At 38.7% G+C, this 57,671-nt stretch carries 45 protein-coding genes, 1 tRNA gene and 1 pseudogene (2 of these 47 cut by a window edge); 39 read left to right on the forward strand and 8 right to left on the reverse strand.

Going from position 1 to position 57,671, the window contains the following annotated elements:
- The 15 genes and pseudogenes from secA to AC6UDC_RS05235 all read left to right on the forward strand — a co-directional run.
- Positions 1–554: the end of a preprotein translocase subunit SecA gene (gene secA, locus AC6UDC_RS05165; RefSeq protein ID WP_500694444.1), read on the forward strand. The gene continues 1,813 nt to the left of window position 1, outside the view; only the last 554 of its 2,367 coding nucleotides appear in the window; the start codon falls outside the window, past its left edge; its stop codon occupies positions 552–554.
- A 52-nt stretch (positions 555–606) separates the two neighbouring features.
- Positions 607–1,723 (forward strand): peptide chain release factor 2 gene (prfB, locus tag AC6UDC_RS05170; RefSeq protein ID WP_500721636.1). Its coding sequence is split into 2 segments (ribosomal slippage): positions 607–678 and positions 680–1,723, totalling 1,116 coding nucleotides; the frame shifts between segments, so codons are not numbered across the junction.
- 18 nt (positions 1,724–1,741) lie between these two features.
- Positions 1,742–2,899 carry a PDZ domain-containing protein gene (locus AC6UDC_RS05175; protein WP_500694442.1) on the forward strand — a complete coding sequence of 386 codons (1,158 nt, stop codon included), beginning with the start codon at positions 1,742–1,744 and terminating at the stop codon, positions 2,897–2,899.
- Between the two features lie 116 nt (positions 2,900–3,015).
- A complete protein-coding gene (gene hprK / locus AC6UDC_RS05180) occupies positions 3,016–4,032 on the forward strand; it encodes an HPr(Ser) kinase/phosphatase (RefSeq protein WP_500694441.1) in 1,017 nt (338 codons plus the stop codon).
- Between the two features lie 11 nt (positions 4,033–4,043).
- Positions 4,044–4,856 (forward strand): prolipoprotein diacylglyceryl transferase, encoded by an 813-nt coding sequence (gene lgt, locus AC6UDC_RS05185; RefSeq protein WP_500694440.1) that lies wholly within the window; start codon positions 4,044–4,046, stop codon positions 4,854–4,856.
- 26 nt (positions 4,857–4,882) lie between these two features.
- Positions 4,883–5,899, forward strand: a complete 1,017-nt coding sequence (locus AC6UDC_RS05190) for an NAD(P)H-dependent glycerol-3-phosphate dehydrogenase (RefSeq protein WP_500721639.1) — start codon at positions 4,883–4,885, stop codon at positions 5,897–5,899.
- 23 nt (positions 5,900–5,922) lie between these two features.
- Complete coding sequence (galU, locus tag AC6UDC_RS05195) at positions 5,923–6,822, forward strand: UTP--glucose-1-phosphate uridylyltransferase GalU (RefSeq protein ID WP_500694438.1); 900 nt, start codon at positions 5,923–5,925, stop codon at positions 6,820–6,822.
- Positions 6,823–6,940: 118 nt separating this feature from the next.
- Positions 6,941–7,450 carry a thiol peroxidase gene (locus tag AC6UDC_RS05200; RefSeq protein WP_500694437.1) on the forward strand — a complete coding sequence of 170 codons (510 nt, stop codon included), beginning with the start codon at positions 6,941–6,943 and terminating at the stop codon, positions 7,448–7,450.
- Positions 7,451–7,466: 16 nt separating this feature from the next.
- Positions 7,467–8,399: a thioredoxin-disulfide reductase gene (trxB, locus tag AC6UDC_RS05205; protein WP_500699851.1), complete on the forward strand. Its 933-nt coding sequence runs from the start codon at positions 7,467–7,469 to the stop codon at positions 8,397–8,399.
- A gap of 152 nt (positions 8,400–8,551) precedes the next feature.
- Positions 8,552–10,567, forward strand: coding sequence for an excinuclease ABC subunit UvrB (gene uvrB, locus AC6UDC_RS05210; RefSeq protein WP_500694435.1), 2,016 nt, complete (start codon positions 8,552–8,554; stop codon positions 10,565–10,567).
- 9 nt (positions 10,568–10,576) lie between these two features.
- The gene (uvrA, locus tag AC6UDC_RS05215) at positions 10,577–13,444 is read left to right on the forward strand and encodes an excinuclease ABC subunit UvrA (protein ID WP_500696118.1); all 2,868 of its coding nucleotides are present in this window, start codon (positions 10,577–10,579) and stop codon (positions 13,442–13,444) included.
- Between the two features lie 44 nt (positions 13,445–13,488).
- The gene (locus tag AC6UDC_RS05220; RefSeq protein WP_500696117.1) at positions 13,489–14,028 is read left to right on the forward strand and encodes an HdeD family acid-resistance protein; all 540 of its coding nucleotides are present in this window, start codon (positions 13,489–13,491) and stop codon (positions 14,026–14,028) included.
- Positions 14,029–14,173: 145 nt separating this feature from the next.
- Positions 14,174–14,443: a CsbD family protein gene (locus AC6UDC_RS05225; protein ID WP_500696116.1), complete on the forward strand. Its 270-nt coding sequence runs from the start codon at positions 14,174–14,176 to the stop codon at positions 14,441–14,443.
- 773 nt (positions 14,444–15,216) lie between these two features.
- On the forward strand, positions 15,217–21,882 hold the full coding sequence (locus AC6UDC_RS05230; protein WP_500721643.1) for a mucin-binding protein: 6,666 nt from the start codon (positions 15,217–15,219) through the stop codon (positions 21,880–21,882).
- Positions 21,873–21,965, forward strand: a pseudogene (locus AC6UDC_RS05235) (hypothetical protein); the annotation flags it as partial. The gene AC6UDC_RS05230 and the pseudogene AC6UDC_RS05235, both read left to right, overlap by 10 nt.
- A gap of 286 nt (positions 21,966–22,251) precedes the next feature.
- Here the strand turns inward: AC6UDC_RS05235 and AC6UDC_RS05240 are convergent.
- Entirely contained in the window at positions 22,252–23,304 is a 1,053-nt protein-coding gene (locus tag AC6UDC_RS05240) for a lactonase family protein (protein ID WP_500696013.1), read from the reverse strand.
- A gap of 240 nt (positions 23,305–23,544) precedes the next feature.
- Between AC6UDC_RS05240 and AC6UDC_RS05245 the strand changes: the two genes are divergently transcribed.
- From AC6UDC_RS05245 to AC6UDC_RS05270, 6 genes are all read left to right on the forward strand, one after another.
- Complete coding sequence (locus AC6UDC_RS05245; RefSeq protein WP_500721647.1) at positions 23,545–24,888, forward strand: glutamate--cysteine ligase; 1,344 nt, start codon at positions 23,545–23,547, stop codon at positions 24,886–24,888.
- Between the two features lie 94 nt (positions 24,889–24,982).
- Positions 24,983–25,864, forward strand: coding sequence for an RNase adapter RapZ (gene rapZ, locus AC6UDC_RS05250; RefSeq protein WP_500707325.1), 882 nt, complete (start codon positions 24,983–24,985; stop codon positions 25,862–25,864).
- The gene (gene mgfK, locus AC6UDC_RS05255) at positions 25,865–26,872 is read left to right on the forward strand and encodes a gluconeogenesis morphogenetic factor MgfK (protein WP_500699770.1); all 1,008 of its coding nucleotides are present in this window, start codon (positions 25,865–25,867) and stop codon (positions 26,870–26,872) included.
- Positions 26,873–26,883: 11 nt separating this feature from the next.
- On the forward strand, positions 26,884–27,816 hold the full coding sequence (whiA, locus tag AC6UDC_RS05260) for a DNA-binding protein WhiA (protein WP_500707326.1): 933 nt from the start codon (positions 26,884–26,886) through the stop codon (positions 27,814–27,816).
- Between the two features lie 136 nt (positions 27,817–27,952).
- On the forward strand, positions 27,953–32,344 hold the full coding sequence (locus AC6UDC_RS05265) for an Eco57I restriction-modification methylase domain-containing protein (RefSeq protein ID WP_500721650.1): 4,392 nt from the start codon (positions 27,953–27,955) through the stop codon (positions 32,342–32,344).
- A gap of 8 nt (positions 32,345–32,352) precedes the next feature.
- Entirely contained in the window at positions 32,353–33,066 is a 714-nt protein-coding gene (locus AC6UDC_RS05270) for an N-6 DNA methylase (RefSeq protein WP_500707328.1), read from the forward strand.
- 66 nt (positions 33,067–33,132) lie between these two features.
- On the opposite strand, the gene clpP is transcribed toward AC6UDC_RS05270, so the two are convergent.
- From clpP to AC6UDC_RS05290, 4 genes are all read right to left on the reverse strand, one after another.
- Positions 33,133–33,726 carry an ATP-dependent Clp endopeptidase proteolytic subunit ClpP gene (gene clpP, locus AC6UDC_RS05275; protein ID WP_500694292.1) on the reverse strand — a complete coding sequence of 198 codons (594 nt, stop codon included), beginning with the start codon at positions 33,724–33,726 and terminating at the stop codon, positions 33,133–33,135.
- A 98-nt stretch (positions 33,727–33,824) separates the two neighbouring features.
- On the reverse strand, positions 33,825–35,741 hold the full coding sequence (asnB, locus tag AC6UDC_RS05280) for an asparagine synthase (glutamine-hydrolyzing) (protein ID WP_500707329.1): 1,917 nt from the start codon (positions 35,739–35,741) through the stop codon (positions 33,825–33,827).
- A gap of 201 nt (positions 35,742–35,942) precedes the next feature.
- Positions 35,943–36,599: a helix-turn-helix domain-containing protein gene (locus AC6UDC_RS05285; RefSeq protein WP_500696017.1), complete on the reverse strand. Its 657-nt coding sequence runs from the start codon at positions 36,597–36,599 to the stop codon at positions 35,943–35,945.
- Between the two features lie 96 nt (positions 36,600–36,695).
- Positions 36,696–36,767 (reverse strand) — tRNA-Arg (locus AC6UDC_RS05290).
- 236 nt (positions 36,768–37,003) lie between these two features.
- Between AC6UDC_RS05290 and gap the strand changes: the two genes are divergently transcribed.
- From gap to AC6UDC_RS05350, 12 genes are all read left to right on the forward strand, one after another.
- Entirely contained in the window at positions 37,004–38,008 is a 1,005-nt protein-coding gene (gap, locus tag AC6UDC_RS05295; RefSeq protein ID WP_500696018.1) for a type I glyceraldehyde-3-phosphate dehydrogenase, read from the forward strand.
- A gap of 89 nt (positions 38,009–38,097) precedes the next feature.
- The gene (locus AC6UDC_RS05300) at positions 38,098–39,315 is read left to right on the forward strand and encodes a phosphoglycerate kinase (RefSeq protein WP_500694296.1); all 1,218 of its coding nucleotides are present in this window, start codon (positions 38,098–38,100) and stop codon (positions 39,313–39,315) included.
- A gap of 113 nt (positions 39,316–39,428) precedes the next feature.
- Positions 39,429–40,196: a triose-phosphate isomerase gene (tpiA, locus tag AC6UDC_RS05305; RefSeq protein ID WP_500721757.1), complete on the forward strand. Its 768-nt coding sequence runs from the start codon at positions 39,429–39,431 to the stop codon at positions 40,194–40,196.
- 86 nt (positions 40,197–40,282) lie between these two features.
- Positions 40,283–41,602, forward strand: a complete 1,320-nt coding sequence (gene eno, locus AC6UDC_RS05310; RefSeq protein ID WP_500694297.1) for a phosphopyruvate hydratase — start codon at positions 40,283–40,285, stop codon at positions 41,600–41,602.
- A 102-nt stretch (positions 41,603–41,704) separates the two neighbouring features.
- The gene (locus AC6UDC_RS05315; RefSeq protein ID WP_500721655.1) at positions 41,705–42,664 is read left to right on the forward strand and encodes an LPXTG cell wall anchor domain-containing protein; all 960 of its coding nucleotides are present in this window, start codon (positions 41,705–41,707) and stop codon (positions 42,662–42,664) included.
- Positions 42,665–42,750: 86 nt separating this feature from the next.
- Complete coding sequence (gene secG / locus AC6UDC_RS05320; RefSeq protein WP_500694299.1) at positions 42,751–42,987, forward strand: preprotein translocase subunit SecG; 237 nt, start codon at positions 42,751–42,753, stop codon at positions 42,985–42,987.
- A 116-nt stretch (positions 42,988–43,103) separates the two neighbouring features.
- Positions 43,104–45,443, forward strand: a complete 2,340-nt coding sequence (gene rnr, locus AC6UDC_RS05325) for a ribonuclease R (protein WP_500694300.1) — start codon at positions 43,104–43,106, stop codon at positions 45,441–45,443.
- 11 nt (positions 45,444–45,454) lie between these two features.
- Positions 45,455–45,928, forward strand: a complete 474-nt coding sequence (gene smpB / locus AC6UDC_RS05330) for an SsrA-binding protein SmpB (RefSeq protein ID WP_500694301.1) — start codon at positions 45,455–45,457, stop codon at positions 45,926–45,928.
- Between the two features lie 82 nt (positions 45,929–46,010).
- On the forward strand, positions 46,011–46,712 hold the full coding sequence (locus tag AC6UDC_RS05335; RefSeq protein WP_500694302.1) for a uracil-DNA glycosylase: 702 nt from the start codon (positions 46,011–46,013) through the stop codon (positions 46,710–46,712).
- A gap of 2 nt (positions 46,713–46,714) precedes the next feature.
- Positions 46,715–47,689 carry a phosphate acetyltransferase gene (gene pta / locus AC6UDC_RS05340; RefSeq protein ID WP_500721657.1) on the forward strand — a complete coding sequence of 325 codons (975 nt, stop codon included), beginning with the start codon at positions 46,715–46,717 and terminating at the stop codon, positions 47,687–47,689.
- A gap of 15 nt (positions 47,690–47,704) precedes the next feature.
- Positions 47,705–48,184, forward strand: a complete 480-nt coding sequence (gene tsaE / locus AC6UDC_RS05345; protein WP_500694304.1) for a tRNA (adenosine(37)-N6)-threonylcarbamoyltransferase complex ATPase subunit type 1 TsaE — start codon at positions 47,705–47,707, stop codon at positions 48,182–48,184.
- A complete protein-coding gene (locus AC6UDC_RS05350) occupies positions 48,171–48,659 on the forward strand; it encodes a GNAT family N-acetyltransferase (protein ID WP_500721660.1) in 489 nt (162 codons plus the stop codon). Before tsaE ends, AC6UDC_RS05350 begins: the two co-directional genes overlap by 14 nt.
- Positions 48,660–48,677: 18 nt before the next feature.
- Here the strand turns inward: AC6UDC_RS05350 and AC6UDC_RS05355 are convergent, their stop codons facing one another.
- Positions 48,678–49,211, reverse strand: a complete 534-nt coding sequence (locus AC6UDC_RS05355) for a 3'-5' exonuclease (RefSeq protein ID WP_500721662.1) — start codon at positions 49,209–49,211, stop codon at positions 48,678–48,680.
- Positions 49,212–49,225: 14 nt separating this feature from the next.
- A complete protein-coding gene (locus tag AC6UDC_RS05360) occupies positions 49,226–49,996 on the reverse strand; it encodes an exodeoxyribonuclease III (RefSeq protein ID WP_500694307.1) in 771 nt (256 codons plus the stop codon).
- Positions 49,997–50,096: 100 nt separating this feature from the next.
- Here AC6UDC_RS05360 and murB point away from each other — a divergent pair, with 100 nt between their 5' ends.
- Together murB and AC6UDC_RS05370 are read left to right on the forward strand one after the other, a co-directional pair.
- Positions 50,097–50,996, forward strand: a complete 900-nt coding sequence (murB, locus tag AC6UDC_RS05365; protein WP_500709406.1) for a UDP-N-acetylmuramate dehydrogenase — start codon at positions 50,097–50,099, stop codon at positions 50,994–50,996.
- A 15-nt stretch (positions 50,997–51,011) separates the two neighbouring features.
- Positions 51,012–53,123, forward strand: a complete 2,112-nt coding sequence (locus AC6UDC_RS05370) for a cation:proton antiporter (RefSeq protein ID WP_500721663.1) — start codon at positions 51,012–51,014, stop codon at positions 53,121–53,123.
- Positions 53,124–53,160: 37 nt separating this feature from the next.
- Here the strand turns inward: AC6UDC_RS05370 and AC6UDC_RS05375 are convergent, their stop codons facing one another.
- On the reverse strand, positions 53,161–53,811 hold the full coding sequence (locus AC6UDC_RS05375) for a DUF1361 domain-containing protein (protein ID WP_500721666.1): 651 nt from the start codon (positions 53,809–53,811) through the stop codon (positions 53,161–53,163).
- Between the two features lie 167 nt (positions 53,812–53,978).
- Here AC6UDC_RS05375 and cdaA point away from each other — a divergent pair, with 167 nt between their 5' ends.
- The 4 genes from cdaA to glmS all read left to right on the forward strand — a co-directional run.
- Positions 53,979–54,827, forward strand: a complete 849-nt coding sequence (cdaA, locus tag AC6UDC_RS05380) for a diadenylate cyclase CdaA (RefSeq protein ID WP_500694311.1) — start codon at positions 53,979–53,981, stop codon at positions 54,825–54,827.
- A 2-nt stretch (positions 54,828–54,829) separates the two neighbouring features.
- Positions 54,830–55,801: a CdaR family protein gene (locus AC6UDC_RS05385; RefSeq protein ID WP_500694312.1), complete on the forward strand. Its 972-nt coding sequence runs from the start codon at positions 54,830–54,832 to the stop codon at positions 55,799–55,801.
- Between the two features lie 17 nt (positions 55,802–55,818).
- Positions 55,819–57,171, forward strand: a complete 1,353-nt coding sequence (gene glmM / locus AC6UDC_RS05390; RefSeq protein ID WP_500694313.1) for a phosphoglucosamine mutase — start codon at positions 55,819–55,821, stop codon at positions 57,169–57,171.
- Positions 57,172–57,372: 201 nt separating this feature from the next.
- A protein-coding gene (gene glmS / locus AC6UDC_RS05395; protein ID WP_500711205.1) for a glutamine--fructose-6-phosphate transaminase (isomerizing) crosses the window boundary here: on the forward strand, positions 57,373–57,671 show its beginning. Its footprint extends 1,519 nt past the window's final position; the window shows 299 of its 1,818 coding nt (coding positions 1–299); the start codon lies at positions 57,373–57,375; the stop codon falls past the right edge of the window.

Raw genomic sequence — 57,671 nt, forward strand, 5'->3', positions numbered from 1 at the left:
TGCGTCAACAACGTGATGTAATCTATGGCGAGCGTAGTAAAGTGATTGACGAAAATAAGTCACTTAAGTGGGTTATTATGCCAATGATCAAACGAACGGTTAATCGAATTGTCAACTTGCACACTCAGGGCGATCAAAAGAAATGGGATCTCCAAACCATCCTTGATTTTGCGATTAATTCATTAGTTAGTCCCGATCAAATTAGCATTGATGACTTGAAGGGAAAATCAAGTGATGAAATTAAGGCATACTTGATGGGACTCGTTGATACTGAGTATGATAAGAAAGAAAAAGAGCTCCAGGATCCAGAACAGATGCTTGAATTTGAAAAAGTGGTTGTGCTTAGGGTGGTTGATTCACACTGGACTGACCACATCGATTCAATGGACCAATTACGAGAGTCAATCGGTCTTCGTGGTTATGGTCAATTAAACCCATTAGTTGAGTATCAACGTGAAGGATTTAGAATGTTTGAAGAAATGGTCTCTGATATTGACTACGATGTCACTAGGTTGTTTATGAAAGCTGAGATCAGACAAAATATGGAAAGATAGTTTAAGAACGGAGGACTTTTGGTCTCCGTTTTTTCATCTTCAGGAGTATGAAATGGAATTAAGTGAAGCACGTGGACAGGTCGAAAAGATTAAAAAAGCCGTAGCTGGCTTTAGGGGGTCACTTTGACCTGGATCAACTAAGTGAAAATATTTCGGTTAATGAGGCTAAAATGGCTGAACCGGGATTTTGGGATGACCAGAGAAAAGCCCAGAAATTAATTGATGAGAACAATCGATTAAAATTAAAATATGATAATTTTAATTCACTGGCTAAAAAGGTGGAAGATTTAAAGGTTAATCTCGAACTCCTTGAAGAAGTTAGTGATGATGATTTAAAGAAAGAGTTCGATGACGAATTAGCCAAGACCCAAAAGGAACTTAGTAGTTATCAGCTGAGTTTACTTTTGAATGGGAAATACGATGAAAATAATGCAATTGTTGAGATCCATCCTGGAGCTGGTGGAACTGAATCACAAGACTGGGGGTCCATGTTATTTCGGATGTATCAACGATGGGCCGAACAAAACGGCTTTTCGGTTTCAGTCGAAGACTATCAACCAGGTGACGTTGCTGGGATCAACAGTGTGACATTTTTAGTATCTGGAACCAACGCCTATGGTTACCTGAAATCAGAAAAAGGCGTTCACCGGTTAGTGCGGATCTCACCCTTCGATTCAGCAGGGCGGCGTCATACGTCGTTTGCCTCTGTTGATGTTATGCCAGAGCTTGATGAAACTGTGAACGTTGACATTAACCCAGAAGATCTCCGGATTGATGTTTTTCGGTCAAGTGGGGCTGGTGGTCAGCATATTAATAAAACCTCTTCAGCGGTTCGAATTACCCACTTACCAACTGGAATTGTCACCTCAAGTCAGGCCCAACGTTCACAATTACAGAATAGAGTTACAGCGATGAATATGTTAAAATCAAAGTTGTACGAACGTGAACAAGAGAAAAAAGAAGAAGAGAAAGCCAAGATTAAGGGTAAGCAGCTTGATATTGGTTGGGGTTCACAAATTCGTTCTTATGTTTTTCATCCCTATACAATGGTTAAGGATCATCGGACCAATTATGAGACTGGTAATGGTCAAGCAGTGATGGATGGTGATTTGAATCCATTCATTAACGCGTATTTGCAGTGGAATTTAAAACAGAAGAACCCAAAATAACGAAAAAGGAAGTTCATTATGTCAGTTGCGACTAATATTTTGTTTTTTGTCTTTATGCCAGCTTTTTGGTTTGCACTTATTCGCGTTTTCTTCGTTTACAATCGAAGAGTAAATCGAGAACGACGCTTATTTGAAAGTGCTGTTAACCCTAAATTTCACGAAGGATGGGTCTTTTTTAAATCATTAATTGTGCTGGGAATTGTTGGATCAATTTTAACTGCTTTGGTTGGGATTGAAGTGTCCTTAAATTGGATTTTATTATATGAATTATTGATCGCCATTAGTTTACTGATCCCAGGAATCTTAGTGCCGACATTGATTTTATTTGGATCAGTTTTTGTTGGGGTCTTCTTCAATGATTATTCAATCCCGATGATTAAGGGTGGCGACTTTATTGGTGCCGTGAATATGAACGCATCAAGATCGGCCAATTACTTAGCCTTAATCACAATCATGCTGGTTCTAATGTTTATCTTTTTGAAGATGAATGGTAGGACAATTAACTCTCCTCAGGTTTCAAAGAATCGGCGCGGAAACCGAGTGGCATCTTATGGATACAATGAGTTAGCTGTGATTCCGCTGGTACTGATGATTCCTGGTAAATTAATCGAAACGATCGTACCAATGTGGCCAGTTTTTAATATTTTTGGTGCACATGTAACCTTCTTGGTTGTTCCGTTTTTGATTGGTTTTCGCTTCAAGTTTGTTAACCATTTGCCAAATGAATTAATGCCACGGATTTCAAACGCGATTGGAGAACTCGCATTGTTAGCCATTTTACTAACGGCGGGTGCTTACTTTATGAGAAATAGTTACTACGTTATCATCGCGATTGCTTTATTGGCAGTGGTTTATGTAATCATCATGTATCACTTCCATCGCGTTGACCGAAAGACCGGAAATCAGATTAGTCAAGCGGTTAACGGAATCCGAATCATTGGGATTAAACCCCGCACTCCAGCCGATAAGATGGGACTTAAAACGGGTGACTTAATTGTTGAAGTTAACAACGTTCCGGTAAATTCGGAAAGTCAATTGTATTCTGCTTTACAAGATGATCCGACCTTTGTTCACATGAAGGTTAAAAATCGTAAGAATCAATTAGAGATTAAAGAAACGGCAATTTACGATGGTTCACCGCATGAGATTGGAATTGAAATGTTTCAAAATAATTAGTTAGAAGCACCCAGTTAATGGGCGCTTCTTTTATTTTGCATAAAATTAAGAACCGCCTAAATTAGGTCTGATTGTGTTAGAATTAAGTAAATTAATTTTATTTGGAGGTAGGTCCAATGGCTCAGAGTGTAACGGTAGCTGATTTAGTAAAGAACACTCATCTTAGTGTCTTTTGGGGTCGTGAATATTTAGACCGTCCCATTACCACTAGTGACATTTCACGTCCGGGATTGGAATTGACTGGATATTTTAACTACTACCCAGCCAAGCGAATTCAGATCTTTGGGATAACTGAAACCTCATTTGCAAAGGGAATGAGTGATGAAAAATTAAAAGAAGTAATGACCAAAATGTGTCAACCAGAAACGCCTGCATTTGTTATTTCTACTCAACTAGAACCACCTGAGCAGTTAGTGGCAGCCGCCAAAAAGGCTCACATTCCAATCTTAGGTTCAAAGTTAACCACCTCTAGAATTCTAAGTAATATGACGACGTATCTTGAAGCTAAGTTAGCCGAACGAAAGTCCATTCATGGTGTTTTGGTTGAAGTTTATGGACTTGGTGTTTTAATTACCGGTGATTCTGGAATTGGTAAGAGTGAAACGGCGCTAGAACTTGTTAAGCGTGGTCATCGTTTAATTGCTGATGATCGAGTTGAGGTTTATCAACAAGATGAGCAAACCTTGATTGGTCAAGCTCCCAAGATTCTTAATCACTTACTAGAAATTCGTGGGATTGGCATTATTGATGTAATGAACCTATTTGGTGCGGGTGCCGTTCGTTCCCAATCAAAAGTGGACTTAATCGTTCATTTGGACCAGTGGAACAAGGATACTAAGTATGATCGGCTTGGGACCGACCGTGAAACAACTCGAATCTTTGACGTTGATTTGAAGAAATTGACGATTCCGGTAAAACCCGGACGAAACTTAGCCATTATTATTGAAACCGCTGCGATGAATTTTAGGGCTCGTTCAATGGGATACGATGCGACTAAGGTCTTTGATAACAACTTAAATGAGTTGATCAAAGAAAATGCTTCTAAAAACAACCAGGAGCAAAAACACGAAGAACAAGCAGTTGAACAAAATAAGAAAGATATTAGCCAAGATGCTAATAAGGATCCTGAATAGGAGTGGAAGTTGTGTTTAGCATATTGGCATTAAATCCGGTTGCGATTCATCTCGGACCAATTGCGGTCCACTGGTATGGTATTTTTATCGCTGCCGCTGTCTTGATTGCCGTTTACCTTTCAATGAAAGAAGCTAAGCGACAACACTTAAATGAAGATGTTTTATATGATTTGATTTTGTGGGCGATTCCAATTGCGATTATTTCGGCTCGAATCTATTATGTGGTTTTTCAATGGAGCTATTATCGCCATCATTTAGATGAGATTATTCAAATTTGGGATGGTGGAATCGCCATTTATGGAGCTTTAATCGGGGCTGGATTATTTATTTGGTGGTTTTGTTTTAAACATCATTTGTCAGTCTGGCAGATTTTAGATATTGCCGCTCCAACCGTCATTATGGCTCAAGGAATTGGTCGTTGGGGTAATTTCATGAATCAGGAAGCATTTGGAGCGGTAACATCACTTCAATTTTTACAGCATTTACATTTACCTGACGTTATCATCAATCAAATGTTTATTAGCGGGGCGTACCGCCAACCAACGTTTTTATATGAGTCACTTTGGGATTTAGCAGGATTTGCTGTCTTGATGATTATGAGACATGCCCCGCAGTTCTTTAAGCGTGGGGAAGTCTTTTTAAGTTACGTGATGTGGTATTCGTTTGGACGTTTTTTCACCGAGGGCATGCGGACCGATAGTTTAATGTTATTCGGGGTAATCCGGGTATCACAGTTGCTTTCCATTTTATTATTCGTAGTAGCACTATTTGTTTTAATTTATCGTAGACGAAACGACCAGTTAGTCTGGTACTACGGTAGTTAAGTGATTTGTAGGAGATAATTTAAATAATGACAGAAAAAATCGCAGTACTCGGTGCAGGATCATGGGGCAGCATGCTCGCCGATATTTTAGTTGAAAATGGGCATGAAGTTAAAATTTGGTCGAAAAGCAAGGAACAGGTGGATGAGTTAAATAATCAGCACACTAATTCCCATTACATCAAGAACTTTACCTTTCCAAAAGAGATGAAAGCTTATGCTGACATGGAAGAGGCACTTAAAGGAGCCGATGATGTTTTATTCATTGTTCCATCACAGGCAACTCGTTCGGTTGCAAATCAAGCTAACAAAATTTTGGGCAAGTTAGAAATGAAACCATATATCATCCATGGAAGTAAGGGCATTGAAAAGGGTACCTATGATCGAATGTCTCAGGTATTGCAAGAAGAAATTGATCCTCAAAATCGTAAGTCGATTTCAGCCCTTTCTGGACCTAGTCAAGCTGAAGATGTTGCTAGACGTGATATTACCTTAGTTACAGTCGCCAGTGATGATATGTCATCTGCTGAGCATTTTCAAAAATTATTTATGAATGATTATTTTAGAATCTACACTAATAACGACATTATTGGGGTTGAACTTGGTGGGGCTTTAAAAAATATTATTGCATTAGGAGCTGGAGCCTTGGTAGGTTTAGGTTACGGTGATAATGCAAAAGCAGCCCTCATGACTCGTGGTATTGCGGAAATATCACGTTTAGGTGTATCATTTGGTGCGGACCCATTAACTTTTAGCGGATTGTCTGGTGTAGGTGATGTGATTGTTACCGCAACTAGTTCTGATTCTCGTAATTGGCGGGCTGGTTATCAGCTTGGCAAGGGCAAGAAATTGGATGACGTTGTTAAAGACATGGGCATGGTGATCGAGGGAATCGACACCAATCAAGCTGCATTTGAATTATCAAAACAACGTGGGGTAGAAATGCCCATTACATCCGCAATTCATGCAGTAATTAATAATGAAGAAACCGTTTCTGACGCGATTTCTAATTTAATGTCTAGAGAGGGACGTTCAGAACAAGGTTAATTCTAAAAGGGGTATATAAGAAGATGAAAAAAGTAACTAAAGCTGTTATTCCTGCCGCTGGTTTAGGAACAAGATTTTTACCTGAAACGAAAGCACTTCCAAAGGAAATGTTACCAATTGTTGATATTCCAACCATTCAATACATTGTTGAAGAAGCTAAGGCTTCTGGAATCAAAGACATTGTCATTGTGATTGGTAAGGGCAAGCGTGCCATTGAAGATCATTTTGATTCAAACGTAATGCTTGAAGAAAACCTTGAAAAAAAGGGTAAAGAAAAGATGCTCAAGTCAATTCAGAAGACTAATGATATGAACATTTACTTTATTAGACAATCTTATCCACGTGGACTTGGCGACGCTGTTTTAACGGCCAAAAGTTTCATTGGAAATGATCCATTTGTGGTTATGCTTGGAGACGACTTGATGGAAGATACGACTCCGCTCACCAAACAATTGATGAATAGTTACGAAAAGACGGGAGCTTCAACCCTTGCCGTTATGAAAGTCCCTCATAAGGAGACTTCTAAATACGGAGTAATTGAACCAGTTAGCGAGGTTTCAAAGGGACTTTATAATGTGAGAAACTTCGTTGAAAAGCCAGATCCTAAGGACGCTCCTAGTGATTTAGCAATTATTGGACGTTACTTGTTAACTCCACAGATCTTTGACGTTTTGGAACACACTAAGCCAGGTAAGGGGAATGAAGTTCAGCTAACCGATGCCATCAATACCTTAAATCAAACTCAAAGAGTGTTTGCTCATGAGTTTAAGGGTGATCGTTACGATACCGGCAATAAGCTTAGCTGGCTTGAGACTAACATTACCTTTGGTTTAAAACACCCTGAAATTGAGCAAGAATTACGTGAATACATTAAGAATCTTGGTCAAAAGCTGACTAAGGAAGACGAACAACAGAAAAATTAGATTAAAATGCCGACTTTTGCCGGCATTTTTTATTTTGAAGTATAATGATTAAACATTTAATTCAGTTTATGATAATATAATTTTGTACAATTGATATTAGTCAAGGAGGTTTTTGGTTATGAAAATTAAATTAGGTGGACTACCAGTATCATGGTTAATGGGTGATGATCAACCAAAGGTTGGAGATTATCTACCAAAATTTACCGTAAAAAATGCTGAAGGGAAAGATGTTACGACTGATGATTTAAAGGGTCAGACAACGTTGATTAGTGTGGTTCCTAACTTAAAGACAAAGGTATGTAGTTTAGAAACTGCTCGTTTTAACCAGGAAGCATCAAAGTTTAAGGGAATTAAATTTGTTACCATTTCAAATAACCCAATTGAATACCAAAAAAATTGGTGTGCCGCTCATGGTGTCAACAACATGGAAATTCTTTCTGATTTTAATGGTTCATTTGGAAAAGCCATGCACTTATACATCCCGGCTTTTGGTCACTTAGCTCGGGTGGTTTACTTGGTAAATGCTGAAGGCAAAATTTTGTACTGCCAAGCAGTTCCAGAAATTACTCATCAACCAAACTATGAACCAGTTCTTGACGAGTTAAAGAAAGTAACAAACAATAAATAATGATTGAGGCGATATAATGGCAAAAAAGTATGATGTAATTGTAATCGGTGCTGGTCCAGCCGGAATGACGGCGGCATTGTATGCATCACGAGCCGAACTATCTGTATTAATGCTTGATCGTGGGATCTATGGTGGACAGATGAACAACACTGCCGAAATTGAGAATTATCCTGGATTTAAATCAGTCTTAGGACCAGATCTATCTAAAAAAATGTACGATGGGAGTACTCAGTTTGGTGCTGAGTATGGCTACGGAACCGTTACTGGCATTGACATTGATGGCGATAAACGGATTGTTAAGACTGAAGACGGTGACTATGAGGCTCCTTCTGTAATTATTGGTGCTGGTTCTGAGTACAAGAAACTCGGAGTTCCCGGTGAGCAAGACTACAGTGGAAAAGGTGTTTCTTACTGTGCGGTTTGTGATGGCGCCTTCTTTAAAGGCGAAGACGTTGTTGTCGTTGGTGGCGGTGACTCTGCGATTGAGGAAGCTACTTATCTATCCAATATCGTAAAGCACGTTACGGTCATTCACAGACGTGATCAACTTCGGGCCCAGAAGATTCTGCAGAAGCGGGCCTTTGATAAGGACAATATCGATTTTGTCTGGAACAGTAACGTTACTGATATTGAAGGTGACGGTCAAAAAGTAACCGGGGTTGCGGTTAAAAACAACCAGACTGGTGAAACCACTAATATTAAAGCTTCTGGTGTGTTTATTTACGTTGGTATTTTACCAATGACAGCTGCCTTCAAAAACCTTGGCATCACAGATGAACAAGGTTGGATCGACACGGATGATGAAATGAAAACTAAGATACCTGGTGTCTTTGCGGTTGGTGACGTGCGAAAGAAACACTTACGTCAAATTACGACTGCGGTCGGCGATGGCGGAACTGCAGGTCAGGGTGTCTTCAATTACGTCGAAGAGCTTAAAACTAAAGATTAAACGAAAAAGAGCAGAGTCGATCTGCTCTTTTTGTATGGAAGCTTTGGTCTAATTGCTTTGCGAAAGTATGTTCGTATGCTAGAATTATTATAAGTAACGGGAGAAAGTTAATGCTTTCTCCTTTTTTTCCGAGTTTAAGAAGAGGTGCCAATATGATTAAAAAAACGAATAATAATTTTGACCTAGTTTCGAAATTTACTCCAACTGGTGATCAGCCTGAAGCCATTAAGGAATTGACTCAAGGAATCAAAAATGGAGATCGTGATCAGGTCCTTTTGGGTGCCACCGGAACGGGTAAAACCTACACCATGGCAAACGTGATTAAGAACATTAACAAACCCACGCTAGTGTTATCTCACAATAAAACTTTGGCTGGGCAACTTTATAGTGAGCTCAAGCAGTTGTTTCCTAATAATGCGGTCGAGTATTTTGTGAGTTATTATGATTTTTATCAGCCTGAGGCCTATGTTCCTTCCAGTGATACCTATATTGAAAAGGATGCTTCTATTAATGACGAGATTGACCAACTTCGACACGCTGCAACCAGTGCTCTACTAGAACGAAATGATGTGATTGTCGTTGCTTCGGTTTCTTCAATCTTCGGATTAGGAAGTCCAAAAGAGTACCAAGACCACACCGTGTCGTTACACGTTGGGCAACAACTAGAGCGTGATGTCTTTTTGCGTCAACTAGTTAACATTCAGTTTGATAGAAATGATATTGATTTTCAACGTGGTCGCTTTCGTGTACATGGTGATGTAGTAGAAGTCTTTCCGGCTTCTAGAAATGAACATGCCTATCGGATCGAATTTTTCGGTGACGAGATTGACCGAATTACTGAAGTTGACACGTTGACTGGTGAAGTTATCGGTGAACGAAAACAGATTACAATTTTTCCTGCCACTCACTTCTTGACTAACAAGGAAACGATGGATGTGGCTTTACCTGAAATCAAGGATGAAATGGTAAAACAGGTTGCTAACTTTGAGAAAAAGGGCAAACTACTTGAAGCTCAAAGACTAAAACAAAGAACTACCTATGACATTGAAATGATGCGTGAAATGGGATATACAACTGGGATTGAAAATTATTCTCGTTATATGGACCGCAGAAAACCTGGCGAAGCTCCATACACATTATTGGACTTTTTCCCCAAAGATTATTTGATGTTCATTGATGAATCACATCGAACGGTTCCGCAAATCGGTGGAATGTTTAACGGTGATAAGGCTAGAAAGCAGCAATTAATTGATTATGGATTTAGACTTCCCAGCGCGCTTGATAATCGACCATTAAAGTTACCTGAGTTTGAAAAACGGGTTAATCAAGTAGTTTATATGTCAGCCACTCCGGGTCCATATGAAGAGGACAAGACTAATCACGTTGTCCAACAAATTATTCGTCCAACTGGACTACTTGATCCAACCGTTGAAGTTCGTCCCACGAAAGATCAAATGGATGATTTGGTTGGTGAAATCAATAAACGAGTTCAAAATAACGAGCGTACCTTCGTTACGACCTTAACCAAGAAGATGGCAGAAGATTTAACCGATTATCTAAAAGATTTGGGAATTAAAGTGAAATACTTGCACAGTGATATTAAAACCCTCGAAAGAACCCAAATTTTACGTGATTTACGTTTGGGTAAGTTTGATGTTTTAGTTGGAATTAACCTGTTGCGTGAAGGGATTGACGTTCCCGAAACATCATTGATTGCAATCTTGGATGCTGATAAGGAAGGCTTTTTGCGTGACAAACGTTCCCTTGTACAAACAATTGGAAGAGCAGCTCGTAATTCACACGGACATGTTATTATGTACGCGGACAACGTTACCGATTCGATGAAGTACGCGATGGATGAAACTGCCCGTCGTCGTTCCATTCAGATGAAGTACAATCAGGAACACAACATTACCCCTAAGACCATTATCAAACCAATTCCTAAGGCCATTTCTGCGTATAAACAGGGCGAGAAAAACAACGATGATAATACTAATGGAAGCTTTGTTGAATCCGATTTTGACCAAATGAGTGCTAAGGATCAAAAGGAAATGATTGATAATTTAGAGGACGAAATGAGAGCGGCAGCCAAAAAACTTGATTTTGAGCAAGCTGCTAACTTAAGGGATACCGTGATGCAGCTTAAGGGTGAGAAAAAGAAAAAGTGAGGTGGTTAGATGGCAAATGACGTCATTAAAATTAAAGGCGCCCGTGAACATAATCTAAAAGACGTAAATGTTGATGTCCCCAAGAATAAAATGGTGGTAATGACCGGTTTATCGGGTTCAGGTAAGAGTTCTTTAGCTTTTGATACCCTTTACGCTGAAGGTCAACGCCGTTATGTCCAAAGTCTTTCCTCTTATGCTAGACAATTTTTGGGTCAAATGGATAAACCTGACGTTGATTCGATTGAGGGACTTAGTCCAGCCATTTCAATTGATCAGAAAACAACTTCAAAAAATCCTCGTTCAACCGTTGGAACTGTCACTGAGATTAATGATTATTTACGTTTATTGTGGGCAAGAGTTGGGACGCCAATTTGTCCAAATGATGGAACGGTCATTACTAGTCAATCCGTCGATCAAATGATTGACGAAATCATGGCCCTCCCTGAACGAACTAAATTGCAGATTATGTCACCAGTTGTCCGTGACAAAAAGGGGCAACACAAAAAAGTTTTTGAAAAGATTAAGCGGGAAGGCTTTGTAAGAGTCCGAGTAGATGGTGAAATCCATGATGCGACCGAAGATTTTGATTTAGATAAAAATAAGCGTCATAACATTGACGTGGTAGTTGACCGAATTGTCGTTAGAGACGGGATTAATTCACGATTGTCAGATTCACTTGAGACAGCTTTACGTCTAAGTGATGGATATGCCATTGCCGACTTTCTTGGTAAGCGAGAGCCGATGGTGTTTTCGGAACATTACTCTTGTCCGATTTGTGGTTTTACGGTTGGGAAACTTGAACCACGTCTTTTTTCATTTAATGCCCCATATGGAGCATGTCCTGAGTGTGATGGATTAGGAGTTAAGTTGGAAGTCGATAACGATTTAGTGGTCCCAGATCAAGATAAGACGCTTAATGAGGGAGCAATTGAACCATGGAATCCAATTAGCTCAAAATACTATCCAGCAATGTTAGAGCAGGCTTGTAAAGCTTTTAATATTGATATGGATACTCCATACCGTAAATTACCAAAGAAACAGCGTGATCTATTGATGAATGGTTCCAAGGGGAAAACGTTCCATTTTCACTACAAGAGTGATTTTGGTGGAGTTCGCGATGTTGACGCTCCCTTTGAAGGAGTCCTTAACAACGTTAAACGCCGTTATCATGAAACCAACAGTAATTTCACTCGAGAACAAATGGAAAAGTACATGACAGAATTAACTTGTCAGACTTGTCATGGGTACCGTCTAAACGAAAAGGCCTTGGCCGTTAAAATTGATGGTAAACACATCGGTGAGGTTTCTGATATGAATATTGCTGACGAACGCCAATTCTTTAGTCACCTTACTTTTGGTGAACAAGATACGGTTGTTGCTCATCCAATTATTAAGGAAATCTGTGACCGACTGGAATTTTTGGAAAACGTTGGATTGAATTATTTGACCCTTTCCAGATCGGCCCGAACGCTTTCTGGTGGTGAAGCACAGAGAATTCGACTTGCAACCCAGATTGGTTCAAATCTCTCAGGAATTTTGTATGTACTTGATGAACCATCCATTGGTCTTCATCAGCGTGATAATGATCGCTTAATTAAGTCCCTGAAAAAGATGCGTGATCTAGGAAATACGTTAGTTATCGTTGAACATGATTCAGATACGATGCGTTCGGCCGATTATTTAATCGATGTTGGTCCAGGAGCAGGAGAGAAGGGTGGTAAGATTGTTGCCACCGGGACTCCAGAACAAGTGGCTCAAAATCCGAAATCATTAACTGGTCAATATCTCTCTGGAAAGAAGTTTATTCCCGTTCCCTTAAAACGACGAAAGGGGAACGGCAAAAACGTCACCCTAAAGGGTGCTTTAGAAAATAATCTCAAAGACATTACCGTTAAATTTCCACTTGGTAAGTTTGACGTGGTGACGGGAGTTTCTGGTTCCGGAAAGTCTACGTTGGTTAATGATATCTTAAAACGAGCCTTGGCCCAGAAGCTGAATCATAATTCGGAAAAACCAGGCAAGTATAAATCAATCACTGGATGGAAGAACATTGAAAAACTAGTAAGTATTGATCAAAGTCCGATTGGCCGAACCCCTCGAAGTAATCCAGCTACATACACTGGAGTCTTTGATGATATTCGGGGCTTGTTTGCCCAAACTAACGAGGCCAAACTTCGCGGGTATAAAAAGGGACGGTTTAGTTTTAACATCAAGGGTGGTCGTTGTGAGACTTGTCATGGTGATGGAATCTTGAAGATTGAGATGAACTTTCTACCCGATGTTTACGTTCCGTGTGAAGTTTGTCATGGAAAACGGTATAATTCTGAAACGCTTGAAATTCAATACAAGGGAAAAAATATCGCTGAAGTTCTTGACATGACCGTGAATGAGTCGTTAGAGTTTTTCAAAGCCATCCCAAAGATTACGCGAAAGTTGCAGACCATTTCTGACGTGGGACTTGGTTACGTGAAATTAGGTCAACCAGCTAATACCTTGTCAGGTGGAGAAGCACAACGAATGAAGTTAGCTTCTGAACTCCATAAGCGTTCAACTGGAAATAACTTTTATATTCTTGACGAACCCACTACGGGACTTCATACTGATGACATCAAACGATTAATTGGGGTCCTTTCTAAACTTGTTGATAAGGGAAATACCGTTCTGATCATTGAACACAATTTAAACGTTATTAAAGAGGCTGACCACGTGATCGACCTCGGTCCAGAAGGTGGCGCTGCCGGCGGATATGTGGTTGGAACCGGAACCCCAGAACAGATTGTTAAACTGAAAAATAGTTATACCGGCGAGTATTTAAAACCAGTCTTAGAGCGTGATACTAAGCGAACCATTGAAGCTCAACAGCATCAGCAGAAGTAGATGTGGTAAAATATGGTTGAAACAAACTATTGGAGGTCATATTTATGATGTACGAAGATAAAAAATGGGGATTTGATTGGTTTGAATGTCTATTTGGCGTTGTCTTATTATTAGCCGCTGTTTTGATGTTCTTCCACCCAACTACAAGTGCTGCTGTTTTGGCGATCATATTCGCCGTCGTTGCATTAGTTGCCGGGGTAAAATCAATTTGGGTCTATCGAAAGTTAAGTCAAGAAATTGGCTATCGAAGTTTTACGATGTTAATTGGTGGTGCGATTGAAATCTTGTTAGCACTATTGTTCCTGTTTAACGTTCATGCTGGGACCTTTACCCTAGGGATCCTATTTGCAGTTTGGATTCTGGTTTACTCAATCTGTCAGTTGATTGTAGTTGATCACATTCGTAAGTTTAACGGTGGGGTCTTCTGGACGTCACTTGTTTTTGATCTTATTACACTATTTTTAGGAATTTTCTTACTGTTAGACCCAAGTCTAGCTGCTAAGGTTTTAGCTATAATTGTGGGAATTGTTTTGTTAGTGGCAGGAATTAACATGATTATGCTGGCATTTGCTCACAAACTATAAAATTAATTAAGACACCTTAAATTAATGAGGTGTCTTTTTTGGATTAATTCTTAATTAATATCTTAATGGGGGAAGTCTTTACTAGTTATTATTTTACAGGCATGATACTATTATATTGAATTATTAATCAATATGGAGGGTCATTATGAAGAATTTACTTTTAGGTTTTAGTTTGGGTGCAAACATCGTGTTAGGTTACTTAGTACTTGAAGATCGTTATGATTTAGACGATATTGCTGACCGCATCGATAACTTGAGTGACGTTGCCCAAGGTAAGGCACAGCAAATTAAGGGTGCTATCTCTGGTGACACCATGGATAAGATCAAAGGTGACCTACAAAGCAGTAAGGGGAACTTTATGAACAAAGCCCAAGATGCTAAAGATGACATCGACAGTGACCTTGATAACGAATAATTAGATAGGAAAAAAGCAATTTGCAATAATAAAGCGTCGTATAATATTTAGATTTTTTATATAAATCTATACTTCTAAGGATTCATACCGATTTAAATTGGTATGAATCCTTTTTTTTAGAAATTCGTTTATCATCAAACCCTTTGAAGAGAGTTATTCACTAGCGAGAGTTGTTCTAACTCTTTCGGATAACTAAGGCTTTTTACACATTAAGAGAATAATGAATGTGAATTTAATTATAATTAATATAATGTGATTTCTTTTATAATTTTATTCACAAGCAGCCACGTAATCCAGTAAAAACCAATGTTGGTAAACATCACAAGGAATGATTTTATGTTTTGCTAATGATTTATTAGCAAATTAATTTTCACGGTAATTCTCACATAGTGCGATTAAGCGGGGCTTGCGGAGCATCTTGTTGCTATACTTGGCGTTGAATTTGACTGTCATTTTCATTATGTACAATCACTAATTAACATTTAAAATTATTATTAGGAAAAAGTAAGAATTACGTTGCTATCATTGGACTTACGCAGCTAATGTTACAAAACCATTACGATTTTTCGTTTTATTTACACACAATGAGAAACAATTACCTCCATGCATTGGTTAATCGTGGAAAACACTGCTATGTATGCCTTTGTTTTACTCATATTGTATAAAATACGGTTGTGTTCAATTTAATTTCAGATTGTGCAATAATTACTTAAGGCTAAGTAGGCCGGTAAGTATAGATTAATTTGAAATTAGAAGGGCAGGTTTTTATTTATATGTTTAATCGTGATAGCAAAACACATTATAAGATGTATAAAGCTGGTAAACGATGGCTGTTCAGTGCAATTACAGTCACGATGTTTTCAGCCGGGATTTCAGGCGGAATCCTTATGTCTAACCAACATAATGTGAAAGCGGACGTTACTAACAACGCTCAGATGAATTCACAAAATAGTGATTCGTCTGATAAGCAAGTAACAGTACCGCAAAATCAGACTACCAATGATCCGGCAACTGATCAGAACGTCACCAAGAGTGATGAGGCAGCAAATACACAAGCTAATTCATCACAAAACGATACAACTGATCAAAATGTTACCAAGAATGATGATGTTTCAGCTAAGCAGACCGACTCATCACAAAATAAGTCTTCTGATCAAAACATAGCCAAAAATAATGACACCACATCAGATAATCAGACTGACCAAAGTGGCACTAAAAATAATGATGCATCTGACCAAAAGAAAGATGCCGCACAAGATCAATCAGCTGACAAGCAGACTGACCAAGACGCCACCAAGAACGACGATGCTTCTAACCAGAAGAAAGATGCCACACAGGATCAATCAACTGATAAAAAAGCTGACTCTGATGCCACTAAACAAGACGCAACTAAGAATGATGACACGACTAATAAAGTAGCCAATGCATTAAAAGATCAATCAGCTGATCAAAATTCCGATCAGAAAGCAACTACAAGTGATAACGCAGTAAACAAGCAAGACGCTGCGGTAGATGCTAACCAAAAGGCTGATGATCAAGCAGCAGCCATGAAGCAAACGGCGGCAGCTTTAGCCACCGATGATGGTCAAGCTAAAGTTGCAACTACCAATTTTGCCGAAAGACAACCATTCAACGTTGACATGCAAGATCCAGATTATAAGACACTAGGAGTTCCTTGGGTCGATCCTGATGAAGAGCACTATACTTACGGATATGTAAGTGTTAATGCCCCAGAAGGCACAACCAAAGTTAAGTGGTTAGTTTGGTCAACTGATCGTAATGGTGATGGAACTGTTTATGTAAACGAAATTGATGCTGATGGTAATGTAATTGGAACTTATCTATTAAAGGATAATGGTACAACTTTGTCTTCCACTAACGTTGATGGATTGCATTACTACAAGTGGGATGATCATAATACTGGAGTTGGTTTCAATGCCGACCAACCAGATGGTTATTCACTTATTAAAGAGTGGTTCTATAACAATTCTAGTGATAGTGCTGTTCCACTTGGTCAGATGTCAATTATAACTCCAGAGGTTGTTGATCAAGTAGTTACATGGACTAGCCGTGATACCGGGCAAGTAATGGTTACTAAAACTTACAAGGGAATTGCTGGTCAACATTATACGATAAGTGGATTACCACCAGAAATCCCAACCACTTATTATATTTCTACACAACCTACTAACGCGTCCGGCTCTGTTTCAAACTTTGGTGTTCCTGGTACTGTGTGGACTGAATATTATAGAGAGGGTTATCGTCTTGTTTATACTGAGACTGATGATCATGGTGGTATGAAAGTTCAACTCTTTGATAAAGATGGTAATTTAATTCAAGGTAGTGATGGTCAAGATACTTATTACATTGATGCAAATTATATGTATGATCCTGCTAACAAGCAGTATTCTTGGAGTATTGATGGATACGGTAGAATTATCCTTTTGTCAATTTATGTGCCACAATCACGGAAAATTGACTTTGGAGTTGCTCAACTGGGAAAATTAGTTCCAGTTGATTCCAATGGCAATCCGATTGACAATGGATCCCATGATGTTCCATACGAAACGCAACCAGACGATCCTACTAAAGCACAACAACCTCAATTACCCAATATTCCTGACATGATTCCAATGGATCCCCATGATCCAAGTCAACCATTAAAACCAGGTCCAGATGGGACTTATCCATACCCAATTACGGATCCCGGTTCAGATACCAAGGTCCCTTATGGTCCCGCTACTAGTCAAGTGACTGATAATAGTGGTAAGGGAAACATTACCGTTCACTACAAGGACGCTAACGGCAACACCGTTGCACCTGATAAGACGATGACCGTGCCGTTTACGAGAACTGGTACTAGAGATAATGAGACTGGTAACATTACTTGGGGCGACTGGGAACCAGCAGACAATGCTCATCCAGTGATTACATCACCAGATGTTCCTAATATGACTCCTGATCAGCCAACGGTTACTGGGAACGCCACTGAAGGTAAAGATGATGTTCATACCGTGATCTACAGTGACACCCTAACTACAGTAACTGATAATAGTGGTAAAGGAACCGTGACCGTTCACTATGTTGATGTTAACGGCAAGACCATGGCAAAGGACCAGGTTGTTACCGTTCCATTTACTAGAACGGGGACTAAGAACGAAAAGACTGGTTCAATTACTTGGGGTGACTGGAAGCCAGCCGATAACGCTAACCCAGTCATTAATTCTCCCAAAATTACTGGTTACACACCAAGTCAAGCTAGTGTAACGGGTGATGCTGCTGAAGGAAAAGACGATGTTCATACCGTTGTCTACACTGCCAATGAAGAACAAGCTCATGTTGAATACATTGACCAAGATAATGGCAATAAAGTTCTAGTAACTGATAACTTAAACGGCAAGTTCGGTAGTCAATCTGATTACAGCACTGCGGATCGAATTGCTAGTTACGAAGCTCAAGGCTACGAGTTGGTATCCGACGGATACCCAAGTGGTTACAAGTTTGGCGACAATAATCCCACCTTCCAAGTTGTCTTAAAGCACAAGACCAAGGAAGTTACGCCAGATAACCCCGGAAACCCAGGTCAACCAGTGGATCCTAACAACCCAACGGGACCGAAGTATCCTGATGGCACTAGCAAGGACAACTTAACTAAGTCCATTACGAGAACCATCCACTACGTTTACGCCGATGGCAGTAAAGCCGCAGATGACCAAGTAGAAACGGTTACGTTCAACAGAACCGCTACTTTTGATGAAGTAACTGGTGAGATAACTTATGGTGCTTGGACATCTGACAATGATGTCTTTAGCTCGGTTGATTCACCAGCCATTACGGGCTACACTCCTGATCAAGCGACCGTTGGTGCTTTAACTGCCACCGCTGACACGAAGAATTCAGATGTTAAAGTCACATACACTGCTAACGATGAGCAAGCTCACGTTCAGTATATTGACCAAGATGATGGTAATAGGGTTATCAAGACTGACAATTTAAACGGTAAGTTTGGTTCTAAGTCTGATTACAGTACAAAGAACGAAATTGCCAGCTTAGAGGCCCAAGGTTACGAATTAGTCACTGATGGTTATCCAAATGGGTACGAATTTAATACCGACAACCCAACTTTCAAAGTTATCTTTAAACACAAGACCAAGACGGTTACGCCAGATAATCCGGGTCAACCGGGACAACCAGTTGATCCAAATAACCCAACGGGACCAAAATATCCTGATGGAACTAGTAAAGATAACTTAACCAAGTCAATTACGAGAACTATCCACTACGTTTACGCTGATGGTAGTAAAGCAGCTGATGATCAAGTAGAAACCGTTACTTTCACCAGAACGGCAACCTTTGACGAAGTAACTGGCAAGTTAACTTACAGTGACTGGACTTCAACTAACTCCGTCTTTGGACAAGTTGATTCTCCAGCCATTACTGGTTACACCCCTGATAAGACCAGTGTTAGTTCTGAAACTGCCACCGCTGATACACCTGACGGAAGTGTTACCGTTACTTATAATGCAAACGAACAAAAAGCCGTAGTTAACTATGTTGACGAAGATAACGGTGATGCCGTTCTTCATACTGATGACTTAACTGGTAAGTTTGGTAGTAAATCTGGTTACTCAACCAAAAATGAAATTGCCACTTTAGAAGCTAAGGGCTACGAGTTGGTATCCGACGGATACCCTGCTGATGGCTTTACTTTCAACACTGACAATCCAACCTTTACCGTTGTTTTGAAGCATAAGACTAAGACGGTTACGCCAGATAATCCGGGACAACCAGGTCAACCAGTGGATCCAAATAATCCAACTGGACCAAAGTACCCAGACGGAACTGGTGTAAATGATCTGACTAAGAACATTACAAGAACCGTTCACTATGTTTACGCTGACGGTAGTAAAGCTGCTGATGATCAAGTTGAGACGGTTACCTACACTAGAACGGCAACCTTCGACCAGGTTACCGGTAAGATTATCAGCTACGGCGACTGGACTACTAAGAATGCGGTCTTTAGCTCAATTGATTCACCAGCCATTACGGGATATACTCCTGATAAAGCGACGGTTGGTTCCGAAACTGCCACTGCTGACATGCCAGATTCAAGTGTCACGGTTACTTACACCGCCAACGATGAACAGGCTCACGTTCAGTACATTGATCAAGATGACAACAACCGAGTTATTAAAACTGATAGCTTAAACGGTAAGTTTGGTTCTAAGTCGGATTACTCTACTAAGGCTGAAATTGCTGATTTAGAAAGTCAGGGTTACGAGTTAGTCACTGACGGTTATCCAAATGGCTACGAATTTAATACCGACAACCCAACTTTCAAAGTTGTCTTTAAGCACAAGACCAAGACGGTTACACCGGACAATCCGGGTCAACCAGGACAACCAGTTGATCCAAATAATCCAACGGGACCGAAATATCCAGATGGGACCGGCGTAAATGATCTGACTAAGAACATTACGAGAACCGTTCACTATGTTTATGCCGATGGCAGTAAAGCTGCTGACGATCAAGTTGAGACAGTTACCTACACTAGAACGGCAACCTTCGACCAAGTTACTGGCAAGATCATTAGTTATGGCGACTGGACTACTAAGAATGCGGTCTTTGGTTCAATCAAATCTCCTGAAATTACTGGATACACTCCAGATAAAGCTAGCGTTGGTTCAGAAACAATTGGTCCTGACGCAACGAATTCTAGTGTTACCGTTACCTACAACGCCAATGATGAAAAGGCTCAAGTTGAGTACATCGACCAAGATGATGGTAACAAGGTTATTAAGACTGATGACTTGAACGGAAAGTTCGGTTCTAAGTCGGACTACAGTACGAAGGACGAAATCGCTAAATTAGAGGCCCAAGGATATGAACTTGTATCCGATGGCTTCCCAGGTGATGGTTACACCTTCAATACTGATAACCCAACTTTCAAGGTTGTTTTGAAACACAAGACCAAGGAAGTTACTCCGGATAATCCAGGAAACCCAGGACAACCAGTTGATCCAAACAACCCAACTGGACCAAAGTATCCAGATGGTACTAGCAAGACTGACTTGACCAAGACCATCACTAGAACCGTGCATTATGTATATGCTGACGGTAGTAAAGCTTCAGAGGACCGCATTGAAACGGTTACGTTCAACAGAACGGCCACCTTTGATGAAGTTACTGGTAAGGTAACTTACAGTAACTGGACTTCAACGAACGCCGTCTTCGGTTCAATTGTTTCCCCAACCATTACGGGATACACTCCAGATAAGGCAAGTGTTGGTTCTGAAACCGCAACGGCCGACACACCAGATTCAAGTGTCACGGTTACCTACAACGCTAACGATGAAGTCGTTCACATTAATTACGTTGATCAGGATAAAGGTAATGCCCTTATCACTAGTGATACCGTTAACGGTAAGTTTGGTAGCAAGGCCGATTACAGTACGAAAGATGAAATTGCTAAGTTAGAAGCGCAAGGATATGAATTGGTATCCGACGGATACCCTGCGGATGGCTTTACTTTCAACACTGATGGCCCAACCTTTACGGTTGTGCTCAAACACAAGAGTAAAGAAGTTACGCCAGACAATCCAGGAACTCCAGGACAACCAGTGGATCCAAACAACCCAACTGGACCGAAGTATCCTGACGGAACCAGCAAGTCCGACCTAACTAAGAACGTTACTAGAACCATTCACTATGTTGATAAGAATGGGAACAAGTTAGCTGATGATGTGGTTCAATCAACGACCTTTACTAGAACGGCAATGTTTGATCAAGTTACTGGTCAGGTAACTTACAGTGCATGGACGACTAAGAGTGACGTCTTGAGTGGGGTTAACTCGCCAGTTATCAATGGTTACTACACCAACACTGCTTCAGTTGGACAAGCAACGGTTAAAGCTGATTCCAACGACTCTGAAGTAACCGTTGTCTACTACGCCTTAGGTCACTTAGTTCCTGATGTTCCGGGCAGTAACCCAATCGTTTATCCAAATGATCCCAATAACCCAAGTGATGCTGGTAACCCACTTATCCCTGACATTCCTGGATACACTCCAGTTGATAAGAACGGGAACAAGTTGGTCCCTGGCACACCATATCCGATCGATCACAATGATTTAGGAAAAGATACCCCAATTCATTATGTGAAGAATGCTGAACCAGAAACTCCGGTAACTCCAAACAAACCAGAGAAACCTTCAGCACAACCGGAACAACCAGAACCAACTAAGCCAAGTGCACCAAAGGAAGTTCCAGCCGCACAACCGGAAGCTCCGAAGGCTAAGCAGGCCCACAAACTCCTGCTAAAGCACCGGCTCAACCAGCTAAACCCAAAGCAAAGCAAGTTCCAGCAGCTAAGCCAGCTAAAAAGTCTGAAAAGAAGACGACGTTACCACAAACTGGTCAAAGTTCTGATAGCTTCTTAAGCCTGATCGGAACCATGCTTCTGTCACTTCTCAGTTTCTTTGGCTTAGGGAAATGGTTTAAAGACCGAAAAGAAACCAAGTAAGTTTGTGATTTAAAGATTAAGCGAGATTAATAAGTTTAAAGGCTAACATCCATTTTGGGTGTTAGCCTTTTTATAAATTCATACTTTCAAGGACTCATACCGATATTTAATCTGTGTGAGTCTTTTTTTCTTACCTGAAATGTTTGCTTTAATGTTAAAAAAATATTTAGTCATAATAAAAAGCTCCAAATCAGTTAGTTTTTACCTAACCATTTTGGAGCCTATTAATGTCTAAAAATTACAGAGCACTTCATAAATTAATAAAATGTTTTTTAATGACAAATTATTAGTCAACGTTTTTACGTCGAACCACACAGGTACCTTCAGGAACTTCGAAATCTTTTTGAATCAAAGTTAATTTTCCGGTATCGGCGTCTCGTGAGTAAAGAGTAGCATTGTCACTGTTTTGGTTAGCAACGATAAACATTGATTCATCGGCACTAAAGTTAAAGTCGCGAGGGAACTCACCTTCACTTGAAATCAATTGAATTCGTTTTAAATCACCATTTGGTTTAATCTTAAATACCGCAATTGAATCGTTACCACGGTTTGAGACATAGACAAAGCGGTTGTCCTTTGAAACTTTGATTCCAGCAGCACCGTTGTGACTTTCCCAATCGTCAGGAATGGTTGAAACAATTTGTTGAACCGTGAATAATCCAGCCTCTTCGTTGTAGTCAATCACAGCAACTTTACTGCTTAGTTCACCAACAAGGTAACCCTTGCCAGTTCCTGGAACAAAAGTAATGTTTCGTGGTCCAAAGCCAGGGTGAGCGTTGACTTCGCTGACTAAGTTTAATTTACCTTGATCAGAAACATCATAGAGGTAGACGCGGTCAAGACCAAGGTCACACACTACCAGTCGATTATCAGGAGTTAGATTGGCATAATGAGGGTGTGGTCCGTCGGCCTGCTCAGGAAGTGGCCCAGGAATTCCATTATCTTGGGCACGATCGGTAAGCTTTAAAGTGCCATCTTCTTGGATTTTGTAAACGCTGGCGTGTCCCATGTGGTAGTTGGCGGTAAAGACAAATTGGCGTCTTTCGTCAATGGAAACAAAGGCGGCTGAAGTACCTTTTTCGATGCATTCCTGCATTTCTTTAGCTGGGATGGTTTTACCATCGAAAGTTGCCACTCCACCACGGAGTTCTGGTTCGTCCATATTACGATCAACGGCGTAGATCTTGTGGGCTTTTGACTCAGCAAGATATGTAGGACTACCAATCTCAGCTACTAATTGAGTGTTTTGTAATCTTTTTTTGTCGGTATCTAACTCGATTTGGTAGATCCCCTGGCTAGCATTAATGGTGTAAGTTCCAATTAAATATTTTTCAATCATGATCTCAATTCCCTCCTAATATATACAGTTTCATTTTGCCACAAAAGTGATCCTTTTGCAGTCGAAATGTATTTTTATTTATTCAAGTTTCAAATTTTATGGATGGTAAAAGTAGTAATCGTGACGGAAATGAAATTAGTTTAGTAAATTCTATTGACGTATCACATGAGCGGTGTAAACTATTGGAAATTTCACCTATCAACTAATCGTGAAATTATCAACAGGTTTGGAGGGATGAAAATGGGAAGCAAAGCAAAATTTGTTAACTCACCAAACGAACTTTTTGCTGGTTCGTTTGGCATCGAGATCGAGGAGGAACGGGTTGATCTGAATCATGACAGTCTCTCTCGCTACGCTCACAGACGTGAACTAGGTGATCGACGAGGGAAAACCCACTTTCAGACTGACTTTGCTGAGTGTATGGAAGAATTAGTTACGGATAAACACACGACCACCAAAGGAGTGCTCCTACAAATGCGATCACTTCAGTCTATTCTTCATGGAACACTAGAACCAAGTGAGATTATTTGGCCGATGTCGATGCCACCCAAACTTGATGAAGATGATGTTAATTTTGTAAGAAAGACGTTTAAGCGTTTTTGGATGGATGATTATCGCAAATGGCTCGTGAGACGCTACGGAATTTTTCGTCAAATCATGTGTGGCATTCATTTTAACTATTCACCCAGTGCTCAAATTATTGAGATTTTTCAACGAAATTATTCCATTGATAGTCGGAAAAGGGCACAGTCAGAGCTATTGTTTCAAATTGCTCAACAATTGGTAGGATATCGTTGGCTTTTAACGTACCTTTTTGGGGCCAGCCCGCTATCAGAAAATCCAGAAGATCACTTATTCGGTGCTGAAAAAAAGATTGTCCCAGTCCGTTCTTTACGTTCCAGTCAATACGGATACGAAAACTTGGATAATATCCATGTTTCTTACGCTAGTTTGAGTCAATACGTAAACAACTTGCAGCATGAGGTTAATTCCCACAAATTATTTTCCGAGAGTGAGTTTTATGGTCCGGTGCGCTTGAAGGCTAAAGATGGGATTAATTCTGTTAAGGAAGAGGGATTCGACTATCTTGAACTTCGGACCCTTGATCTTGATCCATTTGACTTTTTAGAGATTAATTTAAAAACTTTAAATTTCATCCATCTTATAATAGTTGACGGGATCATTAATCCTCAGAAATGGACTGACGAAAGTTTAAATGAAGCAAAAGATCAAAATAATCGGGTCGCTTTACAACATCCAACTGCTCCGTTACCACCATCTTTACAGAGTAAGACTTATCGGGTCTTGGATCAGCTTGATGAATTAATTGAACATGCTCCTAATGATTTAAAACCAGAGCTAGTTCAAGCTAATGAGGCCGCTAGAAATAAAGTTGATAATCCAAACTTGACACCATCCGCAAAACTAATGAAATATGCTGAGAATCGCTCATTAATGAATTTTGGAATTCAGCGCGGTGAGCAACTAAAAAAAGAGTATGAAAATCAGAGCATTGAGGATGCTTTTCCTGGGGTTCAACCAGATACAGTTAATCAATACATTGAGAAACAAAAGGGAGTTTAATGAGTATTCATTAACTCTCTTTTTTGAATCATCCTGAGACTATATAAATGACACACCCGGTATGTTATACTTATAAGAGTTTGGAGGCATCAAAATGGCAGATAACGAACAATTTGTGATTATCACGGGCATGAGTGGAGCAGGTAAGACACTGGCCATGCAAACATGTGAAGATTTAGGGTACTTTTGCGTTGATAATATCCCACCTTCTTTAATTCCGAAGTTCATGGAATTGGTTCACACTTCTAGTGAAATTAAGAAGGTTGCTTTAGTAATTGATTTAAGGGCTCCAGCCTCATACCGCGAAATTGTTGATACTTTGGTTAATATGTCTAACGACAAAGACACTGAGGATCAGGTGATTTTTCTCGATGCCTCTGACGAAAAATTAGTGTCTCGATATAAAGAAAGCCGGAGAACCCATCCCTTAGCACGAAAAGGGCGGGTAGTTGATGGAATTGAAAAAGAACGAAAATTAATGAAAAGGGTCAAAGACTCTGCTGATCTTGTTATTAATACAAGTGATTTGACCCCACAGGAATTACGTGAGGAAATCATTCATAAGTTTAAGCTCTCTCATTCAGAGCCATTTCACGTTGAATTAATGTCGTTTGGATTTAAATATGGGCTTCCAATCGATGCTGACATTATTTTGGATGTGCGTTTTTTAAAGAATCCATTTTATGTGGTTAAGTTAAGAAGTAAGACTGGAAAAGATCAAGATGTTTATGACTACGTTATGAACCAAGATGAAGCTAATGAATTTTATGAAAAAGTCTTTGACCTCGTTAAATTTACGTTACCTAAATTTAAAAAAGAAGGAAAATCGACTGTCACCATGGCAATCGGTTGTACTGGCGGTCAACATCGTTCGGTTGCAATGGTTGAACGATTGGCTAAGGATATCAAGGATCAACTTGGATATCCAGTTAATGTTACCCATAGAGACATTAACCGTCACAAAGGGGTTAAATAAATGATTGATAAAGTAGGTAAAAGAATCGGACGTCCTAAAATGGTTGTAATTGGAGGAGGAACCGGTTTACCTGTAATTTTAAAAAGTTTGAAAAAGCGTGATGTTGATATTACCGCTGTTGTCACGGTGGCTGATGATGGGGGGTCATCAGGGATCCTTAGAAACTACATTAATGTTTTGCCACCGGGAGATATTCGCAATGTTATAGTGGCACTTTCGACGTTGCCTCAGATTGATTTGGATATCTTTCAGTATCGCTTTGAATCTTCCGACAAGTTTCTTGCTGGGCATGCCATTGGCAATTTAGTAATTGCGGCGCTTTCTGAAATGAGTGGCGGCTTTTTTGATGCCATCCAAAAGTTGACCGACATTATGAAGGTCGACGGGCATGTGTATCCGGTGTGTGATGAAAGTTTAGAGCTACATGCTGAGTTTTCCGACGGGACGACCATGTCTGGAGAATCTGAAATTACCAATTCTGACAAAATGATTAAAAAAGTGTGGGTTGAATCTACTGATGGCAATAAGAAGCCAGAGGCAGTTCCAAGTGTGATCAATGCGATCATGAACGCTGACCAAATTGTTTTGGGACCGGGAAGCTTGTTTACCAGTATCTTACCCAACCTGATGGTTGATAATGTTGGCAAAGCGGTTACTGAGACCGACGCGGAAGTTGTTTATATTTGTAATATCATGACTCAGAAGGGTGAAACCGATAATTTCACTGATGCTGATCATGTCCGGGTTTTAAATCGTCATTTGAAAACTAATTTTATCGATACCGTTTTGGTTAACAATAAAAAAGTTCCAGCAAGTTATATTGATCATCAACGCTGGGGTGATGAAGCTCAACCAGTGAAATCTGATTTTAAGGGTTTAAAGAAACAAGGTTGTCGGGTAATCTCTTCTGATTTTCTTGAATTAAGAGACCATGGAGCTTTTCATAATGGACTATTAGTGTCCGACGAACTGATTCGTTTATTAGGGCAACCTAAAATTCGCCATTAGGGGATGATTAGATGTCATATGCTAGTGACGTCAAAAAAGAATTAACTAACCTAGAAGTCCATCGAGCTAACGCAAAAGCAGAACTGATGGCGTTGATTCGAATGAATGGAACACTTAAAATATCCGAAAAACACCTGGTGTTAGATGTTCAGTCCGAAAATCCAGCAATTGCTAGACGACTGTATCAACTTTTACTTCAGTTTTATCACGTTGAAGGAGAAGTTCTGGTTCGAAAAAAGATGAAACTAAAAAAGAACAATCTATACGTGGTGCGTTTGAATCATCATGTAAGAGCAATCTTGGATGATTTGGGCATTTTGGATGGAAACAAGATTATTGAACGGGTGCCATTAGAGTTACTTAAAGATGATGGGCAGGTTCGTTCTTACTTACGTGGTGCATTCCTAGCGGGGGGATCCGTTAATAATCCAGAAACATCTCGGTATCACCTTGAAATTTATTCAACGTATGAGAATCATAACGAAATGATTGCGGAGATGATGAATCGTTATCATTTGGGCGCTAAAACTACCACGAGACGAAGCGGGTGTATTGCGTACCTGAAAGAAGCTGAAAAGATTGCGGATTTTCTGCAATTAATTGGGGCCACTAATTCTATGTTAAAATTTGAGGACATTCGAATTGTCAGAGACATGCGGAATTCCGTTAACCGACTTGTAAACTGTGAAAATGCCAATATGAATAAGGTAGCCAATGCATCAACTAGGCAAATTGAAAACATTCAGTTTATAAAGGAAACCGTGGGGCTTAAAAAGTTGCCACCAAAGCTTCGAGACGTTGCCGAGGTTCGCATGAAGCATCAAGAAGTGAGTTTAAAGGAGTTAGGTGATTTGGTTCCAGGAGGACCGATTTCTAAGTCCGGCGTGAATCATCGATTACGTAAGATTAATGAGTTTGCGGCTGGATTACGATCTGACGAGTAAAAAAAGACTGGTATATTTATCAGTCTTTTTTAATTAGGATAATAATACTTAAATGATTTTTGTGAAGTAAGGACCCAAATGGTAAAATTATTTTAAATAAGTTACGTATTAATTGGTATGTTATGGGGTATATAGTTTGAGTAATTTTGAATTTTTAAAAGAAGACTTAGATACTAAAGATTATTTTTTACCTGCTAAAAAAGCGGAGGATTTCTATACTCAAAATCATTATGATGATGAATTTGTTAATATTCGAAAGATTGTTGAGGATATAGCGTCTAAAGTTTTAGATTTTGCATATATAAATGTTGGTAATAGGGATACATTGGCAACTAAATTATACGAAATAAAAAGACAAAATCTTATTTCTGATGATGCAGTAATTGAAGATCTTTATAAATTAAAAAAGATAGGTAATAGCAGTGCACATGAATTGGAAGAAACTATTACTAAAAGTGATGCGTTAGATGGATTAAAAAAACTTCAGAGTGTATTAGTGTGGTTTAGTAATAAATATACAAATAATTTGAATAACAATATTTCTTTTGTAATTCCTAAAATGGTAATTTCTTATAATACTATGGAAAAAAGAGTTATTTATGCTCAAACAGCCAACAATTCAAATGGACAGTTCCCAGCTTATGATGGATTAGAAAAAATTGGAGAATCATCATTACCAAATGACGAAATGGAATTGGATACAACACCAGATAGTGTGGATTTGCGAAATTCAGCGGAAAAAAGAATTAATCAATATATGGAGACATCTGGTGTCCCACATATTTTGCAATGGGCTGAATTAGCCTGGAATAAAAAAACAAAAACTTTCTTTCATGATTATGATGTCCATAATGTTTTAAGCAGATCAGGGATTAAGAAGGATAACGGAACAGCTGGTCAAGAATGGTTTCGTACCGATTTAAATACAGTTAAAAAAGCGATTAAAGCAGTAAAAGACGGTAAGAGTGCTATTGGAACAGTGAAACCAAAAGCTCCCATAATTAAGTTGCGTCCTGAACAGAATGATGCAGTTAAGAAGACAAAAAGAGTTTTTGAAAAAAACAGCAAAAGTAATAATAAAATGCTTTGGAATGCCAAAATGCGATTTGGAAAAACTTTAACTGCTTTGGAACTTGTTAAAGAAGAAGAATATAAAAAGGTTTTAATAATGACTCACCGTCCTGTTGTATCAGATAGTTGGTTTGAAGATTTTAACAAATCAGGTTTAAGTAATGATGGATATCAATTTGGATCTAAGAAGAAGGGTGAATCTATTACCAACTTATTAAATTCAAAAGATCCATTTATTTATTTTGCTAGTATACAAGATCTACGTGGATCATTTTATGTAGGTGGAAAATCTAGTGATAAAAATAAGGAGCTTTTTAATACTGATTGGGATTTAGTAATTATTGATGAAGCACATGAAGGTACACAAACAGAACTAGCAGAAAGAGTATTAAATGCTGTTAAAAAAGAAAATACTAAAGTATTAGAATTATCAGGGACTCCATTTAATATCGTTGATCAATATAAGGATGATCAAGTCTATACATGGGATTATGTAGATGAACAGAAAGCTAAAGAAAATTGGTCTCAAAAATGTCCTAATGATGATAATCCTTATGAAGGTCTACCTAAGGTTTCAATGTATACATTTGAAATGAAGAATAAAGATAAATTTGAAACGTTGGATAAGTCTTTTGATTTTAAAGAATTTTTTAAGGTAAATAATGATGGTAAATTTATTTATGAAAAACGGATAGAAAAATTTCTTGATAACATTACTAGTACAAATAAAAATACCAAGTATCCATTTTCAACTGAAAATTTTAGAAATAAATTGAGACATACACTCTGGCTTCTTCCAGGAGTTAAAGAAGCTGATGCATTAGAAAAGTTAATGAAGAAACATCCTATTTTTAAAAATTATAATATTATAAACGTTGTAAAAGATGGCCATGAGGATAATGCTACTGATGGTGATTTACAACGTGTCCATGATGCCATCGGAAAGCATCCATCTGAAACAAAAACAATTACATTAACTGTTAGAAAGTTAACTACAGGTATAAATGTAAAAGAATGGACAGGAGTTGTATTTTTATCAAATACTAATAGTCCTACTCAATACTTGCAAGCAGCCTTTAGATCACAAACTCCGTTTTCTGATGAAAAAATGGGAATGAAAACAAATGCTTATATATTTGATTTTGCACCAGATAGAGCACTTACGATGGCATCTAGTATTACAAATTTACATTCAAATGCGGGTCAAGTAAACGATAAAAAACATACAGAGAAGATGGAAAATCTTCTTAACTTTTTCCCAGTAATTGGTGAATCAGGAAATGGAATGAAAAATTATAATATTGATGATTTAATGGGGCAGGTAAAGAAGGTTTATGCAGAAAAAGCTGTAAGGACTGGATTTGATGATGATTCGATTTATAGTGATCAATTACTGTTTAGTTTAGATGAAAATGACATTAAAAAAATTAATGGAATTAAAAAAATTATTGGAACTACTAAGAAAGAAAAAGCCCCTATAAAAATTACAGTAAATTCTACTGGGTTAGATCAGGAAGAGTATGAAAAATCTCTTGATTTTGAAAAAAAGTCTGCAAAATCACGTTCTCAAGCTGAACAAGAAATTATTAATAAAAAGAAAAATGCAAAGAAGCAAAGAGAAGCATTGATTTCTGTATTGAGAGGTATTTCAATTCGAATTCCCTTAATGATTTATGGTATGAATGTTGATATTTCTGAGGATGTTGATATTGATACATTTATAAATAAAGTAGATGATAAATCATGGATTGAATTTATGCCAAAAGGCATAACAAAGGGTAAATTCAGGGAAATAGTAAAATATTATGATCCTGATATTTTTGTTGGCGCAGGAAGAATAATTAGGCAGAAAGTTAAGGATTTAGATTTATTAGATCCGGTTGAAAGAGCCGAGCAATTAGCTCAAATCTTTGGTACTTTTAAGAATCCAGATAAAGAAACGGTATTGACTCCATGGCGTGTTGTAAATATGCAATTAGGAATGACTATTGGCGGATATTCGTTTTTTGATGAGGAGTATAATGACACTATGAAGGGTGGTATCCCAGCAAATCATTGGATTCAAACTAATAAAACTGATGATATATTTTATGATGATACTAGTATATTAGAAATAAATTCTAAAACTGGATTGTATCCTTTATATGCTGCTATATCTTTGTATAAACAACGCATTGATAAATTAAATAATAGAATGGCTGGCAAGTTTACGTCAAAACAAGAAGACGATATTTGGGAAAATATTTTATGTCAAAATATTTTTGTTATTGCAAAGACACCAATGGCAAAAACTATTTCCGAACGTACATTAACGGGATTTAAGACTATTAAAACAAATATTAAATATATTGATGGTATCGTAGAAAATTCTCGTAATGATATTAATGGTGAAGTAAAAGAAATTAGGGAGGATTTTAATAAAATGAAGTTTGATGTTGTAGTTGGTAATCCTCCATATCAAAAACCAGAAACTAGAGAAGGAGGGCGCATGGAACAGTTATATCCTCAGTTTATGGATTTATCGTATAAATTGGCGGATGTAAGTATTCTTATCACTCCGGCAAGATTTCTGGCTGGTAAAAATCAATGGTCGCAAAAATTACTTTCTGACAAACATTTTAAAATAGTCAAGTATTTTAAGGATGGTAAGCAAATATTTCCCAATACAGAAATTAAGGGTGGAGTTGTAATTACATCATATGATATTAATGAAAATAATGAACCCATTAATGTATTTCTTCCTAATGACAAATTAAAGGACATATTTAATAAAGTTTGGAAGTCTGATTCTAATAAAAAGTCAATAACAGAAATAGTTACACCAAGACCAGCATATAGATTTTCAGAAAAATTCTTTGTAGAAAACGTCGATGCTTACGCAAAACTAGGTAAGACCAAACATGATGGGATAAACTCAAATGCTTTTAAGCAATTTCCAAATATATTTTTAAGCCCAGACCAAATTGGCAACAAAGTAAATCAGAATAATTTCTATAGAGTTTTAGGACTAGATAATAATAAAAGAGTATGGAAATTTATTAGAAAAGATTATGTTAAAAATAATGATTTTACTCATAAATACAAAGTTATTATTCCAAAGTCAAACGGAAATGGGTTAATTGGTGAAGCACTTAGTCATCCTATGATTTGTGATCCTGATTTTATTGCAACAGATACATTTTTAAATATTGGTCAATTTGAAAGTAATATTGAAGCTAAGGCACTTCTTAAATATTTAAAAACTAAGTTTGCTAGAATTATGTTAGGAGTTTTGAAAGTAACTCAGGATAATCCGAAAAGTGTTTGGAAATATGTTCCTATGCAAGACTTTACTCAAAATTCGGATATTAATTGGAGTGAGTCTGTGGATTCTATTGATGCTCAATTATTTAAAAAGTATAAACTTTCTGACTCTGACATCAACTTTATTGAAAATCAAGCTTCTAGAATGGAGTAATTTAATAAATGTCAAAAAAAAAATTAGTAGGATCTGTTGACAGAGTTAAAAACAATGGTGAAGTTTTCACTCCACAAAAGATTGTAAAATTTATGCTAAATCAACCTGAACTAAAAAAAGCCTTTAACATACTAAATTCGACTTTTTTAGAACATTCAGCTGGACAAGGAGCATTTTTAATAGAGATTCTAAAGAAAAAAATGAAATTAGCAGAGAAGTTAAGCTCATCCAAAAAAGAATATGATGAAAAAGTTTTAATAGGGCTATCTTCAATTTATGGAATTGAGTTACTTGAAGATAATGTTGAAATGTTGGTTATGAATATGATTTTAGAATTTGATGAGGTTTATAAAAATGTGGTAAAAACGCATTTTGCTGACAAAACCAGTAGAGATGTTATTAAAAGTGCAAAAACAATAATTCAGGCTAATATGGTTCAAGGGGATGCATTAACAAAAGAAACTAGTACTGGTGATCCAATAATCTTTAGTGAATGGAAATTATTGCCTAAAAAGTATGGGGTAATAAAAGTAAAAAGAGAAGAAATTACGTTTGCATCTATATTTGATGAGAGTAAAAATAACGATTTGGCTTCTTCTCATGGTGTGGAAGAATATGATTTGTTTCAAAATGATTTTGAAACAAAAGAAAGAGAAGTAGAATTGATTAATTATTCCCCAGTTAAGATTACTAAAGTTTATCGTGAACTTCGAGATTCTTGATTAAACAAAAAAGCAGCAATTAGAATAATAATTCTAATTGCTGCTTTTGTTATAAACAGAAACTAATTATTTTTTGTCAGAACTGTTTTTCATGATACCATCAATCAAACCGTAATCGACTGCTTCGTCAGCAGTAAGATAATTGTCTCGTTCAGTATCACGGTTAACTCTTTCAAGGGGTTGACCGGAATTTTCGGCAAGTAATTCATTAATCATCTTACGAGCACGCAAAATTTCTTTTGCGGCGATTTCGATTTCAGTTTGTTGACCTTGAGCACCACCAGATGGTTGGTGAATCATGATTTGAGCATGTGGCAATGCAAAGCGCTTTCCTTTGGCACCAGATGAAGCCAAGACACTGGCCATTGATGCTGCCATCCCCATTACGATGGTTTGAACATCGGCGTGGATGAAGTTCATCGTATCGTAGATTGCCATTCCAGAAGTGATAACACCACCTGGTGAGTTGATGTACAAGTAGATATCTTTGTCAGAGTCTTGAGCATCCAAGAACAATAGTTGAGCAATAATTGCGTTAGCCATATCATCCTGGATTTCACCGGATAACATAATGATTCGGTCTTTTAGAAGACGTGAGTAAATGTCATATGCACGTTCACCTTGTGGTGAGTTTTCGATGACAGTTGGAACTAAATTCATATCCATACTCCTCCTTTGATAATTTCAAATTATATCAAGTTATAAAAGTCATTCTACATTAAAGGTCAATAAAGGTCAAAAACTTTGCTTGATGATAATTATGCGATTGATTCACGTGAGTATTTGTGTAAATCAACTTCTTTATTGTAGTTCATCTTGGTGTCTTCTGGGAAGTAGACGCCATACCAAAGAATGAAAGTGTAGATGGTAAAGATCTTTTGCATGCTGGATTTACCTTCCATGTGTTCTTTCAGGATGCGGTCTAATTCGTCCACATTAAAGAACTTTTGGGCAATATCGGAATGAAATGCTGTTTCGATTTTATCATGGTATTTGGGTTCTTTGATCCATTGTGCGATTGGGGATGGGAAACCTAGTTTTTCTTTGTCGGCAACGACCTTTGGTACTTGCGAGGAAGCCGCTTTTCGAAAGGCCACCTTAGTGATTGGATTGCCGTCTTTATCAAATGAAATTCGAGTTTTAGTTGGCATCGTTTTGGCGAATTCTGCTACGTCTTTGTCAACTAGTGGAGTTCGAACTTCAAGACTGTTAGCCATGCTCATCCGGTCAGCCTTTTGCAGGATATCAAAGGGTAACCAGGTGTTAATGTCAAAGTACTGTTCCTGCGTTACTTCGTCCCTGCCAGCCACTTCATCAAAGATATGCTTAGTGTACTGACCAGTATCGAAGTTAAGTGATTTATCTTTTAAGACGCGCTCACGATCGTGTTCGTCAAACACGTAGTTAACCCGATAGTATCGTTCATACAACGGTTGAGCACCACGGATTAAGAAACGACGACCGTGAAAACGTGGGAGTGATGAGGCGATTTTACCGAGAGCGGTTCTAACAAACTTTGGTACCATCTTTTGGTACTTCTCAAAGGTAAAAGCTTCAAGGTACGTATTGTATCCGCCAAAGAATTCATCAGCACCTTCACCGGATAATGAAACAATTAGGTCTTTTCTAGCACTATGTGACAGGTAGTAAAGTTGTGGAGCAGAAGGATTAGACAGTGGTTCGTCCATGTAGTACATCATAGTAGGAAGGAAATCGAAGTAATCCTCACCATCAATTGTGGTGGCCGTGTTCTTTTGTCCAATTTCTTTTGCAAACTTAGTTGACCATTTTAATTCACTGTACTTAGAACCGTTAAACCCAAGTGAAAATGATTGCATGGGTTTAATCTTAGCGGCTTCATTGAGCACATAACTGGAATCGACACCGCTTGAGAGAAAACTACCCAAAGGAACGTCAGACGCCATGTGCGCCTTAACACTGTCATCAACTAATCCTTCGATCTTTTTAGCGTCCCCATCAATGGTTTGCGAATTATCAATGTGATCGTAGTTGTACTTGTAGTATGTGTCAGTGGTAGTTTTACCATCTTTATAGATGAAATACTGTCCTGGCATCACCTTATAAACGTTTTTAAACATTGTTTCTGATGATGGGATGAATTCAAAACTTAAGTGAACTGGTAATAATTTGGTATTCAGTTCCTTTTTAAAATTAGGGTTTGCCAAAAAGGCTTTGATTTCGGATCCCCACATGAAGTTCGTTCCATCATCATAGTAGTAGAGTGGTTTGATACCAAAGTGGTCTCGAGCTCCGAAGACTTGGTGTTTCTTTGAATCGTAGATTGTAAATGCAAACATTCCGCGAAGCTTTGAAAGTAATTTTTTCGGACCCCATGCTTCGTATCCGCGAATTAAAACTTCTGAATCACAGTCAGTATCAAATTTTTGACCTACTGCAATTAATTCTTTTTGTAAATCTTTATAATTATAAATCTCACCATTAAAGGTTAAAACGTCGGTATCATTATCACCAAACATTGGTTGATGACCATTGGCTAAGTCAATGATTGATAAACGACGAAAACCCATTGAGATTTCATCATTTTGGAAGAAACCATCATCATCTGGTCCACGGTGTTTAATTCTTTTAGCCATGCTTTTGATAGTATCCTTCGGGATATTATTTTGGTTAATATAACCAGTAAATCCACACATAGTATCCTCTCCTTTTCAATTGCTTATTAAATTGATTATTTCTGCTAACCAAACTCCATTAACTATCTTAAGTTGTTCGCGCACAAAAGGCTAGCTATGTATGGCTAGTCTCAATAAAATATTAATAAATTTGTCTATTTAACGGTTACATTATGGGTTACATTGCTTACAGAACAGCCCTTGTTAGCCGGAACTGTCTAATTAATTTTTAGACGAACGCTTAACCGTCATCCGCTTTAACGGAAACAAGATTCCAAGAATCAAGCCAATACTTAATGTAAATGAAAACATAATTATACCAATAATGGTTCCGACTTTCATCATTAAATCATGACTAAGCATGGCATCAAGATTGATAACACAACCAATTATAAAGATTACTACCCATAATATCGGAGATAAAATCTCGACCTTTTTCATTAAAGGTTTGTCTTGTGTAATGGTTTTCCAGTTCTTCTCATAGAGAATAATGATGCAAATGTCAATCACGAAGAGGGGGATTAACCAAAGGTCACGTAAATTAAAGGGCAAAATAAATAATATTATCCCAATTACGAGTAAGACCAGCTCAAAAAAGTAAGCATACTTTGAGATATAACCATACCGTTTTATACGGATCATCTTTTGTCTAAAACTTAATTTTGGTTTGTGGTTATTTTCAGGGTTGTGACCGGTCAGGTTACTGACTGGAACTTGATAAAGGGTAGCAAGGTTGCTTATCGCATTTTGATCAGGTTTACTTCTACCATTTTCCCACGCTGAAATGGTTTTTCTTGAAACGTTAATTTTATTGGCAACTTCTGCTTGAGTTAATTGATTTTGTTTTCGATATTTTTTAAGGTTTGCGTTTAATTTCATATATAAGTTCCTACAGTTCGACTTAACCTCTATTATAACGGTAATGGTCAATTGAAAGAAATTAAAAGCAGTGAGCGAGACTCTCTCACTGCTTTATGCGCATGGACGGAATCGAACCGTCATCTCAAGAACCGGAATCTTACGTGCTATCCATTACACTACACGCGCAACACAATATTAAATATAGTAGATTAGAGGAAAAAACTCAAGATAATAATGGTTTTTAATTACAAATGGGGTTTGTTTTTGCTATACTATTTCTGGTAATGAATTTCGAATTCATTGTCACAATTTTATCGCTTGTAGCTTGTCATTTGGTGTTTTTAATCACTGACATGATTTGGCAAAAGTGTTAAGATGTGAATGTATTAAAATTTGATTATTCCAAAAGGAGGAAGCATATTATGACTACAAAAATTGGTCTTAATGGTTTCGGAAGAATTGGTCGTCTAGCATTCAGACGTATCCTTGAATTGAATTCAAGTGATATCGAAGTTGTAGCAATTAATGATTTAACTACCCCTTCAATGTTAGCTTACCTACTAAAATATGACTCAGTTCATGGTCGCTTTGACGGTGACGTTTCAGCTACTGAAGATGCAATTATCGTTAACGGTACTCGTATCCCAGTTTATGCAGAACGTGACGCAAAGAACATTCCTTGGGTTAAAAATGATGGTGTTGACTTCGTACTTGAATGTACCGGCTTCTACACATCAAAAGAAAAAGCACAAGCTCACCTTGACGCTGGTGCAAAGCGTGTCTTGATTTCAGCACCTGCTGGTCAAATGACTACTGTTGTTCCTGGTGTTAACATGGATGATTTGACTTCAGAAGACAAGATCGTTTCTGCTGGTTCATGTACCACTAGTTGTTTAGCACCTATGGCTTACTGGTTGAACAAAGACTTTGGCGTTAAGTTAGGTACTATGACTACTGTCCATGCTTACACTGCTTCACAAGCACTTCAAGATGGTCCACGTAGCGCTAAGTTACAAAACAACCGTGCCGCAGCTATTAACACTGTACCTCACTCAAGTGGTGCTGCTAAAGCTATCGGTTTGGTTATTCCAGAACTTGATGGTGTCCTTAAAGGTCACGCACAACGTGTTGCCGTAGCTGATGGTTCATTAACTGAATTAGTAGCTGTCTTAGACAAGAACGTCACTGCTGAAGAAGTTAACGATGCTATGAAGAGTCATGCAAACGATGCCTTTGGTTATGCTGATGACTACATGGTTTCAACCGACGTTATCGATGACTCACACGGATCAGTATTTGATCCAGGTCAAACTGAAATCACCCAAAGTGGTGACACTCAATTAGTTAAAACTGTTGCTTGGTACGATAACGAATGGGGCTTCACTTGCAACATGGTTCGTACCTTGTTGAAATTTGCTACTCTATAATTTTAGATTGCAACTTTGAAAAGGCGGAGGAGGGAAATCTCTTCCGTCTTTTCCTTTATAAAATATAACTAACACTGGAGGCAATCACGATGGCAAAAGTAATCGTTGATGATTTAGATGTTCAAGGTAAAAAAGTTCTGATGCGTGTTGATTTTAACGTTCCAATTAAGGACGGTAAAATTGGTGATGACAACAGAATCGTTGCTGCTCTTCCAACAATCAAGTACGTAATTGATCATGGTGGTAAAGCAATCTTATTCTCTCATTTAGGCAGAATTAAAACAGAAGATGATAAACCCGGTTTATCACTTCGCCCAGTTGCAGAAAAATTAGCTGAATTGCTTGGCAAACCAGTTACATTTGTTCCTGTTACTGAAGGTCCGCAGCTTGAAGAGGCAATTGACAACATGTCTGACGGCCAAGTCCTTTTGGTACAAAATACTCGTTATGAAGATGTTGTTAATGGTAAGAATGTTAAACGTGAATCTGGTAATGACCCTAAGTTAGGGGAATACTGGGCTTCACTTGGTGATGAATTCATTAATGATGCGTTTGGAACTGCTCATAGAGAACATGCTTCAAACGTTGGGATCGCTAAAGCAATGGAAAAGGCTGGTAAGCCAGTTGCTGCCGGATACTTAATGGAAAAAGAAATTAAGTTTTTAGGTAACGCTGTTGATAATCCAAAGCATCCATTTATCGCAATTCTTGGTGGTGCTAAAGTTTCTGACAAAATTGGTGTGATCGATCACTTATTGGACAAGGCTGATAAGATTATTATCGGTGGTGGAATGACCTATACATTCTATGCCGCTAAGGGAATCCCAGTTGGTAATTCACTTGTTGAAAAAGATAAGATTGATGTTGCTAAAGATATCCTTAAAAAAGGTGGCGACAAGATCGTCTTACCTGTTGACTCAGTAGTAGCCGACAAGTTTTCAAATGATGCAAAGGCTGAAGTCGTTGATGGTGGAATTCCAGACGGCATGATGGGTCTTGACATTGGTCCTAAGAGTATTAAATTATTCGAAGACGTTTTAAAGGACGCCAAGACCGTTGTTTGGAACGGACCAATGGGTGTTTTTGAATTTCCTAAGTTTGCTAAGGGAACCTTGGCAATTGGTAAATTCTTGGGTACATTAACTGATGCTACTACCATCGTTGGTGGTGGAGACTCAACCGCTGCTGTTAAGGAATTAGGTGTGGCTGATAAGCTTACCCATATCTCAACTGGTGGGGGAGCTTCGCTTGAATATCTTGAAGGTAAGACTCTTCCAGGGATTGCATCAATTTCTGATAAAAAGTAATTTAAAAGTCACCGATTTAATCGGTGACTTTTTTGTTTGTATCAATTTTCTAGCTTATTGCTTCTCTTTCGGCTAAAATGTAGGTAAAGATGAATTATGAGAGGAGAAGTATCATGCGTATTCCCTTTATTGGTGGGAACTGGAAAATGAACTTGTCTTTAGATGAAGCAGTTCAATTTGTGATTGATATCAAAGGTAAAATACCAGATCCTAAAAACGTTGAAACGGCTCTTGCAGCTTCACCGTTGTTTCTTGAATCAATGCTTAAAGCCAACGGATCGAGTCCATTGCACGTAACAGCTGAAAATTGCTTTTACAAAAATGAGGGTGCTTATACTGGGGAAGTTAGTCCTAAAGCTCTCAGTCAGATGGGAATCCCGTACGTGATCGTTGGTCATTCTGAAAGACGTCGTTACTTTAACGAGACTAATGACATCATTAATAAGAAGGTTCATGCGGTTTTAAATAACAATATGAAGCCGATATTATGTTGTGATGAAACGATGGGACGACTTGAGACTGGTGATCGAATCCACTGGGTAGTTAACCAGGTTACAGCTGGTTTAAAGGGTGTTTCCGAAAAAGACGCTTTAAAGGTCGTTATTGCCTATGAACCAAGTTGGGCAATCGGGACAGGTCATAGTGCTTCAACTACCGAAGCGGAAGAGGGATGTTACCTAATTAGACAAACTTTAGCTGACATTTACTCGGATGATATTGCTAACCAGATTCGAATCTTATATGGTGGAAGTGTGGACCCAAATAACATCATCTCGCTTATGAAACAAATTGATATTGACGGGATTTTAGCCGGTAAAAGTAGTCTTGAACCAAAGGAATTTTTGGAGCTTGCGAATTACCAAGATTTGCAAAATAATTAGTTATTATGATTGCAAGTTAAAGCCTAAACTAATAGAATTAAGTTGACCTTTAAATATAGGTAACAAATTCACTAAGGAGAGATAACATGTCAATTATTTCTGATATTTATGCTCGCGAAGTATTGGATTCACGTGGAAATCCAACTGTTGAAGCTGAAGTTTACACAGAAGACGGTGCAATGGGCCGTGGAATCGTCCCATCTGGTGCCTCAACTGGTGAACACGAAGCCGTAGAACTTCGTGACGGAGACAAAAATAGATATATGGGTAAGGGTGTTACTAAAGCTGTTAGCAACGTTAATAACATTATTGCCAAACAAATCGTTGGTTTCGATGTAACTGATCAATTAGGTATTGACCAAGCTATGATCAAACTTGATGGCACTCCAAATAAGGCTAAGTTAGGTGCTAACGCAATCTTAGCCGTTTCAATTGCTGCTGCTAGAGCTGCAGCTGACGAACTTGGCGTTCCATTATATAACTACTTAGGTGGTTTCGATGCACATGTTCTTCCAACTCCAATGATGAACGTTATCAATGGTGGTAAGCATGCTAACAACAAGGTTGATTTCCAAGAATTCATGATTATGCCAATTGGTGCAAAATCATTTAGAGAAGCTGTTCGAATGGGATCAGAAACATTCCATAACTTGAAAGCAATCTTAGCAGAACGTGGATACTCAACTGCTGTTGGTGATGAAGGTGGATTTGCACCTGATTTGAAGAATAACGAAGAGCCATTTGAAATCTTAGTTGAAGCAATCAAGCGTGCTGGATACAAGCCAGGTAAGGACATTTCAATTGCCTTTGACTGTGCCGCTTCAGAATTCTACAATGCCGACACTAAGAAGTACAACTTGGTTGGTGACGGTAAATCATACAATGCTGATGAATTCATCACTTTGCTTGACAGCATCGTTGAAAAATACCCAATCATTTCAATCGAAGACCCACTAGATGAAAACGAATGGGAAGATTGGCAAATGGCTACTAAGCGCTTAGGTAAGAAAGTTCAAATCGTTGGTGATGATTTGTTCGTTACTAACACTGAGTACTTGTCAAAGGGTATCAAGATGAACGTTGCTAACTCAATCTTGATTAAACTTAACCAAATCGGTACTTTAACTGAAACTGTTAATGCCGTTAACATGGCTAAGGAAGCTAGTTACACTGCAATTATTTCTCACCGTTCTGGTGAAACTGAAGATACCACTATTTCAGACTTAGTTGTTGCTTTAAACACTGGTCAAATCAAGACTGGTTCAATGAGTCGTGGTGAAAGAATTGCTAAGTACAATCAATTGATGAGAATTGAAGATCAATTAGGATCAGTTGCTGTGTACAAGGGAATTAACTCATTCTACAACTTGAGTCCAGAAGCAAAAGAAGCAATCATCAAAAAATAATTGATTTAAAAACACCTTCGTTATGAAGGTGTTTTTTTTTACATAAATTTCGTGAGTTCGTAAACCTTCCTCGTATTTAATCACAGAAAGAGGAGGAGAAACATGAATATTACAAAACAATTTTCATTATTTTTAGCATTAATTGCAATTACAGTTGGATTATCACTGAAGATTTTCACTCCAAATGTGAGGGCAAGCGAATACACCATTACTGCTCATAAACATTGGGTAAATAAGGACGGAGAAAAGGATTCATCGTATGCCTTTGACATTGCCAGAGTGAACGTCAAAAATCGAGCTGATATCAAGGCGCCACTAATTCCTGGGTTTCATTTAGATAAAAGTATTTCACCAATCTATGTGGGAATTGACGTGGTCGTTTTTAACTACAATAAAGACGAAGATTTGCCGATTCCGTCACCTCACATTCCGATTAAACCAATTCCAAGTAACGATCATCCAGATTCTGATGGAGTAGTTCCATCTAATGATCATAAGCACGATCGTCCGGTTCAACCGGCTGATAATCGTAAACCAATCGTACCGGATGAACCGACTAAAAAGACCGCTCATTCTCAAGATCTGCCTCTGCCAGATAACCGACCTCATGAATCAGGTAGAATCGCCCCAGAGAAAAAAATAGTTGGGAATCACAATGAGCCAATGGTAAAACGTATCAGTCAGAGTAGTAAGGAGCAGAAAGATCAGCATGAACCCACGAAGAAGATACTTGAAAATGGGATGAATCCAGTGTTGTTACGTGGTAAAAAAAGATCTGGGCGTCGTCCTGTTCAAATGCCAAATGAAAACGGAATGAGCAAGTATAATCGACGTAATTTCACTCATCACGCTCCGTATCTAGATGCGAACCACGATCCAATGGCAACGGTTCACGTGAGAAGAAGTAAACATGGGGTAAACAGAACCCATACGAATCGCCAACCTACTAAAAGGTTACCTCAAACCGGGGAACGCACCAGCGAACTTCTTTCACTGATTGGAATGGTAATTTTGCTGTTCAGTTCGATTTTGTTTATTAGGACCAATCGAACTGAGAAATAATGATGGACTGGAAATAACTCCTAGTTTATGCTAAACTAATTAAAGTATTGATAAGCCTGTTTAGCTGATGGGTAGGAGGCATTTTTTTGAATAATCTTTTGATGATATTATTATGGATCGTTAGTATTCTCATTATTGGTGCAGTTTTAATGCAACCTTCTAAAAATAATGATGCAATGTCATCACTCTCTGGTGGTGCAAACGATTCTTCCTCTGAGTCCAAGCCGAGGGGCTTTGAGGCATTTATGCAAAAAGTGACTGTGGTACTAGGAATCTTTTTCTTTGGTATCGCATTAATTCTAATGTGGATTTCATCACATTAATAAAAAACCTCCTGTTAAACAGGGGGTTTTTGCATTTAAAGCGGATTACTAGCGTTTATTAAAGAATGAGATTTATAATTGACGTATAAGTCAATTGGATTGTAGAGGAAAATATATTGCAAGATAATAAGTTAAAAAATGAAATTGAGCAGGAGTTACAATCACATCCTGATCAAAGTTATAGTGTCGAAAAATTAGCTGATGATTTGAATTATCATGGATCATCAGCTTTCAAATTAATCGTTTCAGAGCTCGCTTCACTGGAACGAGACCGTGCCGTTGTGGTTACTGAAAACGGTGATTTTAAGGTTAATCCCAGTGAGTTGAAGCTAGAGGGGATTTTCCACTCTAATCCAAAGGGATTTGGCTTTGTTAGATATGATGATGAATTACCTGATGCCTTTATCGCACCTGATGAAACGATGCATGCAATGAACCTGGATAAGGTTGAGATTCAGATTACTAAGCCAGGTGAAAAAGATTCTGATCGGGGTCCACAAGCTAAAGTGGTTAGTATTTTAGAACATCATTACACTCATGTGGTTGGTGAATTTCGTAAGACTGATGATGATCATGGTTATCTTGGTCAGGTTGTTTTAAAAGACAAAAAATTAGCAGGATTCAAGTTCTACGTGGTAGATGCTGGTCTTCATCCTACTCCAGGAGAAGTGGTTACTGCTGATATTACGGAATATCCAAGTAACGAGCATCCGGATTACATGGTTGGAATTGTGAAACAAGTAATTGGAAGTGTTGATGACCCTGGAATTGATATTTTACAGGTTGTCTATGCTCATGATGTTCCTTCCCAATTTCCAGAAGATGTTCTAGAAGAAGCAGATGCTATTCCAGACCATGTTTTGCCTGAAGAAACCAAAGGACGAGAAGATATTACCGATCAGACGTTAGTTACCATTGATGGAGAATCATCCAAAGATTTGGATGATGCCGTCACGGCATGGAAATTACCAAATGGCAATTATCATTTAGGGGTTCACATCGCTGACGTTAGTCACTACGTTAAACAAGGAACACTACTTGATCGTGAGGCGTATAAACGTGGAACCTCAGTTTATTTGACCGACCGAGTTATTCCAATGTTGCCTCGCCGTCTATCAAACGGGATTTGTTCGTTAAACGAGGGACAGTTACGGTTGTGTTTAAGTTGTGATATGGAGATTAATCCGCAAGGAAAAGTTGTCAAAAAGCGGATTCATCCGAGTGTTATGAAGTCGAAGGCTCGAATGACATATACAGCTGTCAATAATATTCTTGAATCACATGATAAGAAAACGAGAGAAGAATATCATGATTTAGTACCAATGTTTGAAACCATGGCTGAGTTACACCGAATTTTATATAAGCAAAGAAAGCGTCGTGGGGCGATCGATTTTGATGATGATGAAGCAGAAATCATCATGAACAAAGAAGGTAAACCCGTTGATATTAAACTTAGAACGAGAGGTTTAGCCGAACGAATGATTGAATCATTCATGTTGGCTGCAAATGAAACTGTTGCTGAAACTTACTATCGACTTAAAGTTCCTTTCATTTATCGTGTCCACGAGACGCCAGATCCAACGCGAGTTAAGGATTTCTTTGAGTTCTTGACGGCTTTTGGAATTGAAGTAAAAGCTGATCCAGATCACTTAACTCCCAAGACTTTACAGAACATTTTAAGTAAAGTACACGGACTTCCTGAAGAAACAATGGTATCAGTAATGATGCTTAGAAGTTTACAACAGGCCAAATATAGTGATAAATGTGTCGGACACTTTGGATTAGGTGCCAAATACTACACCCATTTCACTTCACCAATTCGACGTTATCCTGATTTATTTGTTCATCGTTTAGTTCATTATTATGAAGATAATGGGATTAATGATGTTACCAAACAAACTTATGCTGACCAGGTTGGAGAAGTTGCGGTTCACTGTTCAGAAACTGAGCGTCGCGGTGTTGACACCGAAAGAGACGTTGATTCGATGATGAAGGCTGAGTACATGACTCAACATATTGGTGAGGAATACGATGCCGTTGTATCTTCAGTGATGAAGTTCGGAATGTTCGTTGAACTTCCAAACACCGTTGAAGGTCTTATTCATATCAGCAAGATGAATGATGATTACTATGAGTACGTTGAAAAGTACTTGGCGCTTGTTGGTAGAAATACCAGAAGAACTTATAAGATTGGACAAACGTTACGGGTTAAATGTGTTGCGGCCGACGTTGATCAGATGACCGTTGACTTTGAGATCGTTAAACCAGAAGATGCTCCATTGAGTGAACTTCTCCCAAAACAGGAACATAAAAATGATAAGCACCATCACAGTGGCAAACATTCTGATGGGAAAAATCGTCGTCAGAGTTATAAGAATCAAGATCGTAGAAAGAACGGTAAAAAAGGTCATTCGTTTAAAATCAGAACCAAACCATCTAATAGTCGCAAAAAATAGGGGATGGGAACATGGCTAGAAAAAAGCATCAACCAACTGAAAAGAACGTAATGGCAACTAACCGAAAGGCCCGACATGATTACTTTATTTCTGATACTTATGAAGCTGGCATCTCACTAACGGGAACTGAGATTAAATCAGTTAGAGAACGCCGTATGAATCTAAAGGACGGATTCGTGCAGGTGAGAAACGGACAAGCTTATTTGATGAATGTCCACATCAGTGAGTATGCGCAAGGAAACCAGTTTAATCATGATCCATTGCGTAATCGAAAGTTGTTGCTGCATAAAAAAGAGATCAAAAAACTTGGTGAAGCGACTTTGACTAAGGGAATTACCATTGTTCCCTTAAAAGTTTATTTAAAACATGGCTACGCTAAGGTGCTGATTGGGGTTGCTAAAGGGAAGCGTGAATATGATAAACGTGAAACCATAAAGCAACGTGATACTCAACGGCAAATTGATCGCGTTATGAAACATTATTAATTAAAAGAGAGTGCAATAGCACTCTCTTTTTGCTTGCCTAAAAATTCACATTTTATGGTAGAATAAATTGGAGGTGTTAATAGTGAAACCGTTTATTCATAACGACTGGTGGCCAATTTTGGAACCAGAATTTGAGAAACCATATTATCAAAAGTTAAGGCGTTTTTTGGTTGAAGAGTATAATAACAAGACGATTTATCCAGAAATGCACCATATTTTTCAGGCATTTGAATGGACCCCATTTAGTAAGGTGAAAGTCGTTATTCTGGGACAAGATCCATATCATGGTCCTAATCAAGCCAATGGTCTTAGCTTTTCGGTAATGCCAGGCGTAGCTGTTCCACCATCTTTAAAGAATATTTATAAGGAATTACAAAGTGATTTGGGAATTAAACCAGTTAATCACGGTTATCTAAAGAGTTGGGCTGAGCAAGGGGTATTGTTGTTAAACTCCGTTTTGACCGTTCAAGATGGAGTGGCTTTTTCTCATCGTGGCAAAGGATGGGAAAGACTCACTGATTATGCTATTGAACAATTGTCAAAGCGTCCTGAACCAGTTGTCTTCATCTTATGGGGAAGGGCTGCTAGGGATAAGATTAAGTTGATTAATACTGACGCTAATATTGTGATTCAGTCGGCTCATCCCAGTCCCCTTTCTGCGAATCGAGGTTTTTTTGGCTCAAAACCGTTTTCAAAGACGAATGAAGCACTAAAAGCCATGGGTGAGACGCCGATTAACTGGAAATTACCGGAACACGTCACTGCCACTAATAAGGAGAGTTAATTATGGACCTTTTTGATAGTTTGAAAGCAAAGATTAACGATAAAAACATTAAGTTAGTATTCCCTGAAGGGGAAGATCCAAGAATTATTGAAGCAACTAGTCGGCTTAAAAAAGATAATTTGGTTGAACCAACGTTATTGGGTGATCCCCACAAAATCAAACAAGTTGCTAAAGAAAACGGAAATGATTTAGACGGAATTACCATCATTGATATCCAAAACGTTGATTCTGACACGTTCAACGAGATGGTTAGATCACTTGTTGCACGGCGTAATGGCAAAACGGATGAAAAAACAGCTCAGCAATGGTTGAAAGATCCGAATTATTTTGGCACGATGATGGTATACATGGGAACCGTTGATGGAATGGTGTCCGGTGCAGCTCACCCAACTGGTGATACGGTTCGTCCAGCACTTCAGATTATTAAAACTAAACCAGGTGTGAAGTTGATTAGTGGTGCTTTTGTCATGCAAAAGGGTGATACTCGTTACTTGTTTGCAGATTGTGCCATTAACATTGAACTTGATGATCAACAACTTGGTGAAGTTGCCGTTGAAAGTGCACATACCGCCCGGTTGTTTGATATCGATCCCAAAGTTGCCTTACTTAGTTTTTCAACCAAGGGTTCAGCTAAGGGACCAGAAGTCGATAAAGTTCAAAGTGCAACCAAGATTGCCCAAAAGTTAGATCCAGATACTCCAATTGATGGGGAACTCCAATTTGATGCTGCGATTGTTCCCGCGGTTGCAAAGAGTAAGGCACCTGGTTCAAACGTTGCTGGTCAGGCAACTGTTTTTGTCTTTCCAGAGCTTCAGTCAGGAAACATTGGTTACAAGATTGCCCAACGTTTAGGTGGATTTGAAGCCATTGGTCCAATTCTTCAGGGATTGAATCAACCAGTTTCTGATTTGTCGAGGGGATGCAATGCTGAAGATGTTTACAAGGTAGCCATTATCACGGCTACTCAAGCACTTTAATTTGAGGCGATTGAATTGATTAAATTTAAGGTTGATAGTCCCGATCAAACCGAAAAATTAGGCGAAGAACTCGCCCCGGATTTAAAAGCTGGAGACGTTATTTTACTCGATGGCGACCTTGGCGCGGGAAAAACCACCTTCACAAAGGGACTTGGGAAAGGTCTCGGAATTAAGCGAAACATCAAAAGTCCGACTTTTACCATTATTCGGGAATACAAAAATGGACGGTTGCCCCTTTATCACATGGACGTTTATCGTCTTGAAGAGGGAGGAGCCGGCGAATTAGGTCTGAATGAATATTTTAACGGTGATGGAGTCAGCGTCGTTGAATGGTCCAAATTTGCGGAGGACGAACTTCCCGACCAGTACTTGAGAATCAGATTTACTAGAAATGATGATCTGGGGGATAACGATCGGACAATTGAAATGACTGCTAAGGGACAGCATTTTGATTCAATTTTAAAGTCAGGAGACTTAGTGCTTGGCAAAGGATAATGAAGAAATTACGATTCGTGCTGCTAAATCGGACGATTCCGAAGAACTAATCGAGCTAATGAAACGATTAAGTCAAGAATCTAGTAACTTTACGACGGATGTTCAGATTGATCAATTGACCGCTGAAACCGAAGCAGATGCCATTGACGCGGTGAATGCCACTGGGACTAACATCATTTTAGTGGCAGTTGCTGGGACGAAATTAATTGGAGTCTTGAGCGTTAGTCAGGTTGACGAGACTGCCGGGGAACTTGGTGTCGCCGTTTTAGCTGATTATCAGGACATTGGACTTGGGACCAATCTGATTCGGGAAGCAACTGACTGGGTGCGCGCTTTTAGTCACCTTAATGAATTGCGATTGACGGTCTTAAAGTCCAATTTAGGGGCGTTTCGATTGTACAAAAAATTAGGATTTATCACTAGTGAACATGACGATCATGTAATTGAAATGAAAATGAACGTAAAAAAAGACTGAGAAAATATCTCAGTCTTTTTATATTAACTTGACGAACGGTTTAACGGCGTTTTTACCAAACTGCTGGTATTCATAAATTAAGATGTTAGCACACGCTAAGCTGTCATCTAGCGCATTATGATGGTGTTTTAATTCGATCCCTAAGTTCTCGCTAACCGTGTTTAACTTATGGTTAACAAATCCAGGGTAAAACTTTTTGGAAGTCTTAACGGTATCAAGAGTCTGATAGTGTGGTTTTGATAAACCATACCTTTCCAGACTCTTTTTTAATACACTATTATCAAAATTATTGTTGTGGGCAATCACCAGCTTATTTCTATCAAAGAGGGGGCTAATTTGATTCCACACCTCTGGAAAGGTTGGTGAGTCAATTACATCTTTTTCATGAATACCATGAACATTGATATTGCGCCAGTTAAACTCACATTCGGGGTTAATTAATGAGTAAAACTCATCAACGACTTCGTTATTTCTTACTACCGTTAATGCGACCGAACAAGCGCTGGCCCGTTGGCCCGCAGCAGTTTCAAAGTCAATTGCCGCAAAATTCATTTAACAATTCTCCTCTAATCAATCTTAAGTCCATCAGTAATTAATTGGATCGGAGCATGATCTGAGCCGGTTACCTCACCAAGAATGTTTGACTCGGCAACGTCATCTTGAATTGAGTTAGAAACCAAGAAATAATCCATTCTCCAACCACGATTTTGGGCTCGCTCGTCGTAACGGTAACTCCACCAAGTATAGGCACCACTTTGGTAAGGGTGAAGTGCTCTAAAGGTATCTACAAATCCAGAAGCTAATAATCGACCAAAATCGTCACGTTCCTGTTGGGTGTATCCAGCCTTGTGGTGATCTTCTTCTGGGTCATCAATGTCAATTGGTTGATAAGCAACGCTCATATCGCCGCCAATCACGACCGGCTTTCTTTCAGCAAGTTTACTTACAAAGGTAATAAATTTTTGGTCCCAATCAAGACGGTAGTCGAGTCTTTGCAGCTCTTCGCCTGAATTGGGTACGTAGGTATTAATTAAATAAAAGTCAGGATATTCGAGTGTCAAACAACGGCCCTCGGTGTCAGTGTCGCTTCCATCAACACCATAAAACACGTTATCAGCTTTATGTTTTGTGAAAGTAGTTACGCCTGAGTAGCCGGGGCGTTCCGCTGAGTCCCAGTACTGGTAATAGTCACCTGGTACTTCTAAAGCAATATCATTTTCGTGAACTCGAGTTTCTTGAACATTAAAAAAGTCAGCATCAGTTTCATTAAAAAATTCGTAAAAATTCTTTTTAACTGCTGAACGTAAACCATTTACATTCCATGAGATAAAATTCATTGTATCCCCTCCTTTAATGCCAGTATAGCACGATCAGAAGTGTTTAAATAATGATAACGTGCTAGAATGTAATATGGATAATTAGAAAGGAAAATGACGAATGACTGAAGATTTAACAAAAAAATTCAAGGATATTAAAATTTTAAAAGATGAACCACTTTCCAAGTATTCTTGGACTAAAACTGGTGGGAAAGCTGATTTTCTTGCATTTCCTTCATCATTTAAAGAAACCGAAGAATTATTAAATTATACAAATGAAATTAAAATGCCGCTTACTGTGCTGGGAAATGCCAGTAATCTAATCGTACGAGATGGTGGAATTCGTGGGTTAACCATGATTTTGACCCAAATGAATAACATTAGAACTGAAGATCATCGGGTAATTGCCGAGGCTGGGGCTGCTTACATTGATGCAACTAAGGCTGCTCAAAAAGCCGGTTTGACTGGATTAGAATTTGCTGCTGGGATTCCTGGCAGTGTCGGTGGCGGAGTGTTTATGAATGCCGGTGCTTATGGGGGAGAGACCCAGTATGCACTTGAATCAGCCACGGTTTTGACGCGTAAGGGTGATATTATTGTTTTAAATAACGACCAGTTAGACTTTGGTTATCGTCATAGTAGTATTCAAGACTATGGGGACGTTGTTTTGGAAGCGACCTTTAAACTTGAACCTGGGAATAAACGTGAGATTCAAAACGAGATGGATCATTTGAACTACCTGAGAAGGTCAAAGCAACCTTTAGAATGGCCTTCATGTGGGAGTGTTTTCAAGCGTCCTAAAGGATACTTTGCTGGAAAGTTGATCCACGATGCTGGACTACAGGGATATCGCTCTGGCGGAGCTGAAGTGTCCAAAAAACACGCCGGATTTATCATTAACGTTGGGGGTGCCACCGCTACTGATTATTTAAACGTGATTAAGCACGTTCAGGAAACTGTGTATAAAGATAATGGGGTTCACCTTGAGACTGAGGTTCGAATTATTGGTGAGCCAAAATAGGAGGAAGCATAGCTTATGGTAATAGTTGAAGCAGTCATCACATTAATAGTTTTAGTCCTGCTTTCTAGCATTATCTCTCACTATGTCACTAAGATTCCAGTTAGTTTGATTCAAATTTTGCTTGGTTTAGGATTAGCATTATTCTTTAAATTCAAAATTGATTTAAACACGGACTGGTTTTTATTGCTGTTCATCGCACCATTGCTATTTAATGATGGTCGTGACTTTCCAAAACGAGAACTTTGGGAATTACGTGGCCCCATTTTTGAAAATGCCATCTGGTTGGTGTTCATTACAACCATTATTGGCGGTTATTTCGTTAATTTGCTGGTACCATCAATGCCACTGGCAGCCTGTTTTGCTCTAATTGCGATTTTGTCTCCAACCGATCCAATTGCCGTTCAGTCCATCTCAAAGCGTGTTCATCTTCCAAGTAATATTTTGCATCTAGTATCAGGTGAGAGCTTGATTAACGATGCTAGTGGACTAATTGCGTTTAAATATGCGATTGCTGCAGTTGTCACCGGTTACTTTTCTTTGGAACACGCTGCGGTTGATTTTGTTTATACCGCACTAGTGGGTTTGATCATTGGAATTGTTGGAATGTCTTTAATTATTGTTCTTCGTAATTTGTTATTAAAGGTACACTTCAATGACGTGATTTTTAACGTCGTCCTGCACATCTTGACACCGTTTATTATTTATGTAATTGCTGAAGATCTTCTTCATGCTTCGGGAGTTATTGCGGTGGTTGCCGCTGGGATTATTGATCACTTACAGACTAACGTTACCAATACCAAGTCACCAGAAGTCAACTTGTTGACCAATCGTACTTGGGATGTCATTGTTTACTGTTTAAACGGGATTGTGTTTTTAATCTTAGGTATTGAATTACCGGTTGCTACTAGGGTGGTCATCAATGGATCGGAATATCGAACTTTAGCTTCGTTTGGGATTGCTTTTGCCGTTTGGGTGGCTCTTTTGGTAATTCGAGTGGTCTGGATTTTAGGATACGAATTCTTTTCGTACTACATTACTAAACGGTCCAATAAGAAGCCCAGTTTGTCGGTTGCGCTATTGGCTGGAATTTCCGGGGTTCGTGGTGCCATTACCATGGCAGGAATTCTTTCGGTTCCCGCATTTTTATCGAATGGAAAGGAGTTTCCCGACCGTTCTTTGATGCTTTTTATTGCCGCAATGGTTATCGTGATCAGTTTAGTTGCGGCTACCATTATCTTGCCAATCATTTCCCCAGAGGCTAGTTCACTTCAGACCCGAGCCTCATTGATTGATAAGGATGAAGATGATGATGAGACGGAAGATGAAGAAGATGAGCAGGAGGGCTATATTTCGGAAGATGCTGCTCGGATTTACATCGTAAAGAGTGCCATTGTCAGTCTTGAAAATAATAAGACCAATGATAATGAACGAGCGGTATATGATATTGTTTTGGATTATCAGGTTGAGTTACGAAAACTTTTAAGAAAGACGAGAGACGATAGTGCAGAAAGTACGTCTCTCAATGAAGAACTTAGTTTGAGACGAGTTGCTTTAAAAGGAAAACGTGACGCGGTTAAAGATTTGTATCGTGAACAACAAATCTCAAAAGATACTTACTGGATTGCAAATCGAAGGATTAATCGTGAGGAACGTCGAATGTTTGCAAATGGTTACGACGGCTATCGCAAAAATCACTGGTACTATCCGGGATGGTTTTCATCGATTCTTCATTCCATTAAAACCTGGCAGGTAAGTGAATCAGAAAGTAAAAAGACCAAGAGTGAATTAAGACTTGTTACGATTGTTGGTGATCAGGCCGCCATTGATGCTATTTCAGACTTTTTAAGTCGAAGCGACATTAATGGTCAGGACTTTGACTCACAAATTGTTCACTTTATTGTCACTTTCTATCAGAGTCAGATTGAACGGGCCAATTCATACGATGATCCCGACGAAGATGATGAAGTCTTTGAGTATCAGTTGTTAAGATTGCGGTCGGTTGCACTGGAAGCAGAGCGTCGCGCTGTGGAGCAATTGATTAATAATAAAAAAGTTAGTCACGCGATGGGCCTCCACTTGCGTCAGGACATTAATTATAAGGAAACGCTAATGTTGAGTGATAACTAAAGAATCCTCCACTTATTGATAAGTGGGGGATTTTATATTATTCCTTATTATTACTGATAATGGAATAAATCCAGTAGATCATTAACTGTAGAACGGTCATCAAAAATACGAATACGACCATGTGCATATTCCACATGTTTAAAAATGGTCGAATGTACATCCTCGGTGAAAGGATGAGGTAAATTGTGTGGACTCGCATAAACCGTCCAATGAATAGTCCGATGGAACTTGCAACCGTTAGAATCACAATTGTAACGAAGTTAGAAAAATTACCGGATAAATGAATTTTAACGTCAATGGCCTTAGCAACGTGGACTAAACTCCAGAAACCGATAAAGGCACAGCTTAATGCACTGATCATCAGACATGTGTATAAAAACCAGACGTGCGGATCAAGTCGAAGTAATCCATTGGCTTCATCAGGATGTAGCCAAGCGAGATGAAGTAGGTCGGTCAGAATGTAAGGTGAATTGGGATAGAACAATAACCACAGAAGTGATAGGATCCAGAACACGAAACTATTTTGGTGTGGTTTGTTACCGATGTGGAAACTAAGTTCAATTGGGATATATCCTAGAAGGGTGTTGAGCGCTAAAAAACCGAAGCGTGTATCACGTAGAAACATGAATAAAAGCACGATCCACCCGATGAAAAATATTCTAACTTGCCATCTTTTATGTTGTGACATTATAATTTGACCCCTTTTCTTCTATATATAAATTAAACCCCAAATTAGCAAAAAAAACTAGAAATTTAACCATAGAATTTAATTTTTTTAACATTTGGAATTAGTTAACTGCCTTTATTTCAGCAATAATTCAGTGATATAATAATATACAAATTGGAGGTCGTTCTATGGGGATTGATTGGAGTAGCTTATTTACATTACATAACCTAAGCAACTTAATTGATATATTGGTTGTCTGGCTCGTGATATACGAGTTAATCATGCTTCTTCGTGGCACTCGGGCAGTGCAACTTTTTCGCGGCATTATTGTAATTATTATCGCTAAAATTGCCAGTTGGTATTTAGGACTGACGATGGTATCTTGGATTCTGGATCAAATTATCAATTGGGGAGTTATTGGATGCATTATCATCTTCCAACCTGAAATTAGACGCGGACTTGAAAAATTAGGACGCGGCTCACTCTTTAGAGCAACCCAGAATCAGGATGAAAAAGCCAAAAAAATGATTAATGCTTTAGATGGAGCAATTCAATACATGTCTAAGCGTCGAATTGGAGCGTTAATCACCATTCAAATGCATACCGGGCTAGAAGAATACATTGAGACCGGGATTAAGCTTGATGCTGACATTTCAAGTCAGTTATTAATTAACATTTTTATTCCCAATACGCCTCTTCATGACGGAGCGGTCATCATTAAGGATGATAAGATTGCTGCAGCGGCTGCCTACTTACCGTTATCGCAGAGTAATTTGATCCCTAAGGAATTGGGAACTCGTCATCGTGCTGCCGTTGGAATCTCGGAAGTTTCCGATGCTTTAACGATTGTTATCTCAGAAGAAACGGGAGAAGTTTCAATCACTAGAAACAATGAGCTTCTTCGTGGGATGACTCAGGAGGATTACCTGAAATACCTGAGAAGTCAGTTGATTCCTCGTGATCGACAGGAGCAACATCCAACGATTGTGACTCGTGCGATTAGTTTCTTTCAGAAGCATTTCGGAGGTGACAAGTAGCCATGAAAAAATCTTTTCGGAGTAAATTATTCTATGCTATCTTGGCACTAGTCTTTACAATTGCACTGTTTTTCTATGTTCATGATGGCAAAAATGATATGGGTCTCACTAACAGTACCAGTAATTCGACTAAAAGCACCCAGATGGCAGCTAATAAAACCAAGACACTGTCAGTTCCATTACAGCTCAACGTAAACTCAGACAAGTATTTTGTAATTGGTTATCCAGAAAAAGTTAACGTCCAGTTGTCAGGACCATCGGCGTTAGTCACTACAACCGCTAATACCCAGAACTTTAAGGTGTACGCTAACCTTAGTAATTTGGGGCCCGGAGAACACATCGTTAAATTACAACAGCAGGGGCTAAATTCTGACATTAAGAGTAAGATTAAACCTGCTCGCATTAAAGTTAACATTCAACCACGCCGGACCGTTAAGTTCCCCGTAAAAGCTGTCTACGACAAGAAAAACATTGCTTCTGGTTATAAGGCCGGAAAGCCGTCGTTAGATGTCAGTTCTGCAAAAGTGACTGGACCGAGTGATCAAATTAATCGAATTGATTCAGTAGTTGCTAAAACTAACTTGAAGCCTAACACCAAGCGTGATATAAAACAGGATGCGGTGATTGAGGCTTTAGACAAAAAAGGAAAGACCATCAACGTTATTATTACCCCATCAACAAGTTCGGTTGATTTACCGGTTTCAGCGGGTGATAATAAGAGAGTACCAGTCAAGGTTAATTTAGTTAATAAGCAGGCAAGTAAGACCTATGACGTTAAGTGTGATCCATCTGATGTGTTATTGTTAGGTGATAAAGACACGATTGATGGGATTAATTCGGTTAATGCCGACGTTGATGTCGAAAACATGTCTGGTGATAATACTAAGACGGTTTCACTTGATGCGGGTAACTCCAAAGTAAGTGGCTTGGATCCGGAAACGGTTAAAGTACAGATTAACGCAAAGAATAAGTAATAAAGTGAGGACTATATATGAAATATTTTGGAACAGACGGAATTAGAGGAGTTGCGAATAAAGACTTAACCCCAGAATTGGCTTTTCGGGCTGGTCGTGCAGGTGGTTATGCTCTGACTAAGCACAGTGTTCAAGATCATCAGCCACGTGTCTTGGTATCAAGAGATACACGAATTTCTGGACAGATGTTGGAAGATGCTTTGGTAGCTGGAATGTTGTCCGTTGGAATTGAGGTGGTTCAACTCGGAGTTGTCACTACCCCCGGAGTAGCATACTTGGTTAGAGATCAAAGTGCTGATGCCGGAGTTATGATTACGGCTTCACATAATCCCGCTGAGTTCAATGGAATTAAATTCTTTGGCGGTGACGGATATAAATTGTCCGATGACATCGAGGCTGACATCGAGAAGATTCTTGAAAGTGATACTGATGACTTACCACGTCCCTCAGCAAAGGGATTAGGCACTTCAGCAGAGTACACCGAAGCATCGCAAAAGTATCTTCACTTTCTGTCCCAAACGATTCCAGATGAATTAAGTGGGATTAAGGTGTCAGTTGATGCCGCAAATGGGGCTACCAGCAACTTGGTTCCCCGTCTTTACGCTGACCTTGGCCTTGACTTTAAAACAATGGCGACCTCACCTAATGGACTAAACATTAATGATAACGTCGGTTCCACTCACCCAGAACAGTTGCAAAAAATGGTTGTTGAAAATGGTTCCCAGTTAGGAATTGCCTTTGATGGTGATGGTGATCGTTGCATTGCTGTCGATGAAAAGGGAAACATCGTTGATGGTGATAAGATTATGTACATCTGTGGTAAGTATATGGATGCTAATGGTCGATTAAAGCATGACACCATTGTTACGACAGTGATGAGTAACCTCGGAATGTACAAAGCCATGGAAGCCAACGGCTTAAATAGTGTGAAAACTAAAGTTGGAGATCGATACGTGGTTGAGTCAATGAAAGCCAATGGTTACAATCTAGGTGGCGAACAATCTGGTCACATTGTGTTTTTGGATTTTAATACCACTGGAGATGGGATGCTAACCAGTCTGCAATTAATGCATATTATGAAAGAAACCGGTAAACCGCTTTCCGAATTAGCAGACGAAGTGAAAAAATATCCTCAAAGTCTTGTTAACGTGAAGGTTTCTGACAAAAAGCACGCGATGGATCATGATAATGTTAAAAAGGCCATTGATGATGTTGAAGATGAAATGAATGGGAATGGTCGTGTCTTGGTTCGACCAAGTGGGACTGAGCCGCTGCTAAGAGTTATGGTGGAAGCTCCGACTCAAAAAGAAAGTGATAAGTATGCGAACAAAATTGCCGACGTTGTTAGAGACGACATGGGAATTGAATAAAGCAATCACGAATTAATAAAAGAGTTAACGTTTGTTAACTCTTTTATTATGCTTAAATTTTTATTAAATTTCGTTCATCGGTGCTATACCAATTCTAACTTATATTTGACAAACACTTGTGAAACCATTATTATCAAAGATGTTAAGTATATAAATAAAATTTAAATACATCTATACCAATTTTAAAGAGAGGTCATTCCCATGTGTGGAATCGTTGGAGTTACAGGCAATAAGAATGCGACATCCATTTTAGTTAATGGATTAGAAAAATTACAATATCGAGGATATGATTCAGCCGGAATCTTTGTGGAAGGAAAAGACCACAAAGATTATTTAGTGAAAACGACCGGAAGTATCGACGATTTAAAGAAAAAGATTGGGCCAGAAGTACAGGGAACTGCCGGAATTGGACACACTCGTTGGGCTACTCACGGTGGGGTAAACATTGAGAATGCTCATCCACAATTCTCAGATGACAACCGGTTCTATCTGGTTCACAA

It is taken from the genome of Fructilactobacillus sp. X7R7C1 (genome assembly GCF_059901065.1).

Excerpts from the sequence above, each read along its gene's own strand:
- AC6UDC_RS05175 (WP_500694442.1), top strand. The coding sequence starts at position 1,742 with ATGTCAGTTGCGACTAATATTTTGTTTTTTGTCTTTATGCCAGCTTTT.
- hprK (WP_500694441.1), top strand. The coding sequence starts at position 3,016 with ATGGCTCAGAGTGTAACGGTAGCTGATTTAGTAAAGAACACTCATCTT.
- AC6UDC_RS05190 (WP_500721639.1), top strand. The coding sequence starts at position 4,883 with ATGACAGAAAAAATCGCAGTACTCGGTGCAGGATCATGGGGCAGCATG.
- galU (WP_500694438.1), top strand. The coding sequence starts at position 5,923 with ATGAAAAAAGTAACTAAAGCTGTTATTCCTGCCGCTGGTTTAGGAACA.
- AC6UDC_RS05200 (WP_500694437.1), top strand. The coding sequence starts at position 6,941 with ATGAAAATTAAATTAGGTGGACTACCAGTATCATGGTTAATGGGTGAT.
- trxB (WP_500699851.1), top strand. The coding sequence starts at position 7,467 with ATGGCAAAAAAGTATGATGTAATTGTAATCGGTGCTGGTCCAGCCGGA.
- uvrB (WP_500694435.1), top strand. The coding sequence starts at position 8,552 with ATGATTAAAAAAACGAATAATAATTTTGACCTAGTTTCGAAATTTACT.
- uvrA (WP_500696118.1), top strand. The coding sequence starts at position 10,577 with ATGGCAAATGACGTCATTAAAATTAAAGGCGCCCGTGAACATAATCTA.
- AC6UDC_RS05220 (WP_500696117.1), top strand. The coding sequence starts at position 13,489 with ATGATGTACGAAGATAAAAAATGGGGATTTGATTGGTTTGAATGTCTA.
- AC6UDC_RS05225 (WP_500696116.1), top strand. The coding sequence starts at position 14,174 with ATGAAGAATTTACTTTTAGGTTTTAGTTTGGGTGCAAACATCGTGTTA.
- AC6UDC_RS05230 (WP_500721643.1), top strand. The coding sequence starts at position 15,217 with ATGTTTAATCGTGATAGCAAAACACATTATAAGATGTATAAAGCTGGT.
- AC6UDC_RS05240 (WP_500696013.1), bottom strand. The coding sequence starts at position 23,304 with ATGATTGAAAAATATTTAATTGGAACTTACACCATTAATGCTAGCCAG.
- AC6UDC_RS05245 (WP_500721647.1), top strand. The coding sequence starts at position 23,545 with ATGGGAAGCAAAGCAAAATTTGTTAACTCACCAAACGAACTTTTTGCT.
- rapZ (WP_500707325.1), top strand. The coding sequence starts at position 24,983 with ATGGCAGATAACGAACAATTTGTGATTATCACGGGCATGAGTGGAGCA.
- mgfK (WP_500699770.1), top strand. The coding sequence starts at position 25,865 with ATGATTGATAAAGTAGGTAAAAGAATCGGACGTCCTAAAATGGTTGTA.
- whiA (WP_500707326.1), top strand. The coding sequence starts at position 26,884 with ATGTCATATGCTAGTGACGTCAAAAAAGAATTAACTAACCTAGAAGTC.
- AC6UDC_RS05270 (WP_500707328.1), top strand. The coding sequence starts at position 32,353 with ATGTCAAAAAAAAAATTAGTAGGATCTGTTGACAGAGTTAAAAACAAT.
- clpP (WP_500694292.1), bottom strand. The coding sequence starts at position 33,726 with ATGAATTTAGTTCCAACTGTCATCGAAAACTCACCACAAGGTGAACGT.
- asnB (WP_500707329.1), bottom strand. The coding sequence starts at position 35,741 with ATGTGTGGATTTACTGGTTATATTAACCAAAATAATATCCCGAAGGAT.
- AC6UDC_RS05285 (WP_500696017.1), bottom strand. The coding sequence starts at position 36,599 with ATGAAATTAAACGCAAACCTTAAAAAATATCGAAAACAAAATCAATTA.
- gap (WP_500696018.1), top strand. The coding sequence starts at position 37,004 with ATGACTACAAAAATTGGTCTTAATGGTTTCGGAAGAATTGGTCGTCTA.
- AC6UDC_RS05300 (WP_500694296.1), top strand. The coding sequence starts at position 38,098 with ATGGCAAAAGTAATCGTTGATGATTTAGATGTTCAAGGTAAAAAAGTT.
- tpiA (WP_500721757.1), top strand. The coding sequence starts at position 39,429 with ATGCGTATTCCCTTTATTGGTGGGAACTGGAAAATGAACTTGTCTTTA.
- eno (WP_500694297.1), top strand. The coding sequence starts at position 40,283 with ATGTCAATTATTTCTGATATTTATGCTCGCGAAGTATTGGATTCACGT.
- AC6UDC_RS05315 (WP_500721655.1), top strand. The coding sequence starts at position 41,705 with ATGAATATTACAAAACAATTTTCATTATTTTTAGCATTAATTGCAATT.
- smpB (WP_500694301.1), top strand. The coding sequence starts at position 45,455 with ATGGCTAGAAAAAAGCATCAACCAACTGAAAAGAACGTAATGGCAACT.
- pta (WP_500721657.1), top strand. The coding sequence starts at position 46,715 with ATGGACCTTTTTGATAGTTTGAAAGCAAAGATTAACGATAAAAACATT.
- AC6UDC_RS05355 (WP_500721662.1), bottom strand. The coding sequence starts at position 49,211 with ATGAATTTTGCGGCAATTGACTTTGAAACTGCTGCGGGCCAACGGGCC.
- AC6UDC_RS05360 (WP_500694307.1), bottom strand. The coding sequence starts at position 49,996 with ATGAATTTTATCTCATGGAATGTAAATGGTTTACGTTCAGCAGTTAAA.
- murB (WP_500709406.1), top strand. The coding sequence starts at position 50,097 with ATGACTGAAGATTTAACAAAAAAATTCAAGGATATTAAAATTTTAAAA.
- AC6UDC_RS05370 (WP_500721663.1), top strand. The coding sequence starts at position 51,012 with ATGGTAATAGTTGAAGCAGTCATCACATTAATAGTTTTAGTCCTGCTT.
- AC6UDC_RS05375 (WP_500721666.1), bottom strand. The coding sequence starts at position 53,811 with ATGTCACAACATAAAAGATGGCAAGTTAGAATATTTTTCATCGGGTGG.
- cdaA (WP_500694311.1), top strand. The coding sequence starts at position 53,979 with ATGGGGATTGATTGGAGTAGCTTATTTACATTACATAACCTAAGCAAC.
- AC6UDC_RS05385 (WP_500694312.1), top strand. The coding sequence starts at position 54,830 with ATGAAAAAATCTTTTCGGAGTAAATTATTCTATGCTATCTTGGCACTA.
- glmM (WP_500694313.1), top strand. The coding sequence starts at position 55,819 with ATGAAATATTTTGGAACAGACGGAATTAGAGGAGTTGCGAATAAAGAC.